The 55,690-nt window shown below is 72.4% G+C and carries 58 protein-coding genes (2 of these 58 running past the window's edge); 17 read left to right on the forward strand and 41 right to left on the reverse strand.

Annotated elements, in window-relative coordinates; all coding sequences use genetic code 11:
* From BJK06_RS04180 to BJK06_RS04190, 3 genes are all read left to right on the forward strand, one after another.
* Positions 1–794, forward strand: partial view of a ThuA domain-containing protein gene (locus tag BJK06_RS04180; RefSeq protein ID WP_070416827.1) — the 3' portion only. It extends 7 nt beyond the left edge of the window; 794 of the gene's 801 nt are visible here — the last part of the coding sequence; its start codon lies beyond the left edge, outside the window; its stop codon occupies positions 792–794.
* Positions 791–1,903, forward strand: coding sequence for a Gfo/Idh/MocA family protein (locus BJK06_RS04185; protein WP_070416828.1), 1,113 nt, complete (start codon positions 791–793; stop codon positions 1,901–1,903). Before BJK06_RS04180 ends, BJK06_RS04185 begins: the two co-directional genes overlap by 4 nt.
* Positions 1,904–2,064: 161 nt before the next feature.
* Entirely contained in the window at positions 2,065–3,054 is a 990-nt protein-coding gene (locus tag BJK06_RS04190; RefSeq protein WP_070416829.1) for a carboxypeptidase-like regulatory domain-containing protein, read from the forward strand.
* A gap of 13 nt (positions 3,055–3,067) precedes the next feature.
* On the opposite strand, the gene BJK06_RS04195 is transcribed toward BJK06_RS04190, so the two are convergent.
* Entirely contained in the window at positions 3,068–3,571 is a 504-nt protein-coding gene (locus BJK06_RS04195) for an AAA family ATPase (protein ID WP_219810655.1), read from the reverse strand.
* Between the two features lie 78 nt (positions 3,572–3,649).
* Between BJK06_RS04195 and BJK06_RS04200 the strand changes: the two genes are divergently transcribed.
* Positions 3,650–4,897 (forward strand): MFS transporter, encoded by a 1,248-nt coding sequence (locus BJK06_RS04200; protein WP_070416830.1) that lies wholly within the window; start codon positions 3,650–3,652, stop codon positions 4,895–4,897.
* Between the two features lie 26 nt (positions 4,898–4,923).
* On the opposite strand, the gene BJK06_RS04205 is transcribed toward BJK06_RS04200, so the two are convergent.
* The 7 genes from BJK06_RS04205 to BJK06_RS04235 form a co-directional block, all read right to left on the reverse strand.
* On the reverse strand, positions 4,924–5,496 hold the full coding sequence (locus BJK06_RS04205) for a pyridoxal 5'-phosphate synthase (protein WP_219810656.1): 573 nt from the start codon (positions 5,494–5,496) through the stop codon (positions 4,924–4,926).
* Between the two features lie 29 nt (positions 5,497–5,525).
* Positions 5,526–6,368 (reverse strand): creatininase family protein, encoded by an 843-nt coding sequence (locus tag BJK06_RS04210; protein WP_083295043.1) that lies wholly within the window; start codon positions 6,366–6,368, stop codon positions 5,526–5,528.
* Positions 6,365–7,729, reverse strand: a complete 1,365-nt coding sequence (locus tag BJK06_RS04215) for an FAD-binding oxidoreductase (protein ID WP_070416833.1) — start codon at positions 7,727–7,729, stop codon at positions 6,365–6,367. The genes BJK06_RS04210 and BJK06_RS04215 overlap by 4 nt, the downstream gene beginning before the upstream one ends.
* 117 nt (positions 7,730–7,846) lie before the next feature.
* On the reverse strand, positions 7,847–9,034 hold the full coding sequence (locus BJK06_RS04220; protein ID WP_070416834.1) for a nitrate ABC transporter substrate-binding protein: 1,188 nt from the start codon (positions 9,032–9,034) through the stop codon (positions 7,847–7,849).
* Between the two features lie 66 nt (positions 9,035–9,100).
* Entirely contained in the window at positions 9,101–9,970 is an 870-nt protein-coding gene (locus BJK06_RS04225; protein WP_070416835.1) for an ABC transporter permease, read from the reverse strand.
* The gene (locus BJK06_RS04230; RefSeq protein WP_258027696.1) at positions 9,970–10,737 is read right to left on the reverse strand and encodes an ABC transporter ATP-binding protein; all 768 of its coding nucleotides are present in this window, start codon (positions 10,735–10,737) and stop codon (positions 9,970–9,972) included. Before BJK06_RS04230 ends, BJK06_RS04225 begins: the two co-directional genes overlap by 1 nt.
* Positions 10,738–10,774: 37 nt before the next feature.
* Complete coding sequence (locus BJK06_RS04235) at positions 10,775–12,058, reverse strand: amidohydrolase family protein (protein ID WP_070416836.1); 1,284 nt, start codon at positions 12,056–12,058, stop codon at positions 10,775–10,777.
* A gap of 187 nt (positions 12,059–12,245) precedes the next feature.
* Here BJK06_RS04235 and BJK06_RS04240 point away from each other — a divergent pair, with 187 nt between their 5' ends.
* A complete protein-coding gene (locus BJK06_RS04240; RefSeq protein WP_070416837.1) occupies positions 12,246–12,863 on the forward strand; it encodes a helix-turn-helix domain-containing protein in 618 nt (205 codons plus the stop codon).
* On the forward strand, positions 12,860–13,813 hold the full coding sequence (locus BJK06_RS04245) for a PDR/VanB family oxidoreductase (protein WP_083295044.1): 954 nt from the start codon (positions 12,860–12,862) through the stop codon (positions 13,811–13,813). The genes BJK06_RS04240 and BJK06_RS04245 overlap by 4 nt, the downstream gene beginning before the upstream one ends.
* Positions 13,814–13,822: 9 nt before the next feature.
* On the opposite strand, the gene BJK06_RS04250 is transcribed toward BJK06_RS04245, so the two are convergent.
* Entirely contained in the window at positions 13,823–15,220 is a 1,398-nt protein-coding gene (locus tag BJK06_RS04250) for an amidohydrolase family protein (protein ID WP_070416838.1), read from the reverse strand.
* Positions 15,221–15,374: 154 nt separating this feature from the next.
* On the opposite strand from BJK06_RS04250, the gene BJK06_RS04255 reads away from it, so the two are divergent.
* Positions 15,375–16,673 carry an amidohydrolase family protein gene (locus BJK06_RS04255; RefSeq protein WP_070416839.1) on the forward strand — a complete coding sequence of 433 codons (1,299 nt, stop codon included), beginning with the start codon at positions 15,375–15,377 and terminating at the stop codon, positions 16,671–16,673.
* Positions 16,674–16,693: 20 nt separating this feature from the next.
* On the opposite strand, the gene BJK06_RS04260 is transcribed toward BJK06_RS04255, so the two are convergent.
* From BJK06_RS04260 to BJK06_RS04270, 3 genes are read right to left on the reverse strand one after another with little or no spacing between them, the layout of a single operon-like run.
* The gene (locus BJK06_RS04260; protein ID WP_070416840.1) at positions 16,694–17,686 is read right to left on the reverse strand and encodes an XdhC family protein; all 993 of its coding nucleotides are present in this window, start codon (positions 17,684–17,686) and stop codon (positions 16,694–16,696) included.
* Positions 17,686–20,463 carry a molybdopterin cofactor-binding domain-containing protein gene (locus tag BJK06_RS04265; protein WP_070416841.1) on the reverse strand — a complete coding sequence of 926 codons (2,778 nt, stop codon included), beginning with the start codon at positions 20,461–20,463 and terminating at the stop codon, positions 17,686–17,688. Before BJK06_RS04265 ends, BJK06_RS04260 begins: the two co-directional genes overlap by 1 nt.
* Positions 20,460–21,278, reverse strand: a complete 819-nt coding sequence (locus BJK06_RS04270) for a xanthine dehydrogenase family protein subunit M (protein WP_070416842.1) — start codon at positions 21,276–21,278, stop codon at positions 20,460–20,462. The genes BJK06_RS04265 and BJK06_RS04270 overlap by 4 nt, the downstream gene beginning before the upstream one ends.
* Before the next feature lie 284 nt (positions 21,279–21,562).
* On the opposite strand from BJK06_RS04270, the gene pucL reads away from it, so the two are divergent.
* Entirely contained in the window at positions 21,563–22,507 is a 945-nt protein-coding gene (pucL, locus tag BJK06_RS04275; RefSeq protein WP_070419209.1) for a factor-independent urate hydroxylase, read from the forward strand.
* Positions 22,504–23,073 (forward strand): NTP transferase domain-containing protein, encoded by a 570-nt coding sequence (locus tag BJK06_RS04280; RefSeq protein WP_258027697.1) that lies wholly within the window; start codon positions 22,504–22,506, stop codon positions 23,071–23,073. Before pucL ends, BJK06_RS04280 begins: the two co-directional genes overlap by 4 nt.
* 26 nt (positions 23,074–23,099) lie before the next feature.
* Here the strand turns inward: BJK06_RS04280 and BJK06_RS04285 are convergent, their stop codons facing one another.
* The 5 genes from BJK06_RS04285 to BJK06_RS04305 all read right to left on the reverse strand — a co-directional run bounded on the left by BJK06_RS04285 (position 23,100) and on the right by BJK06_RS04305 (position 29,670).
* Complete coding sequence (locus BJK06_RS04285; RefSeq protein WP_181015143.1) at positions 23,100–23,612, reverse strand: hypothetical protein; 513 nt, start codon at positions 23,610–23,612, stop codon at positions 23,100–23,102.
* Between the two features lie 106 nt (positions 23,613–23,718).
* Positions 23,719–26,229 (reverse strand): OpgC domain-containing protein, encoded by a 2,511-nt coding sequence (opgC, locus tag BJK06_RS04290; protein WP_083295399.1) that lies wholly within the window; start codon positions 26,227–26,229, stop codon positions 23,719–23,721.
* Positions 26,226–26,639: an ATP-binding protein gene (locus tag BJK06_RS04295; RefSeq protein ID WP_070416845.1), complete on the reverse strand. Its 414-nt coding sequence runs from the start codon at positions 26,637–26,639 to the stop codon at positions 26,226–26,228. The genes opgC and BJK06_RS04295 overlap by 4 nt, the downstream gene beginning before the upstream one ends.
* Complete coding sequence (locus tag BJK06_RS04300; RefSeq protein ID WP_070416846.1) at positions 26,636–28,657, reverse strand: glycosyltransferase; 2,022 nt, start codon at positions 28,655–28,657, stop codon at positions 26,636–26,638. The genes BJK06_RS04295 and BJK06_RS04300 overlap by 4 nt, the downstream gene beginning before the upstream one ends.
* 293 nt (positions 28,658–28,950) lie before the next feature.
* Entirely contained in the window at positions 28,951–29,670 is a 720-nt protein-coding gene (locus BJK06_RS04305; protein WP_070416847.1) for a TetR/AcrR family transcriptional regulator, read from the reverse strand.
* A 125-nt stretch (positions 29,671–29,795) separates the two neighbouring features.
* Between BJK06_RS04305 and BJK06_RS04310 the strand changes: the two genes are divergently transcribed.
* Positions 29,796–30,722: an NAD-dependent epimerase/dehydratase family protein gene (locus BJK06_RS04310; protein ID WP_070416848.1), complete on the forward strand. Its 927-nt coding sequence runs from the start codon at positions 29,796–29,798 to the stop codon at positions 30,720–30,722.
* An 80-nt stretch (positions 30,723–30,802) separates the two neighbouring features.
* Here the strand turns inward: BJK06_RS04310 and BJK06_RS04315 are convergent, their stop codons facing one another.
* The 3 genes from BJK06_RS04315 to BJK06_RS04325 all read right to left on the reverse strand — a co-directional run bounded on the left by BJK06_RS04315 (position 30,803) and on the right by BJK06_RS04325 (position 34,952).
* Entirely contained in the window at positions 30,803–32,119 is a 1,317-nt protein-coding gene (locus BJK06_RS04315) for a fibronectin type III domain-containing protein (protein ID WP_181015144.1), read from the reverse strand.
* Between the two features lie 397 nt (positions 32,120–32,516).
* Positions 32,517–34,361 (reverse strand): DEAD/DEAH box helicase, encoded by a 1,845-nt coding sequence (locus tag BJK06_RS04320; protein WP_070416850.1) that lies wholly within the window; start codon positions 34,359–34,361, stop codon positions 32,517–32,519.
* A gap of 114 nt (positions 34,362–34,475) precedes the next feature.
* Positions 34,476–34,952, reverse strand: a complete 477-nt coding sequence (locus tag BJK06_RS04325; RefSeq protein WP_156794755.1) for a MarR family winged helix-turn-helix transcriptional regulator — start codon at positions 34,950–34,952, stop codon at positions 34,476–34,478.
* Positions 34,953–35,062: 110 nt separating this feature from the next.
* On the opposite strand from BJK06_RS04325, the gene BJK06_RS04330 reads away from it, so the two are divergent.
* Positions 35,063–37,162, forward strand: a complete 2,100-nt coding sequence (locus tag BJK06_RS04330; protein WP_181015145.1) for an MDR family MFS transporter — start codon at positions 35,063–35,065, stop codon at positions 37,160–37,162.
* Positions 37,163–37,233: 71 nt separating this feature from the next.
* Positions 37,234–37,824, forward strand: a complete 591-nt coding sequence (locus BJK06_RS04335; protein WP_070416852.1) for a TetR/AcrR family transcriptional regulator — start codon at positions 37,234–37,236, stop codon at positions 37,822–37,824.
* A gap of 344 nt (positions 37,825–38,168) precedes the next feature.
* Here the strand turns inward: BJK06_RS04335 and BJK06_RS04340 are convergent, their stop codons facing one another.
* A complete protein-coding gene (locus BJK06_RS04340; RefSeq protein WP_070416853.1) occupies positions 38,169–39,020 on the reverse strand; it encodes an SDR family NAD(P)-dependent oxidoreductase in 852 nt (283 codons plus the stop codon).
* 88 nt (positions 39,021–39,108) lie between these two features.
* On the opposite strand from BJK06_RS04340, the gene BJK06_RS04345 reads away from it, so the two are divergent.
* Entirely contained in the window at positions 39,109–39,681 is a 573-nt protein-coding gene (locus tag BJK06_RS04345) for a TetR family transcriptional regulator (protein ID WP_258027698.1), read from the forward strand.
* Positions 39,682–39,697: 16 nt separating this feature from the next.
* Here the strand turns inward: BJK06_RS04345 and BJK06_RS04350 are convergent, their stop codons facing one another.
* From BJK06_RS04350 to BJK06_RS04415, 16 genes are all read right to left on the reverse strand, one after another.
* A complete protein-coding gene (locus BJK06_RS04350; protein WP_070416854.1) occupies positions 39,698–39,934 on the reverse strand; it encodes a hypothetical protein in 237 nt (78 codons plus the stop codon).
* A gap of 6 nt (positions 39,935–39,940) precedes the next feature.
* Positions 39,941–40,111, reverse strand: a complete 171-nt coding sequence (locus BJK06_RS18455) for a hypothetical protein (protein ID WP_156794756.1) — start codon at positions 40,109–40,111, stop codon at positions 39,941–39,943.
* Positions 40,112–40,142: 31 nt separating this feature from the next.
* On the reverse strand, positions 40,143–40,325 hold the full coding sequence (locus BJK06_RS04355) for a hypothetical protein (RefSeq protein ID WP_070416855.1): 183 nt from the start codon (positions 40,323–40,325) through the stop codon (positions 40,143–40,145).
* 52 nt (positions 40,326–40,377) lie between these two features.
* The gene (locus BJK06_RS18965) at positions 40,378–40,509 is read right to left on the reverse strand and encodes a hypothetical protein (protein WP_258027699.1); all 132 of its coding nucleotides are present in this window, start codon (positions 40,507–40,509) and stop codon (positions 40,378–40,380) included.
* 160 nt (positions 40,510–40,669) lie between these two features.
* Positions 40,670–41,176 (reverse strand): flavin reductase family protein, encoded by a 507-nt coding sequence (locus tag BJK06_RS04360; RefSeq protein WP_070416856.1) that lies wholly within the window; start codon positions 41,174–41,176, stop codon positions 40,670–40,672.
* A 53-nt stretch (positions 41,177–41,229) separates the two neighbouring features.
* Entirely contained in the window at positions 41,230–42,951 is a 1,722-nt protein-coding gene (locus BJK06_RS04365) for an MFS transporter (RefSeq protein WP_258027700.1), read from the reverse strand.
* Position 42,952: 1 nt separating this feature from the next.
* On the reverse strand, positions 42,953–44,278 hold the full coding sequence (locus tag BJK06_RS04370) for an NtaA/DmoA family FMN-dependent monooxygenase (RefSeq protein ID WP_258027740.1): 1,326 nt from the start codon (positions 44,276–44,278) through the stop codon (positions 42,953–42,955).
* A 5-nt stretch (positions 44,279–44,283) separates the two neighbouring features.
* Entirely contained in the window at positions 44,284–44,991 is a 708-nt protein-coding gene (locus tag BJK06_RS04375) for a cysteine hydrolase family protein (protein WP_258027701.1), read from the reverse strand.
* The gene (locus BJK06_RS04380) at positions 44,988–46,052 is read right to left on the reverse strand and encodes an LLM class flavin-dependent oxidoreductase (RefSeq protein ID WP_070416857.1); all 1,065 of its coding nucleotides are present in this window, start codon (positions 46,050–46,052) and stop codon (positions 44,988–44,990) included. The genes BJK06_RS04375 and BJK06_RS04380 overlap by 4 nt, the downstream gene beginning before the upstream one ends.
* A gap of 80 nt (positions 46,053–46,132) precedes the next feature.
* The gene (locus BJK06_RS04385) at positions 46,133–47,275 is read right to left on the reverse strand and encodes an ABC transporter substrate-binding protein (RefSeq protein WP_070416858.1); all 1,143 of its coding nucleotides are present in this window, start codon (positions 47,273–47,275) and stop codon (positions 46,133–46,135) included.
* Positions 47,276–47,501: 226 nt separating this feature from the next.
* On the reverse strand, positions 47,502–48,347 hold the full coding sequence (locus BJK06_RS04390) for an ABC transporter permease (protein ID WP_083295048.1): 846 nt from the start codon (positions 48,345–48,347) through the stop codon (positions 47,502–47,504).
* A gap of 13 nt (positions 48,348–48,360) precedes the next feature.
* A complete protein-coding gene (locus BJK06_RS04395) occupies positions 48,361–49,188 on the reverse strand; it encodes an ABC transporter ATP-binding protein (protein ID WP_070419216.1) in 828 nt (275 codons plus the stop codon).
* Between the two features lie 175 nt (positions 49,189–49,363).
* Positions 49,364–49,777 carry a hypothetical protein gene (locus BJK06_RS04400; protein WP_070416859.1) on the reverse strand — a complete coding sequence of 138 codons (414 nt, stop codon included), beginning with the start codon at positions 49,775–49,777 and terminating at the stop codon, positions 49,364–49,366.
* 21 nt (positions 49,778–49,798) lie between these two features.
* A complete protein-coding gene (locus BJK06_RS04405) occupies positions 49,799–50,221 on the reverse strand; it encodes a hypothetical protein (RefSeq protein WP_070416860.1) in 423 nt (140 codons plus the stop codon).
* On the reverse strand, positions 50,218–50,823 hold the full coding sequence (locus BJK06_RS04410; RefSeq protein ID WP_070416861.1) for a nucleotidyltransferase domain-containing protein: 606 nt from the start codon (positions 50,821–50,823) through the stop codon (positions 50,218–50,220). Before BJK06_RS04410 ends, BJK06_RS04405 begins: the two co-directional genes overlap by 4 nt.
* A gap of 52 nt (positions 50,824–50,875) precedes the next feature.
* Positions 50,876–51,643 carry an SDR family NAD(P)-dependent oxidoreductase gene (locus BJK06_RS04415; protein ID WP_070416862.1) on the reverse strand — a complete coding sequence of 256 codons (768 nt, stop codon included), beginning with the start codon at positions 51,641–51,643 and terminating at the stop codon, positions 50,876–50,878.
* Between the two features lie 68 nt (positions 51,644–51,711).
* On the opposite strand from BJK06_RS04415, the gene BJK06_RS04420 reads away from it, so the two are divergent.
* A complete protein-coding gene (locus tag BJK06_RS04420; RefSeq protein WP_070416863.1) occupies positions 51,712–52,290 on the forward strand; it encodes a TetR family transcriptional regulator in 579 nt (192 codons plus the stop codon).
* 77 nt (positions 52,291–52,367) lie between these two features.
* Here the strand turns inward: BJK06_RS04420 and BJK06_RS04425 are convergent, their stop codons facing one another.
* Positions 52,368–53,315 carry an aldo/keto reductase gene (locus BJK06_RS04425; RefSeq protein WP_070416864.1) on the reverse strand — a complete coding sequence of 316 codons (948 nt, stop codon included), beginning with the start codon at positions 53,313–53,315 and terminating at the stop codon, positions 52,368–52,370.
* 105 nt (positions 53,316–53,420) lie between these two features.
* Here BJK06_RS04425 and BJK06_RS04430 point away from each other — a divergent pair, with 105 nt between their 5' ends.
* The 3 genes from BJK06_RS04430 to BJK06_RS04440 are packed head-to-tail and all read left to right on the forward strand — an operon-like array spanning position 53,421 to position 54,846.
* Positions 53,421–54,020: a TetR family transcriptional regulator gene (locus tag BJK06_RS04430; RefSeq protein WP_254790807.1), complete on the forward strand. Its 600-nt coding sequence runs from the start codon at positions 53,421–53,423 to the stop codon at positions 54,018–54,020.
* A gap of 17 nt (positions 54,021–54,037) precedes the next feature.
* A complete protein-coding gene (locus BJK06_RS04435; protein WP_175473767.1) occupies positions 54,038–54,454 on the forward strand; it encodes a VOC family protein in 417 nt (138 codons plus the stop codon).
* Positions 54,451–54,846 (forward strand): arsenate reductase ArsC, encoded by a 396-nt coding sequence (locus BJK06_RS04440; RefSeq protein ID WP_070416866.1) that lies wholly within the window; start codon positions 54,451–54,453, stop codon positions 54,844–54,846. The genes BJK06_RS04435 and BJK06_RS04440 overlap by 4 nt, the downstream gene beginning before the upstream one ends.
* Positions 54,847–54,861: 15 nt before the next feature.
* Here BJK06_RS04440 and BJK06_RS04445 read toward each other — a convergent pair whose 3' ends face one another.
* The 3 genes in view from BJK06_RS04445 to BJK06_RS04455 are tightly spaced (at most 25 nt apart) and all read right to left on the reverse strand, a layout consistent with a single transcriptional unit that may run on beyond the window.
* A complete protein-coding gene (locus tag BJK06_RS04445) occupies positions 54,862–55,131 on the reverse strand; it encodes a hypothetical protein (protein ID WP_070416867.1) in 270 nt (89 codons plus the stop codon).
* Between the two features lie 25 nt (positions 55,132–55,156).
* Positions 55,157–55,660: a flavin reductase family protein gene (locus tag BJK06_RS04450; RefSeq protein WP_070416868.1), complete on the reverse strand. Its 504-nt coding sequence runs from the start codon at positions 55,658–55,660 to the stop codon at positions 55,157–55,159.
* Positions 55,657–55,690, reverse strand: the final stretch of a protein-coding gene (locus tag BJK06_RS04455) for an NADPH-dependent FMN reductase (protein ID WP_070416869.1). It continues 485 nt past the right edge of the window; only the last 34 of its 519 coding nucleotides appear in the window; its start codon lies off the right edge, out of view — the gene reads right to left on this strand; the stop codon is at positions 55,657–55,659. Before BJK06_RS04455 ends, BJK06_RS04450 begins: the two co-directional genes overlap by 4 nt.

Raw genomic sequence — 55,690 nt, forward strand, 5'->3', positions numbered from 1 at the left:
CCACCCCGCTGCGCATCACCGTCTGGGGCGAGAACGTCCACGAGCAGGTCGAGCAGCACGTCGCCGAGCGGTACCCCGACGGCATGCACGGCGCCATCGCCGACGGCATCCGCGAGAACCTGCCGGACGCCGTCGTCCGCACCGCCACGATGCAGGAGCCCGAGCACGGCCTCACCGACGAGGTCCTCGCCCAGACCGACGTGCTCACCTGGTGGGGCCACGCCGCACACCAGGACGTGGACGACGCCGTCGTCGACCGCGTGCACAAGCACGTCCTGTCCGGCATGGGCCTCGTCGTGCTGCACTCCGGCCACTGGTCGAAGATCTTCGGGAAGCTGATGGGCACGACCTGCACGCTCCGGTGGCGCAGCGAGCACGACCAGGAGCTCGTCTGGACCGTGAACCCGCAGCACCCCATCACGCGCGGCGTCCCGAACCCGATCGTCATCCCCGAGCAGGAGATGTACGGCGAGTACTTCGACGTCCCGACCCCCGACGAGCTCGTGTTCATCTCGGGCTTCACCGGCGGCGAGGTGTTCCGGAGCGGCATGACCTACCGCCGCGGCCTCGGGAAGATCTTCTACTTCTCCCCCGGCGACCAGGACTTCCCCGTGTACCACCACAAGGACGTCCGACGCGTGATCGCGAACGCCACCGAGTGGGCGCGGCCGGAGCGTGAGCGGGAGATCCCGACGCTGCGCCGGTACGACCTCGGCGAGTACTTCGACGGCCAGCACTACCGCGGCCCGTTCGACGACGCACCGGTCGAGGAGCACGAAGGGGCACAGGCATGACCCTCCGCGTCGTGCAGGTCGGCGCCGGCGGCATGGGCCGCGCCTGGCTCGCCACCGTCGCGGCCGACCCGGACGTCGAGCTGGTCGGCATCGTCGACCTCGACCTCGACGCCGCCCGGGCCGGAGCCGCGGTCGCCGGCGACCCGACGATCCCCGTCGGCACCGACCTCACCGCCCTCGCCACCGAGACCGGTGCCGAGGCCGTCCTCGACATCACCGTCCCGGTCGCGCACCACCCCGTCACGCTCGAGGCCCTCCGCGCCGGACTCCCCGTCCTGGGCGAGAAGCCCGCGGCACAGACGGTCGCCGAGGCGCTGTCGCTCGCGGCCGCCGCCGAGGCCACCGGCAAGCTGTTCATGGTGTCGCAGTCCCGGCGGTACAACGACCACCTCGTCGCCTTCCGGCAGCACGTCCGTGGGCTCGGGGGCGTCGGCGGGTTGAGCACGCGCTTCGCCAAGGCCCCGCACTTCGGCGGCTTCCGCGAGGAGATGGACGACGTCCTCCTGCTCGACATGGCGATCCACGCGTTCGACTCCGCGCGCTACGTGCTCGAGCGGGACCCGGTGTCGGTGTACTGCGAGTCGTGGAACCCGTCGTGGTCCTGGTACCGGGGCGACGCCGCGGCCGCCGCGGTCTTCACGTTCGAGGACGACGTCCGCTACGTGTACGACGGCTCGTGGTGCGCACCGGGTGCCGAGACCTCGTGGAACGGCGACTGGCGCGCCTCAGGCCCCGCGGGCACGGCGCTGTGGGACGGCGACCACGACCCGTGGAGCGACCTCGACGGCACGCCGGGCGCACCGGACGCGGCCCCGAGCGTCGGCAACGAGATCGCCGGTGCCCTCGCGTCCTTCGTCCGTGCGGTCCGCTCCGGCGAGCGCCCCGACGGCGAGGTGCACGGCAACGTGATGAGCCTCACGATGGTGGACGCCGCGATCGCGTCCGCCCGCACCGGGCGGCGCATCGTCATCGACGAGGTGCTCGAGCAGGCGCACGCCACGGCGGTCGAGGTCGAGCAGGACGAAGCCATCCGCGAGCGGCTCGCGTCGTGGGGGTCGGTGCGCAGCGCGCTCGCGACGGGGTCGCCGGACACGGCCGCGCTCGGCTGAGCGACGCTGGCGGTCCAGGAGGCGCGGTGCGGCTCTCGACGCGACCGTCGCGCCGGGCGCGGTGCGGGTCGGACCCGCACCGCGCCTCCTGTGCGTCCCCACCGCGCGCAGGACGCGTACAGTCCACCGCACACGCGACAGGCGGGCGATCGGGGAACGCGATGCGACAGATCATCGGGACGACACTGGTCGTGGCGCTGGCAACGGCCGCGCTGATCGGTGTGGCGCCGCCGGCGAACGCGGCCGGGTCGGGCACGATCGCCGTGCAGCTCGCGACGCCGGACGGCACCCCGATCCGGCTGGCGGACGTCGAACTCGCCGCGATCGGCACCGACGCCGTCGTCGGGACCGCCACCACCGACATCGACGGCACCGCGACGTTCGCCGGCATCCCCGCCCCGGACACCGTGACGGTGACCACACGGCAACTCCCGCCGCACGGAACGGACACCTACGCCCCCGGACTCCGTTCGGACATCGCGGTCCGCGGTGGCACGACGGTCGCGGTGACCGTGCCGCTCGTCCGTGGCGCCACCGTGCAGGGTGGGGTGGTCGGCCCCTCGGGTCCCGCTGCCGGACGGCTGATGTACGCGTGGAACGAGGACACCTCGCAGGTGTTCCGGACGACCTCGGACAGCGCGGGACGGTACCGGTTCCTCGGGTTGAGCACCGGTCAGTACCGCATCGAGGCGTACGCCAGCGGCACGGCGTCGCCCGCCGTGTGGAAGACGCGGGTCTACCAGCAGCGGGGGACGCTCCCGGCGTCGCAGGTGACGTTGTCGCAGCACTACGCGCACAGCGACTACGACCTGGCCGTCTTCGCGAACACGGCGTCCCGCACCCTGTCGCCGCAGCTCAGTGGCGCGAGCGTCGTGGTGACGGAGGCGACGAGCGGAGCGTCGTTCTCGACCCGGTTCTCGACGCTGCTCGACGACGAGCAGACGGCCCAGTTCCAGATCCCCTCCGGGCAGTACGTGGTCGAGCTCCGGACGACGGCGACGGCCACGACGCCGGCGGGTTCCCTGTGGCTCGGCCGTCCGGGCGGCGTGTACCGGTACGTGACCGACCGGGCGCAGGCCGTCCCGGTGAAGGTCGTGTTCGGCGGGTTCAACGGGTGGGGTGGAACGGTGCCGGAGGCAGCGTCGCGCTGACCGGCGACGTTCCTCAGCCGGACGCGCTCGCGGACGACGCGATGACGATCAGGTCGGACACCACCTCGTGCAGCGGTCGAGCCGCGTCGAGTTCGTGCGTGCATCCGGCGCGGAGGAGCGGCTCCACCTCGACGAGATCCGCCTCGATCATCCGGCGCTCGAGAGCGGTCTTCCCGTAGGGGTTCGTCGTGCGGCGCGCGACCCGATCGAGCATCACGTCGAGCGGAGCGCTCAGGAGCACGATCGCATCGAACCGATCGGAGAACTCGGACTGGTTCCGGACGCACCCCTGGACGAAGAGCGAGCGGTCGTCCACCGCGTCCAGGAGCCCGGAGATCTTCGCCTCGACCCACATCCACTCGCCCTGGTGCGCTTCGTCGGGTGGATCCGGCAGCGCCCGGTACTCGCGCCACCCGGGATCATCGGTGTCCACGACCCGGTAGCCGTGCGTCGCGAGCTCCATCAGCGCGGACGACTTCCCGGTTCCCGACATCCCGGTGATCAGCACCTTCGACACAGCACCACACTAGGACCACGGTCGAGCACTGACGGCTGCGCCCTTGCTCGCGGTGTCTCGGTCTGCCAGCGTTGGGACATGGGCGACGACGTGACCACGCTCCGTCGGGTGCCGGGCTTCCTCCCCTACTGGTCGGCCGCGACCGTCTCGTCGTTCGGGTCAGCCGTGAGCGCGGTCGCCGTGCCGGTCCTCGTGGTGACGGTGCTGCACGCCAGTCCGTTCGAGCTCGGACTGGTGAACGCTGCCCAGTTCCTCCCGTACGCCGTGTTCGGTCTGGTCGTCGGCGCCTACGTCGACCGCTTCCGGCGGAAGCCGCTGCTGATCTGGGCGAGCATCGGTCGCGGCGTGAGCCTCGGTGCGATCCCGGTGCTGTGGTCCACCGGGCTCCTGGACCTGTGGGCGACTGCGGCGGTGCTGTTCCTGTTCGGCATCCTGTCCGTCGTGGGGTTCGCGGCAACGCAGTCGCTCCTCCCCAGGATCGTGCCGCGCCCGCTCCTCCTGGCGGCGAACGCGCGGGTGGACCAGAGCGACGCGGCGGCGCAGACGGCGGGCCCAGCGCTCGGCGGGGTCCTGGTCAGCATCGTGACGGCGCCGGTCGCGATCGCGCTCGACGCGGTCAGCTACTTCATCGACGCGTTCCTCATCGCCCGGGTCCGCGTCGTCGAGCACCAGCCAGCGCGGCCAGCTAGGACGAGCCTCCGGAGTGACATCGTGGACGGTCTGCGCTGGACGTACGGCAACGCAGTGCTCAGACCGCTGGCCCTGTCCACCCACGTCTGGTTCCTCGCCAACGCCGCCGGCCTGACGGTGTTCGCGACCCTCGCCCTCCGCACGCTCGCGCTCCCCGCAGCGCTGTACGGAGCCGTCATCGCGGTCAGCGGGATCGCGATGCTCGTCGGCGCGACCGCTGCGACACGCCTCGGCACCCGGTTCGGTGCCGGCCGGACGATCATCGCCGCACGAGCCGCCTACCCGATCGCCTGGGCGGCCATCACGCTCGTGACGCTCGGTACCGGCGGCGCAGCACGGCCGACGACGGTCGTGGTCCTGCTCGTCGCCTTCGCCCTGCACGGTGCCGCAGCAGGCTGCGAGAACGCGAACGAGATGGTCCTCCGCCAGACCGTCACCCCGGATGCCCTTCTCGGCCGGGTGAACGGCACGATGCGCAGCGCGAACCGGACGCTCGCGGCGGTGGGAGCAGTGAGCGGGGGTGCCCTCGTGACCCTGACCGGGGACGGCTTCGCGCTGCTCGCCGTGACGGTCGTGTTCGCGGTCGCCGTCGTCGTCGCTGCGTGGTCACCACTGCGGAGCGCCACCGTTCGCTAGGAAGGTTCCACCCGACACAGGGGTGGTCACCCCGGCCAGGACTCCCGCGACCAGGTCCCGTCCGCGCGCCGGTGGTAGGCGAGCCGGTTGCTCGCCGCGTCGGTCGCCCCGAGCCAGAACACCATCCGCACCGGTGTGAGCGCGAACCCCGCCCACGTGCTCGGCGGCTCGAGGTCCGTGCCGGCCCGTTCGCGGCCGAACGCCGCCCAGGCCTCGCGGCGCCGGGCCGGCGTGTCCGCAGCGGACGCGTGGTCGTTTACCCAGGCGAGCACCTGCAGGTACCGCGTCCTGGCCGCGTAGGCCGCACGGGCCTCGTGGTCGGAGACGGGCGCCACGTCACCGACCACGACGAGCTGTCGCGCGGCCTCGGGCCAGTGCAGGGTCACCGCGGCACGGGGCACCGCCGCCAGTTCGGCGGCCTTGCGGCTGCGCGAGTCGGTGTGGAAGTGCAGGCGCTCCCCGTCGAACAGGGAGAGCAGGACCGTCCGGGCGTCGGGGTAGCCGTCGAGCCCGACGGTGGAGAGGGTCATGGTCGGCCCCGGGGCGTCCGACGCGGTGGGGAGCCACGATGCCGCGAGGGTCAACGGGTCCGTCGGCACGGGCTCATCGTCGACCCCTCGCGGCACGGTCACGAGACCGCAGCGTCGGCGGGGCGGGCCACCGCCGGACGGCTCACCGCCGGGTCGAACCGTGCGATCTCGTGCAGCGACGCCACGGCCTCGGCGACGGAGTGCTCCCAGAGGACGGCACCGTACGACGCCGTCGCCCGGCTGGCGTCGCCGACGACCCCGGGCGTCCCGAAGTCGTCGGACAACCACCCGAACGACACCGGGCCGCCGTTGAAGGCGATCTTCTCGAAGCCGGCGATGTGCTCCGGCACCCATCGCTCCGCGAGCGACATGTCGACCAGGTCCGGGCGCAGGTGCAGGATCATCGACGTCTCCGCCGCGCCGCCGTGGATCCCCAGCCCGAGCTCGTCCGCGTCCTCGCCGTCCGGGCCGGGGACGCGGGCGAGGGTCGGCATGAGGAACGTCTTCAACCCGTAGCGCTTCCGGATCTCACGCAGGGCGACCTGCAGCAGCGCGACGTTGCCGCCGTGCCCGTTGGCGAACACCAGGGTGCCGGCACCGGTGAGGGCGACCGCGCGGCCGATCTGCACGGCGGTGTCGAACATCGTGTCGCTGTCGAGCCACACCGTGCCGGGCGCCCAGCTGTGCTCGTCGGACTTCGTGAACGACAGCGTCGGGAGCTGCCAGACGTCCAGTCCCTCGGCAGCGGCCTGCTCGACCGCCGCCCCGCCGATGTGCTCGGCGAGCAGGTGGTCGGTCAGGAGCGGCAGGTGCGGGCCGTGGTGCTCGACGGCGCCGGTGGGCTGCACGACGATCGTGTCCGGCCCGAAGCCCGCCGCGACGGCCGGACCGGACAGTTCCGCGAGCCGACGCGAGCGGACCGTACTCACTCCGGCGCTCACTTGCCGAACCCCGGGACGACGGGCTGCGCGGACGCGGTGGAGCCACCGCTGACCACGAGCGACGGGTCGATGACGTGCCCGGGGTTGAGCAGCCCCGCGGGGTCGGTGCGCTGCTTCAGCGCCACGAGCTCCTCGACGCCGTGGTCGACGTAGTACTGGTGCGGGCTGTGCACCCGGACGCCGAGTTCGCGGAGCGCCGGGTAGCCGGCGTAGACGTCCTCGGCCCCGGTGTATGGCGCGGTGAGCATCCCGATCGGTCCGACGTGCGCGGCCTCGATGTGGAGCATGCCGCCGGGGTAGACGGCCTCGACCTCGGCGATCCGGTCGATGAGCGCCTCGCCGCCGACCTCGACGTGGAAGTACTCGGTGTCGCTCGTGTTCCGCTTCAGCCACCAGATCGGGTGGTTGTACGACAGCATCGACACCTTCGTGGTCTGTTGCAGCCCCTCGCGGACGTCCAGCACCTCACCGCCGGCGGCCTCGATCCGTGCCCGGGCCTCGTCGAGCACGACGTCGTCGATGATTGCTCGCAGGCTCGCCCGGTCGTCGGGGACGGCCAGGTCGGACGGCAGCGTCGCGGCGATCTCGGCACGGTCGGCGCTCACGAGCCGCGGCACCGGGTCGAGTCCGCGCAGCGTGCGGACGGCGACGAGCGCGTCCTCGAAGGTGGGGAACGCCGCGTAGACGGCTCGCCACTCCTGCAGCGGCTCGAGCCGGACGGTGGCGCGGGCGATGACGCCGGCGGTGCCGTAGGTGTGCACGAACGGCTGCGCCTCGTCGCCCTCGACGTGCAGCAGCTCGTCGGCGCCGGGGAGCGCGACGTCGAGCGCCGTGACGAAGCCCTGCCAGTTCGACCCGTGCGCGATCGACCCGGTGCCGCCGGAACCACCGGACAGGAAACCGCCGATGGTCGACTGCGCGGTGGACGGGTACATCCAGAGCTGCTGGCCCGTGGCGGCGGCCGCCTGCTCCAGGGCGACCATGGACGCGCCGGCCTCGGCGGTGATCCAGCCGTCGCCGACCTCGACGACGGCGCGTGCCCGCGACGTGTCGAGGACCAGGCCGCCGTGCAGCGGGATGCCCTGGCCGTAGTTGCCGGTGCCCTTCCCGCGGGTGGTGACGGGGACGCCGTGCCGGACCGCGGCCTGCAGGGTGGCGGCGATGTCGTCGGCGCTGGCCGGCGACGCGACGAGGTCGGCGAGGCCGAGGGGCAGCTGCTCGCTGAGGATCGGACTCATGGTGGCCTCGTCGACGGAGGCGCGGGCCCGCGTGCGCTCGTCGGCGCTCACGCCGCGCTCACCGAGCAGTGCGACGAGCTCGGCGCGCAGCGCCTCGACGGAGGTGGGGGTGACGGTGGTCATGCTCACTCCTGGTGGGTGGGTGGTGCGGGGACGACGGACGGGAGGCGCGGGGCGGCGTGGCACCGCGCCTCCCGTCCGCTTGTTGGTCGGCTCCCGTTCGACGGGAGCCGACCGGTGTCAGGAACCCAGACCGATGGACTTGTCGAGGAACTCGTTCGTGTACAGGTCGGAGGGCTTCAGGCCGCTCTTGACGTCACCGGTGCCGGCGAAGACGGGCGTCGCCTTGGCGATGAAGTCCTGCATGCGCTGTTCGTCCATCGACCCGATGTAGCCGTCGGTGTCCTTCGCGAGGCCGAGCTTCACCATCTGGGCCGCGGCGAACGCGCCGACCTTCGAGTCGTAGGTCCAGCCGTTGTTGTACTGCTGCACGAGCTTCGTGATGAGGTCGTTCGTGGCACCCGGGGACTTCAGGTAGTCCACGTCGGCCTGCTGCATGACCGGCACGAGCTTCTGCAGGCACGGCTCGAGCTTCTTCAGGTCACCGGTACGGACCGACATCGCCTCGGGGTAGGGGTTCCACCCCGTGCTCGAGACGAGCGCGTAGTCGACCTTCTTGCCCCAGGCCGCGACCTGGTTCTGGTAGATGTACGGCTCGGCGGTCGCGAAGCCCTGCTGCGCGTCCTTGCCGCCTGCGGACACGAACTTCGACGGGGTGCCGTCGTAGCTGCCGTCGAGGACCTTCTTCGGCAGGATCCCGGACTGCTCCAGGTAGGTCATGTACGCGGCACCGTTGAAGTAGCGGACGACGCCGCCGTCCTTCTCGAGGGCCTTGCCGAGGCTCTTGATGCTGTCGACCTCCGGGTACGTCTTCGGGTCCCACATGATCGACATCGGGGACTGGTCGTTCTCGGCGAACACCGCCGTGGTGGGCAGGTTGCCGGAGAACTGCACCTGCTCGTCGGTGGACATGTACCCGAGGGTGATGTCCTTGTCCTGGTACATCTGCGACGCGACCTTGGTGTAGCCGATCGCCGGGCCGCCGGCTCGGATCTCGAGCTTGACGCCGGTGCTCTTGCCGTTGGCGTAGAGGTCGCCGGTGACGGTCTTGCCGGAGGAGTCGATCACCGGGTTCGGGCCGAGCATCTGGTAGAGGTGGCCGTGCTCGCCCTCGGGGTTCCAGTCGGTCTGGACGACGACGGTCGCGGGGCACGCGCCGGCGAGGTCGACCTTCGGCCCGGAGGCGGTCGACGAGGTCGCGGCGGTCGTCCCGGTACTGCCGGACGACCCCGCCGCGCAGCCGGTGAGGGCGATGGCGGTGGCGGCGAGGGCGGCGGTGGCGACGCCGAGGCGGGAGGTGGTGCGCATGGAGGCTCCGTTCGTGGTGCGGGTCTCGTGGTGCTGTGGTGGGAAGGGGTGTGGGTTCTGGGGGGATCAGCTGAAGTCGTGCCAGCGGCCGACGGCCAGGCGCCCGATCAGGCCGAACACGAGGAAGACGGCGACGCCGTAGAGCGAGGCGATCAGGATGGTCGCGTACAGCTCGGGGCCCATCAGGCGCGATGCGGTCACCTGGATGAGGACGCCGAGCCCGGGGTTGCCGCGCTGGAAGAACTGGTCGCCGACGATCGCCCCGATGACGCTCAGCCCGGCGGAGGTGCGCAGACCGACGAAGATCGACGGCAGCGCGGCGGGGAACTGCAGCTTGACGAGCTGGGCGAACCGGCCGGCGCGCTGCAGCTGGAACAGCTCACGCTGCGCGCGGTCGGCGGACTGCAGTCCGAACAGCGTGTTCGACACCATCGGGAACAGCGCGATCATCACGGTGACGATCACGCGGCTGACGAACTCGTAGCCGAACAGTGCGCCGATGAGCGGCACGAGGGCGAGGATCGGCACGCACTGCAGCACCACGGCGTACGGGTACAGCGAGTTCTCGAGCCACTTCGCCTGCGCCATCGCCATCGCCCAGACGACGCCGATCACGATCGCGAAGCCGAGGCCGGTGAGCGAGACGACGGTGGTGCGTGCGAGGGCGGACCAGAGGTCGGAGCCGAACGTGGACGGCGACCCGTCCGGCATCGTCGGCGCGACGATCGCCTTCGCCACGAGGTGCGGGTACGGCACGAGGAAGGCCAGGCCGCGGACGTGGTCGTAGTACGCGGCCGCCGCGTACCAGATGCCGACGAGCACGGCGAGGACGACGACGGGCTGCCACCACGCGATGCCGCGGCGGGTCCGAGGAGCGGCGCGACGGGCGGCGGCCCGGACCGCGCGGGTCTCGGCGGCCTCCTGCAGGGTGACCATCAGCGGTGTCCTTCCCGGAGCGCGTGCGAGACCTCGCCGACCAGTTCGGCGAACTCGGGTGTGAAGCGGATGTCGGGGTCGCGGGGCATCGGGAACGGCACGTCGAACCGGCCGACGATGCTGCCGGGGCGCCCGGACATCACGATCACCTCGGTGGAGAGGTACACGGCCTCGGACACGGAGTGCGTGATGAAGAGCCCGGCGAACTGCTGCTCGACGAAGAGCCGGAGGAGCTCGTCGTTGAGGCGTTCGCGGGTGATCTCGTCGAGGGCACCGAACGGCTCGTCGAACAGGAAGAGCTCCGGGTCGAGGGTGAGCGACCGGGCGAGCGAGACCCGCATCCGCATGCCGCCGGACAGCTGCTTCGGCAGGTTCGTCTCGAAGCCGTTCAGGCCGACGAGCTCGATGGCGTGGGCGGCCTTGGCGGCTCGCTCGGCCTTCGACACGTGTCCGAGCTCGGCGAGCAGCTCGACGTTGCCCTGCACGGTGCGCCAGGGCAGGAGCGTGGCGTCCTGGAAGACGTAGCCGATGCGGTCGGCCGCGACACCGGCCGACCCGTCCGACGCGGTCTCGAGGCCGGAGGCGATGCGGAGCAGCGTGGACTTGCCGCAGCCGGACGGGCCGACGACCGAGACGAACTGGCCGCGGTCCACGGTGAGGTCGACGCCCTGCAGGGCGATGGTGCCGTTCGGGAAGGTCATCTCGACGTTGCGGAAGTCGAGCAGCGTGTCCGTCGTGGCGACGGGTGGCGGGGCGGTGGTGGTCACGATCACCTCGGGTTCTCGGTGCGGGCGGGCGGAGGGGTCAGGCGGGGACGGCGGCCGCGGCTGCGGCCGGCGCGGCGACGGTCCGTCGCACCTCGGTGCGGGCGACGAGTCGCCCGCGGGACAGGACGATGCGGTCGGCGGGGGCGTTCGCGACGGCGTCGGTGACGCTCGTCGCGGCCACGGCGAGCAGGTCGGCGCGCCGCCCGGGGACGGGACCGGCGGCCGGGAGGCCCATCACGCTCCGGGCGGTGTCGCTCACCATCGCGTACGCCTGGTCCGGCGTCACGTGGCCGGCGGAGACGAGCAGCGATGCGGTCTCGAAGGCGTCGCTCCGGCCGACCGGGTTGAAGGGGTCGCGGACGTTGTCCGCGCCGGCGGCGACGCGGACGCCGGCGTCGAGGAGCGCCTGGATGGCGGTCAGTCCCCGCGGCGTGGCGACCGGGTACTGCCAGCCCTGCAGGTACAGGTTCGTGATCGGGAGCGTGATCACCCCGAGGTCGGCTGCGGCGACGTCGGCGACCACCTCGGCGAGCCGCTCCGGCCCCAGGGTGCCGAGCCGGACGCAGTGCCCGGCGGAGTACTGCCGGTCCCGTCGCAGCGAGCGGGATGCCCGGGCGTAGTGGTCGAGGGTCACCGGGCCGTCGAGGCTCTCGTCGGCGTGCAGGTCGACGCCGAGGCCCCGTCGGTGGGCGATGGCGAGGAGTCGGTCGACGTCCGCGAGGGGGTCCTCGGCGAGGTGCGGGGCGCCGCCGACCAGGTCCACGCCGAGGTCGAGCACCGCCTCGACGTGCTCGTCGGGGGCGAGCGGGCCGGCGAGGGCGACGAGCTCGATGTCCATCAGGCCGGCGAGTTCGTCGCGGACCTGCACGAGGGCACGGGCGCCGCGCAGGGCCTGCTCCGTGGTGGCGGGCCGGTCGGCCGCGCTGTGTCGGCCGCTGAGGACGTCGACGTGGCTCCGGACGGCCGTGGTGCCGGCGGCGAGCAGCGTGAGGGCGGCGGACCGCGCCCGGTCGGCGATGTCCTCGACGGTCATGGTCGTCGCGTGCGCGGTCCACGAGGCGATCGCGGCACCGAGGTCGCCGAGCGGCGGCCGGATGACGTCGGCGCTGAGGGCCTTGTCGAGGTGGGCGTGCGGTTCTGCCGGTGCGGTCAGGAGCAGCCGGCCGCCGAGGTCGATCGTCTCCTCCGTCGGCGCCGCGAGGGTGCCGGCCGGGGCCACGGCGGAGACGGTCTCGCCGTCGATCGCGACGTCGACCGACCGGCCGTCCGGCAGCAGCGCGGAGCGCAGGAGGGCGATCGGGCGGGGCACTGACGAGTCCATCCGGAGCCTCTCGATCGTGTGTGAGAATGTTGATCGCATCAACATCCCCGATGCTAGGGCGGCAGTGTTTCCCTCTCGTTTCGAGGCGGTTGCCGTGTGTGACGCCCGCCCCGACGCGACCGGGAGCGGGAACGAGCGTTCCGGCCGAGCGGTCGGGACGGCCCCACCGAGGACGAGAGGAGCGCGCGTGAGCACCGGCACCACCACCGAGACCGACCGCGTCGTCGACGACCAGACCCAGCGGATCGGTGAGCACATCCGTGCCCGTCGACGCGCCGCACGACTGACGCTCGTCCAGGTCGCCGAACTGACCGGGCTGTCGCACCCGTTCCTCAGCCAGGTCGAGCGCGGGCACTCCCGCGCCAGCATGGTGTCCCTCGAGAAGATCGCCGCGGCGCTCGGCACGTCCCAGGTCGAACTACTCGCAGCCGGTGCCCCCGAGCGACCGGAGCACGAGGTCCGCCTGCCCGAGGTCATCCGTGCCGGCGAGGGCGCCCGCGGACCGTTCTCGAGCGGCGAGGCCCGGTTGCTCGTGCACGCCGGCCCGCACGCGTTCGAGCCGCTGGAGTGGGTCGGCGACGACACGGACCTCGGCGAGTACTTCGAGCACCACGAGGACGAGTTCCTCACCGTGCTCGCCGGCCGCGTGCACCTCGACCTGCGCGGACGGGAACCGCTCGACCTCGGGCCCGGCGACTCGGCGTACTACCGCGGCGGCACCGGCCACCGGTGGTGCAGCGCGGACGGCACCCGCTTCCACATGATCGTGGTCAAGGAGACCCCGCGCGCCGGAGCGATCGCGTGAGCGCCGTGCCGGAGCGTCGGCGGCTGCGCGTCGCCGCCCGCCACGAAGTCGCCACGGACGTCGTCGCACTCGACTTGGCCCCGGTCGACGGTCCGGCGCTGCCGGACTGGGAACCCGGGGCGCACGTCGACCTCGAGGTCTCCCCCGGGACCGAGCGCCAGTACTCGCTCGTCACGACGACCGCCGACGGGCACTGGCGCATCGCCGTGCTCCGCGAGCCCGACGGCCGCGGCGGATCGGTCGCCGTGCACGAGGGGCTGGCGGTCGGCGACGAGGTCGTGGTGGCCGGACCGCGGAACCACTTCGGCCACGACCCGGCGCGCCCCGCGGTCTTCGTCGCCGGGGGCATCGGGATCACGCCGATCCGGTCGATGATCGCCGCCGCCGAACGCGCCGGCACACCGTGGGAGCTCCACTACGCGGGGCGGTCCCGCGACCGCATGGCGTTCGTGCACGAGCTCGTCGCCGCGCACCCCGACCGGGTCGTCGTGGCGGCGGCCGACGAGGGCGTCCGGCTCGACGTCGACGCGCTCCTCGCCGCACCGCGCGACGCGGTCGTGTACTGCTGCGGGCCGCGCGGGCTCATGGACGCGGTCGAGGCCGCCGCCGAGCACTGGCCGGCGGGCAGCGTCCGCGTCGAGCGCTTCGAGCCCGCCGCGGACGTCGACGCCCCCGGCGAGGCCTTCGAGGTCGAGCTCACGGTCACCGGCGTCACCGTGACGGTGCCAGCCGACCGGACCCTGCTCGAGGTCGCGGAGGACGCCGGCGCCTTCGTGCTCTCGTCCTGCCGGGAGGGCACGTGCGGCACGTGCGAGACCCCCGTGCTCGAGGGCGCGGTCGAGCACCGGGACACCGTGCTCAGCCCCGAGGAGCAGGCCGACGACCGCACCATGATGGTCTGCGTGTCCCGCGCCCGGCGCGGCTGCCCGCGACTGGTGCTCGAACTCTGACCGGACGGACTACGGACGCTCGGTGCCGTCGAGCGGGCCGCCGGTGAGCGCGGACAGGCGCTCCAGGCCCGCTTCGGCCACGAGCTGCCGGGCGAGCGGACGCGCCCGTTCAACCGCCTCACGCACGTCCACCCGGGTGACGTCGCCGTCCGCGACGCTCAGCTCGCCGTCCACCCAGACGTCGCGGACCTCGCGGCTGCCGGCGACGAAGACCACCGCCTGGTAGGGGTCGTGGACGTTCGCGAGGGTCGGGGAGTCGCCGTCGAGGACGACCAGGTCCGCGCGCTTGCCCGGCTCCAGCGAGCCGATCTCGTCCTCCATGCGCAGGGCACGGGCGCCGCCGATCGTCCCCATCTCGAAGGCCTCGCGGGCGCTCATCGCGGTGGCCTGCAGGTCCCGCACCCGAGCGAGCAGCGCGGCCGTCTTCATCGCCTGCAGGAAGTCCTGGGAGTCGTTCGACGCCGGGCCGTCGACCCCGATGCCCACCGGGACGCCGAGCGCACGGAGTTCCGCGATCGGGGCGATGCCGCTGGCGAGGATCCCGTTCGCGACCGGGTTGTGGGCCACGCCGACGCCGTTGGCCGCGTACCGCTCCCGGTCCTCGCGGTCCACCCAGACGCTGTGCGCGGCGATCACCGGGACCTGGAACATGCCCGTCGCCTCGGCGTGCCCGATGGCCGTCCGTCCGGTGCGCTGCCGGGCCGCGGTGACCTCCTCGCGCACCTCGTGGAAGTGCACGTGCACGCCGTGGCCGCCGGCGACCGCGTAGTCCACGTGCTCCTGCCAGGTGTCGTCCGTGTACCGCCCGATCGACGAGACGCCGACCCGGAACGTGCTGTACCGGCTGGCGGCGGCGGCCTCGCGCAGGGCCTCGAACTCCTCCAGGATGGGCGTCGCGCCGAAGTCGCGGTCGACGTCGCCGGAGCCGAACGACACGACCCCGCGCAGCCCGAGGTCCTCGAGCGCCTGCACCACGCCGGGTGTCGCCGGTTCGTCCGGCACCGGGTCCGCGCAGAACATGTCGTTCGCCGTCGTCACCCCGCTCCGGAGCAGCTGGATGCCCTGCAGCACCGTGCCCGCGTACGCCTTGTCCCGGGTCATCACCGGGTTGACGCGCCCGATCAGCGCCGTGAGCCACTCCCAGAGCGTGTACTGCGAACCGATCCCCGTGATGAGCCCCTCGCTGAAGTGGCCGTGGGTGTTCACGAAGCCGGGCGTGACGATGTCGTACGCACCGCCGCGCACCGGCGCGTCCGGGTGGGCCGCGGCGAGTTCGGCGTACGTGCCGACCGCGGCGATCCGGTCGCCGTCGAGGAGCACGGCTCCGTCGCGGATCGCGGCGGGCGTGGCAGCGCCGTCGGGTGCTGCGGTGAGCACCCATCCGGCGCGGATCAGGGTCTGCGTCATGGGGCGAACCTACGGTCCGTGTGTTCCCCGGGTGTTTCCGCCCGGTTACCCCGCGATGCCGACCGAGGGTCCTGGAACGCCGGGACGGAGCAGCTGCGCCGTCCGTGCGCACCCCGTCACGGGCCGGAAACAGGGGACTGCTAGAAACACCACCATGCTGACCGTCACCGGAGCCCTCCGCGTCCTCGTCGACCCCCGGACCGAACGGGAGGGCGACGTCGTCGTCGACGACGGCAGCGGCCTCGTCACCACCCTCGACGCATCCGGGTGCGTCGTCACGGCCGGTCTCGTCAACGCGCACCACCACCTCCTCCAGACCGCGTTCCGCACCCTGCCCGGGACCCGCGGCGTGCCGATGGCGGACTGGCTCCCGACCATGGCCGCGGCGTACGGACGGGTGGGGCACGACCCCGGCCTCTACGCACTGGCGGCGTCCGCCGGAGCCGCGGAGGGCCTCCTGTCCGGCGTCACGACGATCGCCGACCACCACCTGAACTGGCCCGCGGAGGCGACCACGGACGACACCGTCGCGCTCGCCGCGGCCACCGTGGGCGCGGTCCGCGGTCTCGGCGGTCGGGTCGTCTTCGTCCGCGGCTCGGCACGGGACGACCCGGACCGCGCGGCGGCCTCGGCGGACGCGATCGCGTCACGACTGCTGCACGACGACGCCGTCGGCGGCGTGGACCCGGACGGCGGGCTCCAGGTCGCCGTCGGTCCGGCCGGCGTGCACTCCGACGGCGAGGCGACCTTCCGCGCGCTCGGCGAGGTGGCGGCGCGACACGGACTCCGCCGGCGGACCCAGGCCAACGAACAGGTCGACACCGCGATCGCGCTCGAGCGCTACGGCCGTCGTCCGCTCGACCTGCTCGAGGAGTGGGGGTGGCTCGCGCCGGACGTCACCATCGCGCACCTCTGCGACGTCACCGACGACGAGATCGCCCGGCTCGCGGCAGCGGGCGTCACCGCCACGCACGCACCCGGGTGCGACGTGCCGATGGGCTGGGGCATCGCTCCCGTCGCACGGCTCGCCGCGGTCGGGGTCCCGGTCGGCCTCGGCACGAGCGGCGGCGGCAGCAACGACGCCGGACACCTGCTCGCGGACGCCCGGCTCGCCATGCAGGTGTCGGCGCTCGTCGGGCCGCAGCTGCCGGCGCGGCAGCTGCTCGGCGCGGCGACCGAGGGTTCCGCGGCGGGGCTCGGGCGCCCCGAACTCGGGCACCTCGGCGCCGGGAGCGCGGGCGACCTGTGCGTGTGGGACGTCTCCGGGGTGGCGGACGCGGGAGTCGCCGACCCCGTCGCGGGACTCCTCTGGGCCGCCCCCGGGCGGCGGCCCCGACACGTCGTCGTGGGCGGGCGCGTGGTGGTCCGCGACGGGGAGCTCGTCGCGGCGGACGAGCGGGAGATCGCGGCGCGGCTCGCCGAACGACTGGCCCGGACACCCGCCGACGCCTGACCCGATCGTGCGCCGCCGGCTCAGCTCGCGGACACCGCCCGGCGGTGGATGGGACCGGCACCGTCGACGAGCGCACCGCCGCCGGCACCCGTCCGGACCGCGATCACCTCGGCCATGATCGCGACCGCCATCTCGGCCGGCGTCGTCGCACCGATGTCGAGCCCGATCGGGGACCGCAGCCGGTCGGTGTCCGGCGTCCCCAGCGCGCGCAGCTCCGCCATCCGGCGTGCGTTCGTCGTGCGGGAGCCCATCGCCCCGACGTACCCGGCACCCCGTCGGAGCGCCGAGTCGACCACGGCGGCGTCGAACCGGTCGTCGTGCGAGAGCACCACGACGGCGGTGGTCGCGTCCACCGGCAACGCCTCGACCACACGCGTCGGCCAGCCCACGATGCGTTCGTCGGCGGCCGGGAAGCGCTCGTCGGTCAGGAACACCGGCCGCGGGTCGACGACCGTCACGGCGTAGCCGAGCACCGCCGCCGTGTTCGTCAGGGCCACGGCGAACTCCACCGCGCCCACCACGATGCACCGCGGCCGGACGTCGGCGCGCTCCACGAAGAGCCGGCCGCCACAGCTGTCGGGGACGTGCACGACCGCGCCGAGCGTCGACGGGTCGAGCGAGAGGCCGAGCGACGTCGGCACCCCGGACGCCGCGCGCCGGAGCGCGTCCACGACGTCGGCGTCGTCGGGACGGACGCGACGGACCAGGACCTCGACGCGACCGCCGCAGCGGAGCGCCGGTGCCCACATCGCGTCGACGTCGTCCGGGTCGTCGTCGAACCCGAAGCGTTCGAGCACCGCCTCGCCGGTCTCGAGGACCTGCTCCGCCGTGTCGAACAGCGCCCCCTCGACGCACCCGCCGGAGATGGTGCCGACGACCTGGCCGCCGGGCAGGACGGCCATCGACGAGCCGACGCCGGTCGGCGCGCTGCCCGTCATCGCGACGGCCGTCGCGACGACCACGGGGTCCCCCGCATCGAGGGCGGCCAGGAGGCGCGGTGCCAGTTCGAACATCACGCACCTCCGGCGTCGGTCGCGTCCTGGAGCATCGCCCAGACCCGGTCGCGCGTCATCGGCAACCGGTGGGGGCGCACGCCGACGGCATCGCGCACCGCGTTCGCGACGGCCGGCGCGACCGGGTTGTACGGCGCCTCGCTCATCGACTTCGCGCCGAGGGGGCCGAGCGGGTCGTGCGTGTCGGCGAAGCGCACCTCGGTGCGGGGCACGTCGGAGATCTTCGGCACCCGGTACGACCGGAACGCGTCGGTCGTCACCCGACCGGTCTCGTCCAGCACGACCTCCTCGTAGAGCGCCGAGCCGATCGCCTGCGCGGCGCCGCCCTCCACCTGGCCGCGGAGCTGTTCCGGGTTCAGGACGGTGCCGGCGTCCACCGCCTGCACGCTGTGCAGCACGCGGACCTCACCCGTCGGCCGGTGCACCGCCACCCGGGCGCCGTGCACGGTGAACGCGAGCGACCGTGGCGTGCCGTCGTGGCTGCCGTGCGCGACGAGCGGGCCGTCGGCGAGCATCTCGGCGTGCCCGACGAGCTCCTCCCCGATGCGGACGCCGTCCGGCCCGATCGAGACCGCCGGCCCGAGCGGACCCGACGCGGTCCGGGGTGTCCGGGCGGCGACGATCCCGAGGGCGCGCGCGGTCATGTCCTCCCGCAGTGCCTGCGCCGCGGCGTACAGCGCCTTGCCGGCGACGACGACCCCAGCGGACCCGAACGCCCCGGTGTCGTGCCGGGCCGCGTCGGTGTCCGACTGGTGCACGTCGACCCGGTCCGTGGTGGTGCCGAGGGCGGTGGCGACGAGCTGCGTGTGCACCGTGGTGGTCCCGTTGCCGAACTCGGCCGTGCCGACGCCGATGCGGTACCGGCCCTCGGCCGTGGCCTCGACCGACACGTGCGCGTGGTGCCCGCGCGGCGGCATCGTCGCGATCGCCGCGAGGGCGACCCCGGTGCCGAACGCCCAGTCGCCGGAGTCGTCCAGCGGCGGCCCGTCCATCCGGGGGACCTCGGGCACCGGCGCGCGGAGGGCGTCCTCCACCAGGTCGATGCACTGGTCGAGTCCGTAGCTGCCCTCCCAGCGCAGGTCGTCCTGCTCGTCCGGGTCCGTGACCACGAGGGGGTCTCCGGGGACCACGACGTTCCGCCGCCGCAGGTCGAGCGGGTCGATGCCGAGCTCCCGGGCGAGCTCGTCCATGGCGGACTCGATCGCGAACACGACCTGGCCGAGCCCGTACCCGCGGAACGCCCCGGACGGCAGGTTGTTCGTGTACACGGACTCCGCGTCCACACGCTTCGACGGGCACCGGTAGACGGCGACGGACTCGCTGACGGAGTGGAACATGACACCGATCCCGTGGTTGCCGTACGCGCCGGTGTCCATGGTCTGGTCGACGTGCAGTGCCGTCAGGTGCCCCTCGGCGTCGGCACCGAGCCGGACCCGCACGCGCATCGGGTGCCGGGTCGGGGCGATCGTGAACTCGTCACGCCGACTGAACTCGTACTGCACCGCGCGACCGGTCCGCAGCACCGCGAGGGTGACCAGGTCCTCGGTCAGCAACTCCTGCTTCCCGCCGAACCCACCGCCGACGCGCTTCGCGATGACACGGACTCGGCTCGGGTCGAGGCCGAACACGTGCGCGATCTCGTCCCGCGCCAGGAACGGGACCTGCGTCGCGGTTCGGAGCACGAGCCGCCCGTCCCGGTCGACGGACCCGCGGGTCGCGTGGGTCTCGAGCGCGGCGTGCGAGACGCGGCCGGTCGTCCAGGTGCCCTCGACGGTGGCCGCGGCCGTCGCCAGGGCTCCGTCGACGTCGCCCGTCTCACCGTGCAGGGCGGCGACCACGTTGCGGCCCGGCTCGGCGATCCGGTGCTCCTCGGTCGTCTTGTCGGCGTGCAGGAGCGGAGCACCGGCGGCGCGGGCCGCGTCCGGGTCGTGCACGCTCGGCAGCACCTCGTAGCGCACCCGCACGAGGGCGCAGGCCTGCTCGGCGATCCGGACGCTGTCCGCGACCACAGCGGCCACGCGCTGCCCACGGAACCGGAGCACCCGGTCGAGCACCCGGGTGTCGTCCGGGTCGTCCAGGCGGGACTCGTGCCGACCGGTGGAGAACAGCACGCCGGGGTCGTCGTGGTGCGTGAGGACGGCGTGCACGCCCGGGAGGGCTTCGGCCTCCGCCGTGTCGATCGACACGATGCGGGCGTGCGGGTGCGGGCTGCCGAGGACCGCGAGGTGCAACAGACCCTCGGTCCGCCGCACGTCGAGCGTGTACTCCTCGCGTCCGGTCACGATCGCCATCGCGGCCGGGGCGGCGACCGACGTGCCGATCGCCTGGCCGGCCGCCGCGCACGCCGTGTTCGCGACCCCGTCCAGGGCGTCCTCGATCGCCCGGTACCCGGTGCACCGGCAGAGGTTGCCCTTCAAGGCGCGGTGCCGGTCGGCCAGGGCGTCCTCGTCGAGCGTGGACGCCGTGACGACGTACCCGGCGGTGCAGAAGCCGCACTGGAAGCCCGGGGCCTCGGCGAACGCGCGCTGCACGGGGTGCGGGTCCTCCGGCGTGCCGAGCCCCGCAGCCGTGGTGACGGCACGACCCGCCAACCGGTGCGCCGGCGTGATGCAGGAGTGGACCGGCACACCGTCGACGAGCACCGAGCACGCACCGCAGTCGCCCGCGTCGCAGCCCTTCTTGACGGACGTCACCCCGTGCTCGCGGAGCAGGGTGCGGAGGACCTGACCGGGCTGCGGTTCGGCGTCCACCGTCGCGCCGTCGACCTCGAACCTCATGCCGCACCGCCCGTCGTCCCGAGCGCCTCGGCGACGAGCTCCGCCGCGAACCGCCGGCTCACCGCGCGCCGCCAGTCCGGGGATCCGTGCGGGTCGTCGTACCAGGCGTCGTGTGCCTCCAGTCGTGCGTCGACCTCCGCAGCGGTCGGGACTCCGGGGTGACGGAGCACGAGCGGCCGCGGGGTCGCCCCGGTCACGACGAGGACGAAGCCCGACGCCGACCACCGCGCCGTGACGAGCGCGCCGGTCCGGCCGTGCGGGCTGAGGGACACCCGGCGGAACCCGGTGCGCGCCACGAGGGCCGAACGTGGCACGTCGAACGCCCGGATGACCTCACCCGGCGCGAGGTCGGTCGTCCGCGGCCCGGTGACCAGGTCCGCCACCGGGACCCGGCGCTCCCCGCCGTCCGGCGTCCAGACCTCCGCGACCGCGTCGAGCGTCACCAGCAGCGCGGTGATCGCCCCCGCAGGCAGGGCGACCGCGACGTTGCCGCCGACCGTCGCCTGGTTCCACACCTTGAACGACGCCAGCAACGCGTTGGCGCACCGGTCGACGAGCGGCCAGGCACGCCAGTCGTCCTCGGGCGCCACGCGCAGCAGCGACGCGATCGTGCACGTCGCGGCGATCCGGAGCCCTCCGGCGCTGCGCTCGGTGTCGCGCCACCCCAGTGCCGTGAGGTCGACGAGCCCGGTCAGGCCCGACTGCTCCTCCGAGTACAGCCAGGTGCCACCGGCGAGGGGATGCTCACCGGGACCGAAGGAGAGGTCGTCGCGGTGCGACGGTGTCCGCACGGTGCGGACGGAGACGAGGTCCATTGCAGGGTCCGATCGGGATGGTGGGACGGGTGTCGGTGGCGCCGTCGGACCGTCGTCCGTGCGCGATCATCCCGCGGTTCCACGCCGAGGACCGCCGGGGTGCGGATGTGTGCGCCACGGGGCCCTCCTCGATCGGGTGCGTCGTGGCGGCAACGCTATGGAACGGGTGTTTCCGTGTGGTTACGGGCGTTCGACGGCTGCGTCACGACCGGGCCGTGGCCGCTGACGGAGCTCGTGACCTGTTCGACCCACCGCCGAAACACTCGGGTGTCATCGTCGCCTCCATGGAGATCACCGACGTCCAGCCAGTCCCCACCACCACGACCGTCCACCTCGGTGCGAACCAGTACGGCAAGGCCGAGGTCCGGCTCGTCCGGGTGACGCGCGACACCGACCGGCACGAGATCGAGGACCTGACCGTCACGACCCAGTTGCGCGGCGCGGCGCTCGCCGACTCGTACACCGAGGGTGACAACGCCAAGGTCGTCGCCACGGACACGCAGAAGAACACGATCTACGCCTTCGCGAGGGAGCACGGGGTGGGCACGCCGGAGGAGTTCCTCCTGCGCCTCGGCCGGCACTTCAGCACCGCCTTCGACTGGTACGACGGCTCCACCCTGTCCGCCGAGCAGCACACGTGGGAGCGGATCGTCGTCGACGGCCGTGAGCACGACCACTCGTTCGTCCGGGCCGGCCGTGGGACCCGCACGGCCGTGGTGCAGGTCGACGGCGACGAGGTGCACGTGCTCGCCGGGGTCACCGACCTGACGGTCCTGAAGTCGACGGGCAGCGAGTTCCACGGGTTCCCGCGTGACGGGTACACGACGCTCGCGGAGACCGACGACCGGATCCTCGCGACCTCGGTGACGGCCCGCTGGCGCTACACGCCCGAGGCGGTGGCGGCGGGCATCGACTACGACGCCGTGTACGCGGGCGTCCTCGACCGGATGCTCGCGACCTTCGCCGAGCTGCACTCGCTGGCGCTGCAGCAGACCCTGTTCGCGATGGGCCGCTCGGCGATCGAGACGTTCCCGGAGATCGCCGAGGTGCGCTTCTCGATGCCGAACAAGCACCACTTCCTGGTCGACCTCGCCCCGTTCGGCCTGGACAACCCCGGCGAGGTGTTCTTCGCCGCCGACCGGCCCTACGGCCTCATCTCCGGCACCGTCGTGCGCGACGGCGTCGCCGAGGCGCCAGCCGCGTGGACGTCGGTGCCGGCGTTCGTGTGACCGACGTGGTGGGCGTGCTGCTCGCCGCCGGTGCGGGGACGCGGATGGGGCGGCCGAAGGCGCTGGTCGCCGAGCCGGACGGCACTCCGTGGCTGCACCTCGGCGTCGACGCGCTCCTGGTAGGGGGCTGCGACCGGGTCGTCGTCGTCCTCGGCGCCGCCGCCGCCCGGGCGGGGGCCCTCGTGCCCGCCGTGGACGAGGTCACCGTCGTCGTCGCGGACGACTGGGCGGCGGGTCCGGGGGCGTCGCTCGCCGTCGGGCTCGCGGCCGTCACCGGTCCGGCGACGGCGTGCGTCTCCCTCGTCGACCTGCCAGGCCTCCCCGCGTCGGCCGTCCGGCGGGTGATCGGCGACGGTGACCACCCGACGGCGCTCCGCCGCGCGGTCCACCACGGCGTGCCGGGACACCCGGTGGTCGTCGGCTCGGAGCACCGCGCCGCGCTGGTCGCCGCGCTGTCCCGCGACCCCGCGCACGGCGCCGGGCCGTGGCTCGCGTCGTCGGGCGCGGAACCCGTCGAGTGCGGCGACCTGTGGGACGGTCACGACCAGGACCACCCCCGCTGCTAGCGGGGGTCGCGGTCACCCGTCGCGTCTCACTGGACCGACCGCTCACGGCGGTCGAGTTCGGTCAGCATCGCGTCGGTCCGGCGGACCGCTCGAGGGGCAACGATCAGGGAGGCGACCAGCATGACGAGGAAGAGGCCGACGAAGATCCAGTAGAGCGGTTGTCCGGACGCTGCGACCCAGACGGAGAGGCCGGTCATCGGAACGTACACCAGCGGGGCCGCCCATCGCAGCGGGTGGTACTGGTTCCGGTGCTGCTGCACCGCACGTCGCCATCCATCGACGTCGACGTCGGGAGGGACGACCCCGCGGCGGACTGCTCGACGGAAGCCCGCGTCCTGCAGGACGGTGCCGTACCCGCGCCGCAGCCGGATGAGGAAGATCGCCATGACGATGCCGTACGCGGCACCCGTGATGGCGGAGATCACGGCTCGCTCGACAGCGTTGAGCTCCGGCATCACGACGATCGTCACCAGGAACCACAGGCCGCCGAACGCAACGGCGAGCGCCAGCGCAGCCAACCACCACGGCCACCGTCTCATCAACCCCACACGACCACCTTTCCAGACACGGGCGCACCGCGACCAGCTGACGGACGGGAGGCGCGGTGCGGGCCCGCACCGCGCCTCCCGTCCGTCCCGCAGCGCGTCAGCGCGGGATCACCGAGAACAGGAACCGCTTCCGCACCATGTACCAGGCCAGCAGGATCAGCAGGGTGTGGGTCGCGAAGCCGATCCAGCCGTTGCCCCAGTCGACACCCGGGATCGACGCGATCGCCAGCGCGAAGAACACCTGCCAGACGAACACGTAGAGACTCGCCTGCCCGATCGGGATCCACAGCCATCCGATGGCCTTCGCGATCGGCTTCCAGAACACGGTGAGGATCGCGTACGACACGATCGCGAAGAAGGCGATGTCGACCAGACGCCCCCACTGCAGGTCGACGCGCTGGTAGGCGGTGTTGTACAGCTGGTCGTACATCGTCGCCGGGAACGGCACGGGCGTGAACCCGAAGTGGTCGCCCGCCCAGACGTAGACCAGGAACAGCGCGTACCCGCCGATGCCGACCCCGACGAGGACCTTGCCGAGGCGACCGGTCAGTGCGCCGATGATCTGCCGGCGGTAGTACCCGAGCACGAGTCCGTGGGTGAACACGACCTGCCAGGTGAGGAGCGGGAAGACCGCCTCGAACTGGGAGTTCAGCGGCCGGAAGTCCGGATTGAGCGCCTGGTAGACGTAGAGCGCCCAGCTGACGATGAGCAGCGCCCACCAGAACCCGCGGCGGATCACCCACATGAACGCCGGGATGAACAGGCTCAGCACCACGAAGAGGCCCATGATGTTGAACGGCCACGGGCCCATCTCGAGCAGCAGGAACTGCCGGATCGCGTACCAGGGCGGCGGGTAGGCCAGGAGCTGCATCGCGTTCGGGTAGAGGTCGTACACGCGCCCCTCGGCGCCGACTCCCCCGGTGCCGGTCCCCCGGTCGGTGAAGGTGGTGATCGCGTCGGTGTTCAGGAACGGCACGAAGCTCAGCGCGAAGACGACGAGGATCACCCCGAGCGTGACGAGGTACTGTTTCCGCGCGCGTTTCCACGCCCCGATGGCGGCCGCCCACTCGCCGAACTTCTTGATGGCGAACGGGTAGGTCATGCCGAGGACCATGCCGGACAGGAACACGAACATCTCCGCGCCGGTGATCGCGCCGACGGCGTGCAGCGTGATGTACGAGTACGGTCCGCCGATCTCGATGTGGGTGATCACCACGGCGAGGATGATGAACCCGCGGAACAGGTCGAGCCGCAGGTCGCGCCCGGGCTTGCCGTCGTCGGGGTAGCGCCAGCTCGGCAGCAGCCGACCGAACAGGCCGCTCAGCAGGAACACGACCGCGAGGCCGACGGCACACCAGACGATCCAGGCCATCTGGTCGCCGCCGGTGTCGTACTGCTGGTCGGTCGCCGCGGCGCCGTCCCGTGGCGTGACCTCGTCCGTCACGGGGCCGAACACGAAGTCGCCCGCGCGCTCGAGGTCGGTGCGGAACGAGCCGGCGATGCCGGGTACGGCGGTGTCGCGCCAGTCGGCCACGCGGTTGCCGGCCTCGGGTTCGCGGCGGTTCGTCTCGAGGAACGTCACGCCGCGGATCAACGGGCGGTCCTGCACGGCGGCGATCACCTGTCGCCACCAGCCCTGCTTCACCGGGAGTTCGTCGGCGCCCCGGAGCGAGTGGTCGTACAGCGCCCCGGTGTCGAGCAGCATCGGCCGGTCGTCGGCCACGGCGAAGCGGTCGTAGAAGCTCCCCTGTTGTCGCTGCTCGTAGCCCCAGGTCTCGTCGAAGCGTGCGGAGACCTCGCCGGCCTCGGGGACGTCGTTCCGGGTGAGCGGGACGTCCCGGCCGGCTGCCTCGGTCGCCTTGCCCTTGCCGAAGTACAGCATCGACAGCCCGACCCAGTCGACGGAGGAGTCCCCGGGCCAGTACGGCTCGTAGGGGTCGTCGGCCGCGGTGAGCTGTCCGTCGCCGTTCGTGTCGAGCTTCGAGACGTCGGTCGCGGAGAGGTCCTGCAGCCGGCCGGCGGACTCGCCGAAGGGGTAGCCCGCACCGTAGGACGGGGACCACACCATCAGCGCGTCCGAGCTGCCGCCGTGGACCGCGGTCGCGAGCGTCCGGAAGGCCGAGACGAACTGGGTCGGCTGCTGCCCCCACCGCACCCACGTGCCGTTCATCTGCGGGGCGAACCGGACGAGCACCTGGGTGTCGTACTGGCGGTGGACCTCCTCGAGCAGGGCATTGGCCGCGCGGGCGTCGGCCGCGGTGAGGGACCGGAGCGACCGGTCGGGCTCGAGGCTCACCACGAGGACGGCGCCCTGCGTCGCGGCAGCGCGGGTGGCCCGGAGGAACTCCTTGCGGGCGCTGCGGTCGAGCGGGTACTGGATCTCCACGCCGTACATCGACGGTGTCGCACCGAGTCGTCCCGCGTACCCGGCCGGTGCGTCGTCGCCCCAGTCGATGTCCGGTCCGAACCAGGTCTTCCCGTCGGACGGCGCGATCGACGCACCGCTCGTCGCGGCAGCCTGCACCGCCGACGCCGGCAGCGCGCCACCCAGGGCGAACGTCGCGAGCACCACCAGGAACGCGACGAGCCGGGCAGCGGTCCGGCTCACCGTGCGCACACCAGGGTCCAGACGTTGTGACCGCCCTCGTGTCGGTGCTCGAGCCGGTCGAGCGCGGCGATCGCGAGCGCGAGGCCCCGACCGCTCTCCTCGTCGGCGTCGGCCATCGTCACGGCAGCGAGGTCGATGTCGACCGGCAGCCCGTTGTCGGTGAGCACGGCGACGAGCTCGTGGTCGGTCGCGTCGAGTTCCACGGTGTAGCGCCGGCCGGCTTCCTGGTCGGCGCGTCGGGTGTGCTCGACGATGTTCGCGGCGATCTCGGCGAGGGCGGTCTCGAGGCCGAAGCGGAGCCGGACGTCGTCGATGCCGAGGGTGTCCCACCACGCGCCGAAGCGGTCCTGCACCTCGTCGAGGGACGCCGGCACCGCCGGGACGTCGAACTCGACCCGCGCCGGGCTCACAGGGGTCCCCCGGCCGTGCTCGACTCGTGCTCGGACTGCGCCGTGCCCGGTCCTCGGTAGAGCACGGCCCGGATGACGATGCTGAAGATGAACAGGTCGAACACGACCCATGCGGTGTTCACGAGCGGCGCGATGCCGGACGCCTGGCCGGTCAGGTACCGGATGCCGATCAGGATCAGCGCCGCCACGAGGGCCCCCATCGCGATGAGCTGGGGCTTCACGAGGTCCCACCGCGGCTTCTGCTCGGACTCGTCACGGACCTTCGGGGTGACCCGGAAGCCCAGGGGCTTGCCCCGGAACACGTTCTCGAACGCACTCGTGACGGACTCGATCCAGACCGGGAACAACGCCAGCGAGTACTGCTGCCCGCGCCACGTCGGTCTGCCGGCCGCCACCACCCAGAAGAGCAGCTGGTTGAGGACGAGGAACGGGGTGAGCCGGACGAAGAAGTCGACGCTGTACGCCTGGACCGGCACCACACCGAAGGACAGGCAGAGCACCGGGGCCGCGATGTAGACGATCGCGGCGAAGCCGGACAGGTAGCTCCACATCGTCGAGAAGTACATGAGCCGCTGCCCCCACGACAGGCCCTTCTGCACGAGCGGGTTCTCGCGGAAGAAGACCTGCATGGTGCCCTGCGCCCAGCGGAGCCGCTGCACGAGCATGGTCGGCAGGTCCTCGGGTGCGAGGCCCTTCGCCAGGATCTCGTCGTGGTAGGCCGACTTCCAACCGAGGCCGTGCAGGCGCATGGCGGTCGCCATGTCCTCGGTGACCGAGATCGTCGCCAGGGGCATGATCGGCTGGGCTTCGTCGTCACGGTTGACGTCGAGCGCCCGGGTGAGCACGGCGATCGACTCGATCGCAGCGACCGGCGAGGCGTCGCGGCGGCCGAGGACGTCGAGTGCCGCGTCGTCGAGCCCCGCGAAGGTGTTCGCGTCGGTCGACATCGCCGCGAGCTCCTGCAGGTCGTTGCGGACCGATTCGAGGTCGGACGCGGCGAACCGGTAGGAGATCGTGTCGATGCCGCGTTGGAAGTCGTAGGTGACGTCGCCGAGCGGCTCGCCCCGCTGCACCTGGTCGCGGGCACGGTCGACCACGGCCTCGGCCTCGTCGAGCGCCCCGAGCACCCGCGGGTCGGTCTCCGTCTCGCGTGCACGGGCGAGGAGCTTCCGGGAGGTCTTGATCGTCCGCGCGACCGACGCCTCGACCTCGCGCACGTACCGGGTGACCCCGAGCTGCATGAGCGCCTCGCGCCGGAGGATCGCGTTCGAGCCGCAGAAGAACGCGGCGTTCCACCCGTCCTTCGACTGCTGGATCGGCCCGTAGAACAGGGGCGCCTGGCTGCCGAGCAGGTCGGCTTCGGGGACGTTCTCGAACCACTGCGGCGTCTGGACGAGCGCCATCCGCGAGTCCTTGAAGTACCCGAGCGTGCGGTCGAGGATCGACGGTTCCGGGACCTGGTCGGCGTCGAGGATGAGGAGGAACTCCCCCTGGGTCGCGAGCAGGGCGTTGTTGAGGTTCCCCGCCTTGGCGTGCCGCGGCCGGTCGATCCAGTCGGCGCCCCGGGTGATCACGCCGATCCCGAGCGACTCGGCGGCGGCGCGCATCTCCGGACGGTTGCCGTCGTCGAGGATCCACGTGGTGTGCGGGTGGGTGATCGCCTTCGCCGCCGTCGCGGTGCGGACGACGAGGTCGACGGGCTCGTTGTACGTCGTGATGAAGACGTCGACGGTCACGGGGTCCTGCGGCGGGGTCGGGGGTTCCCCGCGTTCACGGAGCCGCCAGGCCCCGAACGCGAAGAGCAGCGAGTCGATCACGCTGTACGTCTCGGCGAGGATCAGCGGGACGGCGATCCACCACGAGTGCCAGTTCACCGAGGCGGCCCAGCGCCAGACGATGTAGTTCACGCCGGCGATCGAGGCGAGCAGGGCGACGGTCCGGACGGCGACGAGGCGCTTCCGGGGTGTCCCGGTCGTGAGACGGCGGCGGTCCTGCCGGCTGACGTCGAGCGCGGTCACCGGGTGCCCCCGACGACGGCGTCGCCGAACGTGCTGCGTCGCAAGCGAGCCTCCCTGATCCGTCGGCCCCCGGCCGCGGCGCGCGCCCGAGGGTGGTGGTCCGTCCGGGGAGACTCCAGGTGTGCCGTCCCGAGCGTGGACTCGGTCGTCGGGTACGACCGGGGCCCACGACCTGTCTACCGCAGGAACGGGCCCCCTGTCAGACCGGCACCCCGCTCTGGGGACAACAGGACGCGGCCGACGGACGACGCGACCCGCGACCGACGGACGGCGCGACCCGCAGCGCGACCCCGTCAGTCGAACTCGGCGACGAACCCGAGTCCCTCGGCCAGCCGCGCGACGACCTCGTCGAAGTACGCCGCACCGTCCGACACCGAACCGACGAAGTGCCCGAACAGCTCGAACGACACCGTGCCGAACACCGTCGTCCAGGCCATCAGCGTGCGGACGAGGACCTCCTCCGGCAGCTCGGTGCCGAACGCCCGCAGGGACGCCACCCCGTCCGCGACCGCCGCAGCCACGAGCCCCGGACCCGATCCGGCCGGGAGCGGTGCGCGGTACCCCGGGTCCGCCACCGCGTCCGCGACCACCCGCACGATCCTGAGCGTCGTCCGCGACGCCGGGTCCACCGTCGACCGCGGCGCGACGTACCCGGGCACCGGCGAGCCGAACAGGAGCGCGAAGTCCCCCGGGTGCGCGATCGACCACGTCCGGATCGCCCGGCACACCGCGACCCACCGAGCCCCGGGTGCCGGTCCCGCTGCCGCCTCGGCTGCCTCCACCGCGGCGCCGAGCTCGTCGTAGTCGGCGATGAGGAGCGCCGTGAGCAGGTCGTCGCGGCTCGGGAAGTACCGGTAGACGGCCGACGACACCATCCCGACGTCACGGGCGACGGCGCGGAGGCTCAGTTGCGACGGCCCCTCCTCGGTGAGCCGGACCCGGGCAGCGGCGAGGATGCCGGCCCGCACGGTCTCGCGTGCGAGGGCTCGTGCAGTGGGCGCCTTGTCCGTCATGCCTCCACCATGACACGAGAGAGCACTGCACACAATCGAGAGCACTGCTCTTGCAATTCGGCGATCGCTCGTGCATGCTGAGAACCGAGAGCGGTGCTCTCGCAAACAGACGAAAGCAGGAAGCCATGTCGCAGCACCACGTCGTCATCGGTGCCGGTCCGGTGGGCCGTCACGTCGCCGCACTCCTCGCGGAACGGGGCGAGCGGGTCACCGTCGCCACGCGCTCCGGCCGGGACACGGGTGTCTCCGGCGTCGAGCACCTCGCCCTGGACGCCTCGGACTCCGACGCGCTCACCCGGACGACCGAGGGGGCCGTCGCTCTCTACAACTGCGCCAACCCCGGCAACTACACGCAGTGGGAGCAGACCTGGCCGCCGCTCGCGACCGCGCTGCTCACCGCCGCCGAGCGGACCGGCGCGGTGTACGCCATCACCGGGAACCTCTACCCATACGGCCCCGTCGACGGACCGATGCGCGAGAGCCTGCCGGACGCCGCGACGGACCACAAGGGCATCCTGCGGGCACGGCTCTGGGCCGATGCACGCACGGCGCACGAGGCGGGACGGCTGCGTGCCGTCGAGGTCCGCGCCTCGGACTACGTCGGCGCCGGCATCGGCGAGAACGGCCACATCACCCGCGTCCTGCCGGCAGCGCTGCAGGGGAAGGCGGTGTCGATGATCGGCCGGACCGACCTGCCGCACACCTTCACGGACGTGCTCGACGTCGCCCGGATGCTCGTCGCGGCCGCGGCGGACGAGAGCGCCCACGGACGCACCTGGATGGTGCCGAGCAACGCCCCGCGGTCGCAGGTGCAGGCCCTCACCGAGGTGCTGGCCGCGGCGGGGAAGCCCCCGGTCACCGTCCGGCGTCTCCCCGCCGGCATGCTCCGCGCGATGGGGCTGGTCTCACCGATGATGCGCGAGATCGCCGAGATGAGCTACCAGTGGACGGCCCCGTACGTGGTCGACGACTCGGCGGCCCGAGCCCACTTCGGCATCGAGCCGACCCCGTGGAACGAGGTGTGCCGACGGACCGTCGAGGGCGTCGCCTGAACCGGCTGCGCACTGCATGACGGGAGGCGCGGTGCGAGCCCGCACCGCGCCTCCCGTCAGTCACCTGGTCGGGTCCGACCTCAGATCACCAACAACCGCGAGAACTGTCCGGCGGACAGCCGCTGCGCCACGCCGCCTGCGGCGTCCAGCCGCCAGAGGCCGGTCGTCAGGCCGGCGCTCACGTCGAAGAACAGGTCGCCCGCCTCGTCCGCCGCTCCGATCCACACGCCACGGCCCTCGGCGGTCACGCCGCTCGTGGTCTGCTCGGTGGTCGTCCCGTCGGCCGTCCGCGAGGACAGCGAGGTGATGGTCTTGTCGGCGGTGCAGCCGCCGGGGCTGCCCTCGCTCGGGGCGGCGCACCACCCGGCGGACTTCGCGGACACCAGCGCCCGGCCGTTCGTCGCCGCGTAGGTGAAGCCGATCCGGGACTCCGCCGAGACGAGCTCGCTCGACCCCTTCGCCAGCAGGACCCATCCGCTCGCACCGGACGCGCCGGTCGAGAGGTAGTTGACGTAGAGGTTCCCGCCGCCGTCCGCGATGACCGCCGCGAAGATCCGGTAGCCGGTCTCGGGGATCGACCGGGTGGTCCGGACGCCCGTCGGCGACACGGAGACGACCTTCGTCGCGGCGCCCTGGGTCCCGAAGGTCACGGCCGAGACCGTGCCGTCGCGTCCGACCGCCCAGCCGGAGCCGGCCGAGGGGATGATCGCCGTCGGCGCCGCCCCGGACACCGGGAGCTTCGTGATCGCACCGGAGACCGAGTCGACCCAGTACAGGTTGCCGGCGACGTCCGAGCGGAGGTCCGCCGTGAGGTGCAGGCCGGTCGCCACGGTCCGGGCAGCGGCACCGCCGGCCGGGTACATCACGATCGAGGTGCGGTCCGCCGAGGGCACGAACACGTCGCCCACGTCGTCCGCCGTGAAGCCGGCGGCGTTCGGCGCGATCGTGGTCGGGGCGGACGTGCCGGAGGTCGGGAACCGCACGACCGAGCCTGCGCCGTCGAGGGCGAACAGGGACTGCACGGTCTGGACCGACCCGGGCGCGGTGTACCGCACCGAGACGGCTTTGCCCGTGCCCCGGGTCCCGACCGCACGGACCGAGAACGTGTACGCGGTGCTCGCGGTGAGGTTGCCAAACCGGTCGGACCGCGCGCTGGCCGGGAGCCGGTCGACGCCGGCGTCCGGCTGCTGCTGCGCGGGCGAGACGGTGACGCGCCAGCTGGTGACCTTCGCGCCGGACTTCGGGAGTCCCCAGGTCACGGTCGCGCTGTCCGCGGCTCCGGTGACGCGGACGGAGGTCGGTGCGCCGGGCACCGACGAGGGTGCGGCCGTCGCCGGCGCGGCTCCCCCGATGACGAGCGCCACCGCGGCTGCGGCGGTCAGTACGGCTCTGAACACGTGCGTTCCCCTGTTCGTCCCGTGGTCCATGCGCCACGGCTACGGACATCAGAGCACCGGTCGGACCTCGCGGACCCGTCGGCGCCGGGATCGTGCGGGCCGTGCAGGCCCTCATGCGTCATCCCGCAACTCGCGGGCCGGGGCGCCGCGCTTCGCGAAAGCGACACGCTGCCGCCGGACGTCCGCGCCACAGTGTCGCTCTCGCGGCACGGGCGGCGGCGGCCCCCTGTGCGCTGTCGCTTTCGCGGGGACGTGGGTCCACGCACCGACGGAACGCCGGAACGACGGGAGGCGCGGTGCCAGCTGGCACTCCTCCCTCGCAGGCTCGGTCGGCGCGCCCCGCGCAACGCTTCGCGTCGCCGCTGAGCGGGGCGCGCTCCCGTCAGAACAACGCGCGTCAGTGACGCGGCTTGCGCTCCGCACGGTCGTCGCGGTCGTACCGACGAGGCCCGCGGTCGTCACGGTCCCGACCACCGGCACGCGGCCCACGGTCGTCGCGGTCGTACCGGCGCGCCCCGCCACCGCCACCACCACGGCGGTCCGGCTTGATCTCGATGAGCTTCCCGCTGATCCGGGTGTCCGTCAGCCGGTCGAGCACCCCGGCGTCCATGTCGGCGGGCAGCTCGACGATCGAGAAGTCCGGGCGGATCTGGATCGCCCCGAAGTCGTCACGGCGCAGACCACCCTCGTTCGCGAGGGCCCCGACGATCTGGCGCGGCTCGACGCGGTGCCGACGCCCGACCTCGATGCGGTAGGCGGTCATCGGCTGCGAGCGGCGCGGGCCACGGTCGGCCCGGTCGCCCCGGGCACCGCGGTCGTCGTCACGGTCACGGCGGTCGCTGCTCCGGCCGTCGCGGTCGACGCGGTTCCGCAGCTCGTCGGCCTTCGGGTCGAGCAGCAGCGGGTCCTCGCCCTGCGCGACGACGGCCAGCGCGGCGGCGACGTCGTCGGCCGGGACGTCGTGGTGCTCGACGTAGTGGGCGATGATGTCGCGGAACGCGGTGATGCGGTCCTGCTGCTCGAGCGCCGCGGTGATCGCGTCGTCGAAGCGGGTGAGGCGCGTCTCGTTGACGTCCTCGATCGTCGGCAGCTGCATCTGCGTGAGCGGCTGCTTGGTGTGCCGCTCGATCGCGGACAGCAGGCGTCGCTCGCGCGGGGTGACGAAGCTGATCGAGTCACCCGAGCGGCCGGCGCGACCGGTGCGGCCGATGCGGTGCACGTAGGACTCGATGTCGACGGGGATGTCGTAGTTCACGACGTGCGTGATGCGGTCGACGTCGAGGCCACGGGCGGCGACGTCGGTGGCGACGAGGATGTCGAGCTTGCCGGACTTCAGCTGGTTCACCGTGCGCTCGCGCTGGGCCTGGGCGACGTCACCGCTGATGGCCGCTGCGGCGTACCCGCGGGCGCGGAGCTTCTCGGCGAGGGTCTCGGTCTCGCTCTTCGTGCGGACGAAGATGATCATGCCCTCGAAGTCCTCGACCTCGAGGATGCGGGTGAGCGCGTCGACCTTCTGCGGGTACGACACCATGAGGTACCGCTGCGTGATGTTCGCCGCGGTCTTCGTCTTCGTCTTGACCGTGATCTCGGCCGGGTCGGTGAGGTACTGCTGCGAGATGCGGCGGATCTGGGCCGGCATCGTCGCGGAGAACAACGCGACCTGCTTGTCGTCCGGGGTCTCGGCGAGGATCGTCTCGACGTCCTCGGCGAAGCCCATCTTGAGCATCTCGTCGGCCTCGTCGAGCACGAGGTACTTCAGCTCGGACAGGTCGAGCGTGCCCTTGGCGATGTGGTCCATGATGCGACCGGGCGTGCCGACGACGACGTCCACGCCGCGGCGCAGGGCGGACAGCTGCACGCCGTACGCCTGACCGCCGTAGACGGGCAGGACGTGCACGTGCTTCATGTGGGAGGCGAACTGTTCGAACGCCTCGCACACCTGCAGGGCGAGCTCGCGGGTCGGCGACAGCACGAGCGCCTGCGGCACCTTGCTGCCCGCCTCCATGCGGGACAGGATCGGCAGCGCGAACGCCGCGGTCTTGCCCGTTCCGGTCTGCGCGAGGCCGACGACGTCGCGCCCCTCGAGCAGGGTCGGGATCGTGGCCTCCTGGATGGCGGAGGGGGTCTCGTAGCCGATGTCCTTGACGGCCTTGAGCACAGCATCGCTCAGGCCGAGGTCGGCGAAGGTCACCACTGGCCCGTCGTCGAGGGTCTCAGTGGTGGTGGCGGTGTCCGTGCTCATGCGGAAACGGTATCTCGAATACGGCGCGAGCAGTGACGAACGGGAGGATCGGGGCAGGCCCGCACCGCGCCTCCCGTCCGCCTCCTGGTCACGTCACGGGCGCGTGCCGCGTGGTCAGGACGCGTCGCGCCGGTCCGTGGCGCCGATCCCGAGGACCGTGTCGGCGCGATCGTTGAGCCGGGCGAGGAGTCCCGCGAGGGTGTGCAGCTCCCCCGTGGCGAACGCCCCCGTGAGGTCGTCGAACACCTCGGCGCCGGCGACGTCGAGCGTGTCGAGCAGCGTCCGGCCGGCCGGGGCGATCGAGACGAGGCTGGCGCGTCCGTCGGCCGGGTCCGGGGCGGTGCCGAGGTACCCGGACTCGACGAGCGACGCCACGCGGCGGCTGATCACCGGGCGCGACAACCCCGTGGCGTCCGCGATCGCCATGGACCGGACGGCCCCGAAGTGATCGACCGCCCGCAGGATCACGCGCCCCGTGGGGTCCAGTCCCCCGCGCGACTCGATGAGCGACGACCGCAGGGTCTGCCGGACCCACAGCCGGTCGAGCTGCGCGCGCAGCAGTCGCTCGGCGTCGTCCCGGTCCTCGGTCATGCCGGACAGCGTAGCGGCCACATTTAGTTGCTTGTCGGAAGCAATGGATGTATCGTTGCGCGGTCTGCAAACTTTCACAGCAGGAAACACAGCACGAAGCAAGGAGCTCGATGACCGCCACCGCACCCGTCCCGGTGCAGCACGGCCGACGCGCAGCCGGGGTCCCCACGGACTCCGCCGCACCCGGCCAGCAGCCGCTGATGACCCACCGCCAGATCCTCCTCGTGATCTACGGGCTGATGGCGGGCATGTTCCTGTCCTCGCTCGGCCAGACGGTGTTCGGCACGGCGATCCGGACGATCGGTGACGACCTGCACGGGCTCGACCAGCAGGCCTGGGTGACGACCGCGTACCTCATCACCTCGACCATCGCGACGCCGATCTACGGCAAGCTCTCCGACATCTTCGGGCGCCGGCCGCTCTACATCTTCGGCATCGTGGTGTTCATCCTCGGCGCCGTGCTCTCGTCGATGTCGACCTCGATGCTCATGCTCGCCGGCTTCCGCGCCGTGCAGGGCATCGGTGCCGGTGCGTTGATGTCGCTGCCGCTCGCGATCATGGGCGACATCCTCGCTCCGCGCGAACGTGCCAAGTACCAGGGGTACTTCCTCGCCGTGTTCGGCATCTCGTCCGTGATCGGCCCGCTCATCGGCGGCCTGCTCGCCGGTTCCTCCGAGATCCTGTGGATCACCGGCTGGCGCTGGGTGCTCCTCATCAACGTGCCGATCGGCATCGCGGCCCTCGTCATGGTGCTCGTCTTCCTGCACCTGCCGAAGGTGCACGGTGGCGACACCGCGAAGCCGAAGGTCGACTGGTGGGGCGCGACCGCCGTCATCGTCACGCTCGTCCCGCTCCTGCTCGTGGCCGAACAGGGCCGCACCTGGGGCTGGGGCTCGGCCGCCGCGATCGCCTGCTACGTCATCGGCGTCGTCGGCCTCGTCGCGCTGCTGCTCATCGAGTCGAAGATGGGCGACGCCGCGATCATCCCGCTGAAGCTCTTCCGCTCCGGCACGTTCTCGATGGCGACCGTCATCGGGTTCCTGGTCGGCTTCGCGATGTTCGGCGCCATGCTGACCATCCCCCTCTACCTGCAGATCGTCGTCGGTCTGACCCCGACCGAGTCCGGCTTCGCGACGCTCCCCCTCGTCGGCGGGCTCATGATCGCGTCGATCACGAGCGGCCAGATCGTCGCCCGGGTCGGCCGCTACCGGATCTTCCCGGTGATCGGCACGGCGCTGGTGTCCTCGGGCTACGTCGTCCTGACGTTCATGAGCATCGACAAGCCGCTCTGGTTCCTGATGATCGGCATGTTCCTCATCGGGCTCGGGCTCGGGTCGGTCATGCAGTCGCTGACCCTCGCGTCGCAGGGCTCGGTCGAGGCCCGGGACATGGGCGTCGCCACCTCGTCCGCCACGTTCTTCCGCCAGATCGGTGGCACGCTCGGCACGGCCGTGCTCCTGTCGATCCTGTTCTCGGTGATGCCGTCGAACATCCTGCACGCGACCGCGAACCAGAAGGACCTCGGCGCAGCCCTCGACGCGGCGACGAACCCGACCGTGGCCACCGCGCCCGCGAACCGGGGCGTCATGGACGAGATCTGGACCCCGATCGTCACCCCGCTCGAGCAGAACGTGCAGGCCTCGCTCGACGACGTCACCGCCCAGGTGCAGCAGTCGACCGCGAGTGCCCCGGCCGCCGTGCAGGCCCAGGCCCTCGCCGCGGCAGCCGACCAGGCCCACGCCTCGGTGCAGGACGGCAAGCTCGTCGTCGACTGGTCGGACGCGGCGCAGCGGTCCTACTGGGTGGGCGAGCTCACCCCGGCCGTGGCGAAGCAGGTCTCCGACGGCAGCGGCTCCGGGTCGAGCACGATGAGCACGAACGACACCTCGTTCCTGACCGGTGCGGACAGCCGGCTCACCCGGCCGTTCATGGCGGGCTTCAACGCCTCGTCCGTGACGATCTACTGGGTCGGTCTCGGTGTGATCCTGCTCGCCTTCGTCCTCACCTGGTTCTTCCGGGTGCCGCCGCTCCGTCAGCGTTCGGCGCTGCAGGAGCGTGCGGACGCCGCGGGTGCGCAGCGCGCCGACGACGACCGGCTCTCGGCGGAGGACGAGCTCGAGACGGCCGCCGGCCTGGCCGCCGCCGAGGCGGGCTCCTTCACCGGCCCGATGACCGGATCCACCCCGACGCAGCCCGCGCAGCGCCGGTGACCGACCGGGGCGCCCGTCCGCTGTCCCCCTTCGTGGACGGACGTCCCACCCCACCAGCACCAGGAGCCACCGTGACCACCACCCCCGCGACGACGACGGCGACGGAGCCGTGCTCGCTGCGTGAACGGAAGAAGCAGCAAACCCGCTCGGCGCTGCACGACGCCGCACTGACGCTCGTCTCGGCGCACGGCCTCGACGGGGTGACCGTGGAGCAGATCTGCGCCGACGCCGACGTCTCCCCCCGGACCTTCTTCAACTACTTCTCCTCGAAGGCGCACGCCGCGCTCGGGCTCGACACGGTCGAGGTCCCGCCGGCCGCCGCGACCTGGTTCGCCACCGCCGAGGGGCGCTTCATCGACGACCTGTGCGGCCTCGTCGCCGCCACGGTGCCCCTCTCGCAGGACCGGCGCCGGATGAAGGAGCTGCTCGTGCTCCGCCCGGAGATGGCCCCGATGGTCATGCAGTGGATGGCCGAGTCCCGGCAGTCCCTGCTCGCCACGGTCGGCACGCGGACCGACGAGCAGACCGCCCGCACCGCGGTGGCCCTCGTCATGTCCGCGCTGTCCGAGGTGGCGCACCGCGAGACCGTCGGCGGGCCGGACGAGCTCGCGGTCCGACTGCGCGCCGTGGTCGGCGAGATGGGCGCGCTCGCGTCCGCCTGACCGGACGTCTGCCTGCGTGGACCCGCAGGCCGTTTCGGCATCCCGCAGGAGTCCTCCCACCGGGCGCGGAGGCTGCCTACGCTCCTCGCACCGGCCGCACCCGACGGCCGGTGCCCTCGCCCCGCGGCGCGCAACGGCGCGAGTCGCGGGGCGACCACGCGCCCGCGTCGACGCGGGGCGACCACGTGTCCGCGTCGACGCGGGTGAACTTTCGCGCTCACCGACACGTCACGCGCGCACCGGCCCGTGGACTGTCGCCCAGCGCGTGGAGACGGTACCGCCCGTCTGACGGGAGGGACGGTGCCGGCTCGCACCGCGCCTCCCGTCCGACAGGTGGTCGCGTCTCAGGCGCGTGCCAGCGGGTCCAGCTGCTCCGGCGTCGCATCGGCCGCCTGCGTCGACCGGCTGAGCGCCTCGTGCCGCTCGTCCTCGGCCAGGAGCGCGCGGCCGGCGGCCGTCCCGTGCTCGAACGCGTCCGGGCCGACGAGCAGGCGGAGCGGCGGCTCGTCCATCGCCACGACCTGCAGCACGAGCTCGGCGACCAGGTCCGGGTCGCTCGCACCGATGCTCGTGCCCCCGTGCATCCGTGCGGACGCCCCGACGGTCGCCTCGTACTCCGGCCGGACCGGCGCGACCGTCATGGACGACCCCGCCCAGTCGGTGCGCATGCCGCCCGGCTCGAGGACGGTGACGCGGATGCCGAGGGGGCCGACCTCCTTCGCGAGCACCGAGGAGAACCCGCCGACGGCCCACTTCGCGGTCTGGTACGCGCCGAGCCCCGGCGTCGACATGCGCCCGCCGACGGACGAGACCTGCACGATGTGCCCGGAGCCCAGCTCGCGCATGACGTGCACGGCCTCCTGGCTGAGGGTCACCACGCCGAACAGGTTCGTCTCGACCTGGGCGCGGAAGTCGGCGGGGTCGACGTCCTCGATGCTGGCGAGGTTCGCGTACCCGGCGTTGTTCACGAGCACGTCGAGCCGACCGAAGCGCTCGACCGCGGTGCGGACCGCTGCACGGGCGGCGTCGGGGTCGGTGACGTCGAGCGCGACCGGGACGAGCTCCGCGCTGGTGAGGTCGTCGAGGGCGTGGAGGTCCCGGACCCCGGCGACCACCTGGTGACCGGCGGCGAGGGCTGCGGTGACGATCGAGCGGCCGAGGCCCCGCGAGGCACCGGTGACGAGGAAGACGGACATGGTATTCCTAACTGACTGGTTGGTTGACAGCACCGATGGAACACCTCCGATGCTCGCTTGTCAACCGTCCGGTTGATAACCTGGACGGATGCCGATGCCCCGCAACGCCGACGCCACCCGCGCCCGACTCCTCGTCGCCGCCCGCGACGAGTTCGCCGCGGTCGGGATCGCCGGCGCGCGCGTGGACCGGATCGCCGCAGCCGCCGCGAGCAACAAGGCGCAGATCTACCACTACTTCGGCAGCAAGGACGGCCTGTTCGACGCGGTCTTCGACGCGATGGTCGCCGAGACGCTCGACGAGGTCACGATCGACGCCGACGACCTCCCCGAGTACGCCGGACGCCTGCACGACTCCTACGCACACCGACCCTGGGTGCAGCGCCTGGCGACCTGGTACCGGCTCGAGCGGGGCGACACCTCGCACCCGATCGACGCCGTCGTGCGGAGCAACGCCGCCAAGCTCCGGGCGATCGAGGACGCGCAGCGGGACGGGCGGCTGCCGACGACGTTCTCGGCGGCGGAGCTGCTCGGGATCGTGATCCACACCGCTGCGCTGTGGAGCGGTGCGACGCCGGAGTACGCCCGGCTGACCGACGAGGTGGGGGCGGCGCGGCGGCGGGAGGTCGTCGTGGCGACGGTGGCGGCGGTCGTGCGGGGCTGAGCGGGTCCTTCGGCGCTCAGCCGCCCGTCGCGGCGAACACGCCGAGCACGATGCCGACGCAGAGCATGGCGATGCCCAGGGCCCGGAAGAGTGCCGTGGGCAACTGGGCGTGACGATCAGCTGCCTTCTTGCCCTGGACGATGCGCATCTGCCGCTGCAGGAAGTCGTGCATCGCCTCCGGCGACACCGCGGTCGCGCAGCCGAGGAGCACGAAGGCGCCGCCGAGGACCCAGAGCGCCAGCGAGTCAGTCAACGACGTTCACCGGAGGAGCAGCGCGCCGGCGACGAGCATGACGAGTGCGATCACGACTGCGATCAGCCGTCCACGGTCGGAGGGCGAGTGGTTGCGATTCCGCTGCACCACCCACGGGATGCACGCCAATCCGCCGACCACCAGCACGAGGCCGAGGACGAGTGGGAGTGCGTTCAATGCGGCTCCGTTCTCATTGACGCGAACTCCGTCACTTGTTCCTGGCTCGCCACGAGACCACGACCCCGCACAACACGTACACGCCGAACAAGCCCGCGAGCGCGCCCCAGATGGCGACGCCGGCCTCGGCGCGACCGGGCGAGAGGAGCGTGACCACACCGAGTGCGATCGCGACCAGGGCGATGATCGTCGGCAGCAGGAGGTTTCCCTTCATCCTGAACATCGGAAGCCCCTCTCCGGGCGAGGTGTCCGGCCCCCGGACGGCATCAGATCACCACGGCGTTCTGCCCGAGCAGAAGGGATTCCTTCATCGTGCGCGGGATCGGTCGCGGGATGAGCGCGAACAGCAGCCCACCCGAAGCAGCGAGCAGACCGACGATGAGGATGAACAGCGGCATGTGTTCCCAGGGATGTTCGTGGTGCCTCCTCATCGCTTCGTGCCGAGCCGACGAGCACACTGAGGAGGCGGCCCTGTGCACGCATCGTGAACGCTACCGAGCTTCCCTCGCTCCTGCTCGCCCCGTGCTGGGAGGAACGACGGCGCCAGCGCCCCTGTGGTCACGGCTGCGCGTCGACGGCGACCCTCGAGCGCGCCGGCCGGTGCCAGACGAGCGCCGACCGGGCGGCATCCCGCGCGACCCGGAGGACACGGAGCACCACGATGTCGTGGTCGCCCGCGCGGTGGACGCCCTCGACCGAGCACTCGAACCACGAGTGGGCACCGTCGAGGAACACCGCGCCGGATCCGGCGGTCGCGTACTCGATGCCGTGCAGACGGCGCGCGCGGTCCCGGGACGCCAACTGCGCCGTGTGCGGCCCGTGTCCGTCGCCGAGCACCGAGATGCCGAGCGTGGGCGCTGCTGCGAGGTCGGGCCACGTCGTGGACGAGTGCTGCACGGCGATCGTCGCCAGCGGCGGGTCGTAGGAGACGCCGACGGTGAAGGACGTCGCCACCATGACCACGGGGGAACCGTCGACGCACGCAGCGATCGCGGCGACGACGGAGGGCACCTCGGCGATGGCCTCACGGATGTCGAGCGGGTCCTCGATGAAGTGGTCGTGCACGGGGTCCTCCTCGGGGAACGAGTGGTCGGGGACGAACGGTCAGGGACGATCGGTCAGGAGCGGGCGAGCACCGCACGGGCCCGACGCTCGTCGGACCGCATCGCGGCGACGAGCGCGTCCGGCCCGCGGAACGTGCGCTGGCGTCGGATGCGCCGACCGACGGTGAGCTCGACGACCGAGCCGTACAGGTCGCCGTCGAAGTCGAGCACGTGGATCTCGACCGTGCGCGGTCGGTCGGGGAAGGTGCTGTTGCTGCCGATCGACACGAGGGCCTGCCGTGGCGGAGCGCCGACGGGAGCCGCGAGCCATCCGACGTAGACCCCGTCGACGGGGACGGGAGCAGCAGACTCGTCCTCGGGCCGCAGGTTCGCGGTGGGGAACCCCAGGTCGTGCCCGACCCCGGCACCGTGGACGATCACGCCGGTCAGGACGACCGGGGCACCCGGACGGCCGGACAGCGCACGCGCGGCGACCACGGCACCGCAGGCCACGAGCGCGAGCGCACCGAGCGCGACTGCGTCACCCGCGGTGGCGAGAAGCACGGCCGTCGCGGTGCTGCCGAGCACGGCGCCGAGCTGCTTCACGGTGTTGAAGACGCTCGACGCCGCCCCGACCGTCGCGGGACCCGCACCGAGGACCGCGGCGAGGGAGAACGGCGACCAGACGAACGCGTTCGCGATCCCGAACCCGGTGAAGGCCGCGGCGATCGTCCAGAGGGGCGCCGCGGCACCGACGAGCACCGCGGTCAGTGCCACCGACACGACGAGCAGGACGGCTCCGACCGTCGCGGTCGCCCGGGGTCCGGCGGTGTTCGTCATGCGGCCCACGAACGGCGCCGAGGCGAGGCACGCGACCCCCATCGGCACGAGCACGAGGGCCGCCGATCCCGCACTCAGCCCGCGGGTCTGCTGCAGGTCGAGCATGAGCGGGATCGGGGCGGACCCGACGCAGAACGACGCGGCCGTGGCGCCCCACGACCCGGTCACGAAACCGCGGTCGCGGAAGAGGGCGAGCGGCACGAGGGCGCGGTCGCCGGCACGCCGCTGCCGGACGAGGACCGCTGCCACCACCGCGGCGCCGAGCAGGACCGCACCGCCACGGGCGACCGGGTCGGCGAGCAGCCCGGTGTCCGTGCCCTGCACGCCGACGACCACACCGAAGACCCCCACGGTCACGCCGACGACGGCGAACAGGGGCAGCGGGACCGCGATGCGCCGCGAGACGGGCACGAAGCGGAGGACCGCGATCGCCGTGACGATCCCGACGGGCACGTTCACGAGGAACACCGACGGCCACCCCCACGCCTCGACGAGCAGCCCGCCGACGATCGGCCCGGCGACCGTCGCCGCCCCGCCGCCGGCGCTCCAGACGGCGAGCGCGACGGCGAGCCTCGGCGGTTCGAACAGCGACCGGATCACGGTCAGGCACTGCGGGGTGAGCAGCGCAGCGCCGAGGCCCTGGACCGCACGCCAGGCGACGAGGGCGCCGATCCCGGGCGCGGCCGCGCACCCGACCGAGGCGATCGTGAAGACCGCGAGCCCGACGAGGTACACGCGCCGGTGTCCGAACCGATCGCCGAGCCGGCCCGCCACGAGCAGCGGGACGGCGAACGCGAAGAGGTAGGCGCTGTTCACCCACACCGACGTCGACGCGTCGGCACCGAGGTCACGCCCGAGGTCGGGCAGGGCGACGGACACGATCGTGCTGTCGAGCAGCAGCATGAAGAAGCCGAGGCAGAGCCCGCCGAGCGCGAGCCACCGACGGGCCGGGGTCACCTCACACCGCCAGGTTCTCGCGGAGCGTGGCCCCCGGGTACCGCGGCGCGAGGGCCCCGCGGCAGCGGAGCTCCGGCACGAGCATCTCGCTGAGGTCGGCGAACCCGGACGGCATCCCGAGCGGACTGGACAGCATGTAGCCGCCCCTCCCACCGGTCGCGGCGAAGTTCTCCTGGAGCGCGTCGGCCACTCCCGCGGCGTCGCCGACGAGCATGTGGTCGAGGCCGGTCGCGGCGCGCCACCCGTGCTCGAAGAAGTCGTCGCGGTCCATCGTGTGGTCCTCACCGAACTCGGCGACCAGGCTGCCGACGAGTCCCGCCGGGCTCGCCTGGGCGGCGACGATCTCGTCGCGCAGGTCCCCGAGCCGGAAGGAGGTAGGCAGCGTCGAGAAGTCGTACCCGGCGTTGTGCGAGATGAAGGTCCCGACGGCCTCGCGGTTCCAGAACGACAGGAGCGAGTCCCGTCGGGCCTGGGCTTCGGCGAGCGTCGCGCCGACGATCACCTGGGTCGCCCAGAGGATCCCGACCGCGGCGGGGTCCCGTCCGGCGTCCGTCAGTGCCGCGTCGAGGGCGTTCCGGTGTCGGAGCTGCCCGGCGACACTCGCCCCGAACCCGAACACGAGGTCGGCGAACGACGCACTCGCGGCGATGCCCCGCGGCGAGTTGCCCGCCTGCACGACGACCGGGTGGCGCTGCGGACTCGGGACGCTGGCGAGCGGCCCCCGCACCTTGAAGAACCGGCCGTCGTGGTCGATGGGGTGCACGCGCGACGGGTCGGCGAAGCGCCCGGTCGCCCGGTCGCGGACGATCGCGTCCGGCGCCACGGAGTCCCAGAGCGCACGGCAGACGCCGATGAACTCCTCCATCCGCTCGTACCGGAGATCGTGGTCGATCAGGTGGTCGGAGCCGTAGTTCGCGGCGTCCGCACCCCGAGAGGACGCGACGACGTTGAACGCCATCCGGCCGCCCGTGACGTGGTCGAGCGAGTTGAGCAGCCGTGCGGTGGAGAACGGGTGCGTGAAGGTCGACGAGTAGGTGAGTCCGAACCCGATGTGCTCGGTCACCGTCGACATCGCCGCGATGACCGGCGACATGTCCTGCCGGGGCCACTGGATCCCCCACTCGACCGCCGGGTCGATGCTGCCGCGCCACGTGCTCGGGACACCGGAGCCGTCACCGAAGAACAGCATGTCGACGCCGGCGCGCTCGGCCGTCCGGGCCACCTCCATGTACATGCGGACGTCGGGGAAGTCCTGGCCGACCCAGCTGCCGGGTGCCGCCCAGCGCCCCTCGGTGTGGGTGAAGGACAGGTCGTAGGCGATGTGCATGCCGCTCACGGGGCACCCACCGGCGACGCCGCCCACGCCTGCCACAGCGCGGTGGTCTCGGCAGCGTCCGTGACGACACCGACGTTGAGCTCGATCATCGTGAGCGCGGCGTCGTGCACGTCGATGTCGTAGGCGGCGGTGGCGTCCGACGGCACCACGACGGGCCAGCCGAGCTGCATCGCGTCCTGCGCCGTCGCGAAGACGCAGCACTCGGTCGTGAGTCCCACGACGGTCAGCCAGCCGATCCCTGCGGTGGTGAGCCGCGCCTCCAGGTCCGTGCCGAGGAACCCGCTGTAGCCGCGCTTGACGACGCGGGTCTCACCGGGCGCCGGCGCCGTGCCGTACCACTCGGCGCCGGCGGTGCCGATGCGGCAGGGCTCGTCCTCCGGCATCGGTCCGTCGAGCGCACCGCCGCGCAGCCACGTGCTGCTGTGCCACGGGGCGGACGGGTCGCTGCCGAGCTCGACCCAGACGACGGGGACGCCGGTGGCTCGCGCCTCGTCGACGAGGGCGCCGATCCGGACGATCGCGGCGTCCACCGCGGCGAACGCACGGTCGTCGAGCCCGTAGCCGGCGATGCGCGCGGGTTCACCGAAGTCGCGCTGCACGTCGACGACGACGAGCGCCGGCGTGCGGCCACCAGCACCGGACGACGAGGGGCCGTCCAGCAACCGGGCGAGTCGCGGGTCGAGCCCGCCGCTGCCGCCGGTCACCGGACGACCGCCGCGTCGTGCTGGCGGAGTGCCGGCAGGACGGTCTCGCCGAAGCGCACCATGTCCTGGTCGTACTCGGGGAAGATCAGCATGAGGCCGTCGAGCTCGCCCCGGTCGACGATGTACTCGATGTGCTCCGTGACGGTCTCGGCGGAACCGGCGACGTAGGCGGTCTGGAACGCGTCCTCACCCGCAGCACCGTCCGCCCACGCACGGGCCTGCTCGGCGGGGACGCCCCACGACGCCCGCATCGAGGCCAGTGCCTCGCGGTCGACGCCGGCACCCCACTCGCGCACCTTCCGCTGCGCTGCCTCGTCGGTCTCGTCCTGCACGACGGTGAGCATCGAGTAGGTCCGGCACACCCGACCCTCGTCGGCCGCGCGGTCGTGGACGTCGCGGGACAGGTCGCGCATCTCGTCGAGGCTGTCCGCAGCGAGGAACGCACCGTCGGCGTACTTCGCCTGGAACGCGCGAGCGGCCTCGGACTTGCCGGCGCTGATGATCGTCGGCCTGCTGGCCGGGTGCGGGCGGGACTCGCAGGCGTCGAGGTCGAAGTACGGTGTGTGCATCGTGACGCTGTCCTCGGTCCAGAGGCGGGTGACCGCTTCGGTCCAGAGCTCGGTCATCCGGTAGCGGTCGGCGTGGCTGAGGCCGGCGTCCCAGATCCCGAACTGCTCGAACTCGGCCGCGTAGGCCCCGTTGACGATGTTCATGCCCGCCCGACCCCCGGAGATGTCCTGCAGCGTCGTGTACATCTTCGCCGCGACGGCCGGGTTGTGGACGTTCGCGTGCATGGTCGCCCAGATCTTCACGCGCTCGGTCGCCTCGGCGATCCCGGCCATCATCGTCATCGACTCGAGGGAGCGTCCCCAGTGGTCGGTGCTCCCGCCGAAGCCGCGCCACTTCGCCATCGACATCACGAAGTCGAGGCCGATCGCTTCGGCGTGCAGGGCTGCGCGCTTGTTCCAGGCGTAGGTCGCCTCGGGGTGGGGGGCGGTGTCGGACAGCATCCATCCGCCGTTGCCGATCGGGAGGAAGATCCCGTACTCCTTCGCGGGCATGGTGCGCCGCCTCTCTGGTCGTTGCTCGGTGCGTGTCACGTCGTGCCGGGTGGGTCGCGCGTCCGCGCGACCCACCGTGGTCACGGCGCGGGCCAGACGGTCTCGCCGTCCTTCGTGATCGCGTCGATGTACTCGTTCGTGAACCAGCTCTTCGCGTCGTCCGCGGTCACCGAGCTCTTCACGATGTCGAACTGGTGCAGCATGTCGACGAGCTTCGACACGTTCTCGGGGTCGATGCCCCCGAGCGGCTGGCCCGGCGTCGGGTTGTCCGCGATGACCTTCGTTTCGGTCGTCCAGATCTTCGCGTTCTGCGCCTCGTCGTAGGTCGCGCCGGAGAGCTTCGCGGCGTACCCGACGCACTGCTTCGTCTTCGCGGCGCTCGACGAGCAGAAGTCGTAGGCGTGCAGCGCGGCGCGCAGGACGTCCTCGACGGCGGTCGGGTGGGCCTTCGCGAACGCGGGGTTCACGGCCATCGCGCCGATCGACGAGGGGATCCCGTAGTCGACGGGCTGCCACACGGTGACGTCGTCGCCGGCGGCCTTGAGCAGGTTCGGCTCGTTCGACACGAAGCCGGTGAGCGCCTCGAGACCGTTCTGCTTGCGCGGCAGGACCGAGGGGTCGTAGCCCTCCTTCACGAGGGTGAGCGAGTCCCAGTCCACCCCGGCCTTCTCCATCATCGCCCGGACGGAGGCGGGGACGTAGCCCTTGTGGCCGACGACCTTCCCGTCGAGCTGCGGGAGCTTCGTGATGTCCTTGTTCGTCATCAGGATGTCGAGCCCGGCGTTCGAGTACGACGAGATGCCGGTGATGTCGATGCCGTTCGCCCGGGCCTGGATGAGGTCCTGCTCCGCAACGGCCGACACGGTCGCCTGGCCGCTCGCGAGGAGCTTGGTGTTCTGCGCGGTGTCGCCCGACCCGGGCTTGAGGGTGACGTCGAGGCAGAGGTCCTTGAAGTAGCCCAGTTCGTCGGCCGCGATGTACTCGAGGATCGACGCCGAGGACTGGTACTGGTAGCCGGACAGGTAGGTGATGGGGCCGGCGGCCTTGTTCTCCTTGCACCGTTCGGCGGAGATGGCGCTGCCCTCGGACGAGCCGGTGCCCGCGCTCGAGCCGGTGCTGCAGCCGGTGAGGGCGAGGGCCACGGCGGCGGTGGCGGCGAGGGTCGCGAGCGCGGCCGTGGTGCGGTGCGGGCGGGTGCGGTGCGGGTGGGTGCGGTGCTGCATGGTCACTCCTGTGGGAAGGGATGGGTGGTGCAGGGCGGGGGCGGGGCGGGGGGCGGGGGCGGGGGCGGGGTGTGGGTCGGGGTGGTCGGGGTGGTCGTCGGGTTTCGGCCTGGAGGCGCGGCTGGCCTCGCGTGGGCAGGCTCGCGCCGACGGGTGGTGCTGCTCGGCCGCGGGGCGGCGGTGCGGTGGCCGGGCGGTGCGGCGGGTGGCGGGGCGGCGGTCGCCGTCAGTCGTTCGCGGTGCGGTGCCAGCGGAGGACCCGCCGCTCGACGAGCGAGATGAGTCCGAGCAGGACCACGCCCATCACCGCGAGGATCGCGATCGCGGCGTACACCACGGCGAGCTGGTTCATCGACGACGCCGTGCTGATCACGGTGCCGAGCCCACCCGTCGAGCCCGACGCGGAGAGTTCCGCCACGACCGCGCCGATGATCGACAGCGGGAACACGATGCGGAGCGCCGCGAAGACGAACGGCAGGGCGTTCGGGATGCGCAGGTGCACGAGCATCTCGAGGCGGGACGCGTCGATCGTCCGGTACACCTGCAGCACGGGCTGCGGGACGGACCGGAGCCCGGCCGCGGTGTTGATGAGGATCGGGAAGAAGCAGATGAGCGCCGTGATCACGAGCTTCGGCAGCGGGCCGAACCCGAACGCCACCACCAGGGCCGGGGCGATCGCGACGAGCGGCGTCACGTTGAGGACGATCGCGATCGGCATCACCGCGCGGCGGACGATCGGCAGCTCGCTCGTCAGCACGGCGAGGACGAACGCGGCCACGAACCCGATGCCGAGGCCGACGAGCGACTCGACGAGGGTGATCCCGGCGTTCTGCAGGTAGTAGGGCAGCTGCGTGGCGAGGGTCTCCCCCACCGCGGGCAGCGGCGGCAGCAGGTACGGCATCGTCGTCGCGCCGATCTGCCAGAGCACGGCGAGGACGGCGAGCATCACGACGAGGGGCGCCCAGACCGTCGGGCGGATCCAACCGGGGAGCGGCCGACGGGTCGCTGCGGCCTCGGACTCGGCGGTGGTGGTCGTGGCGGAGGCGGTGGAGGTCGTGCTGGTGGTGGTCATCGTGTCGTCTCCCTCAGGCCGCGTCCGTCGCACGCCACGCGTTGTGCAACCGCGTGCGGACGAGGTCCTCGTACTCGTGGAAGCGCCGTTCCTCGAACAGACGCTGGTTCCGCGGTCGCGGCAGGTCGATGTCGATGACGTCGACGATGCGCCCGGGACGCGGCGCCATCACGACCACGGTGTCCGACATCCGGACCGCCTCGGACACGGAGTGCGTGACGAAGAGCACCGTCGTCCGCAGCTCGTCCCAGAGGTCGAGCAGCTGGTCCTGCAGGGCCTCGCGGGTGAACTCGTCGAGGGCCGAGAACGGCTCGTCCATGAGCAGCACGTCGGGGCGCAGGCCGAACGCCCGGACGATCGCCGCACGCTGCTGCATGCCACCGGAGAGCTGGGCGGGCAGCTTGTCCTCCGCCTCGCCGAGCCCGGCCATCCGGAGCAGCTGGCGCATGTCCGGGCCGCTGTCCGCACCGCGCTCCGCGAGGTCCTCGATCGCGGCGCGCCGACGACCGGCACCGGGGTTGACCCGTCCGGCGAGGGAGACGTTCTGCAGCACGGTGAGCCAGGGCAGCAGCGCCGGCGTCTGGGGCACGAGGCCGATGAGCTTCGCCGCGCACGCCTGCGCCGGGGTGACGCCGTGGACCTGCACGTCGCCGCGGTCGGCGGGCTCGAGGCCGGCGACGAGCCGCAGCAGCGTCGACTTCCCGCAGCCGCTCGGGCCGATGAGCGACACGAACTTCCCGGGCTCGATCATCAGCTCGACGTCGTCGAGGGCCACCATGGCGCTCGGACCGCTGCCGTACACCTTGCGCACCGCGTCCACCCGGACCGCTGCTGTGGTCATCCGTTCCTCCATACCGTCGGCGAGCACGCAGGCTCGGTCTCGTATGGCGGAGAGCGTGCGTCGCGAGCTCGGGTTCGTCTGCGACGCGGAAATCCGCTGCTGGTGATGAGGTTAGGACGCTCGTGTTACGGAGTCTGGCCACATGTGTTGCGAACGTGTGAACGACTGCACGGGGTCAGCGCTGCGAGGGCGCCGCCGTCCGCCCGTCCCAGACGAGCACCTCGATCCCGAGGTCCTCGGCAGCCACCGAGACCCACCCGGCGAGCGCCCGCGCTGCCGGTTCGGCGACGACGAGGACGGCCCGCTCGGCCCCGGGGACGGACTGCCGCAACCACAGCAGCTTGAACAGGTCGGCCATCACCTTGTTGCGCCAGGCCGGCTTGTAGGCGCCCTGGTTCGCCACGAGCTGCACCACCACGCGGTCGTCGGCGTCGATGCCCTCGACCTCGACCCGGGCACGGTCGAGCACGACGGTGCGGGGGCGGAGGACGAGCCCGAGTGCGGTCCCGGTGTCGTCGAGCATCCGCCGCTCGACGGAGTCGGGGGCGAACCGGCCCCAGTCGGAGCGGGCATCGGGGACCTCGGTCATGTCGGCAGTGTAGGCGGCCGCTCAGTCCGAGCGCGCCGCCGACTCCAGTGCCTCCGCCGCCGCTGCCGCGCGCACGATGTCCGTGTCACTCACGGACATCGCGTTGTACTCGGCCTTGTTCTTCACGGCGAGGAGTACCTCGAGGTGCTTCGCGACCGCCTGCCCGGCCGCCGCTCGGAGCACCGGAACGGCCTCGTCGTGGGCACCGGTCCGCGAGTACCTGCCGGTCCTCGCGACGCAGATCGCGTCCGCCGCGGCGATCCCGCTCAGCACGCACTGCACGACGAAGGCGTTCGCGAACGGCGACGTCGAGGTGAGCACCCCCGACTCTCCCCCGAGCTCGCGCAGCGTGTCGGCAGCGTCGAGGAATTCGGTGGCCTTCGCGAGTCGGCCCCGGCGGAACGACTCGTCGCCCTGCGCGGTGGTGCCGGTACGCGGTGTCACCCGGCCAGCGTACGGAGCTTCCGGGACAGCCAACGACCATCACCTGCGATGGGAACACCGTCCCTGGCGACGGACGCGAGGAGCGGATCCGCAGCGTCGATCTCGCTCTCGTCGAAGACCACGGGACGCACGACGTTCCCGGTCCACCTCTGCGCGCGTTCGCACAGCGCGTGGACGGCGTCCTCCGCCTCGGGACGACGCCCGGCGATGACGACGAAGCAGAGGTCGAGATCACTGTCCGGCCGCATCTCACCCCGGGCACCGGAGCCGAACACGGCCGCGTACCGGAGTGGGAGGCCGTCGCACCCGACGGTGAGCCGCTCGAGGAGCTCGCGCCGCATGTCCGCCAGCGCTCGGACCGCACCAGCGGCGAGGTGGTCGGGGTTCAGCGCGAACGCCTTCGTCCGTCCGGTCCGGAACCCGTTGACGATGCCCTGCTCCGTCAGCCGGTCGGCGCTGTTCCGCACACCGGCGTACGAGCGATCGGGCACGAGCCGACTGATGTCCGCGATCGTCATCGGTCCAGCCGCTCGGGAGAGCACCATCAGCACGTCACCGTCGACCGCAGTGGTCACGGAGGCGAACGGGCGCTGGAGCTGCATAGTGGTAGAAAACTACCGCAATCGGTAGTTTTCTACCACTCTGCCGCCCCGCTCAGACCACCGACCACCCGCCGTCGCTCGGCAGCACCGCGCCGTTCACGTTGGCCGAGTCGTCGCTGAGCAGCCATGTGATCGCCGCCGCGAGCTGCTCGGGCTGCGCCACCGGCGGGATCGTCGTCTGCATGATCGGCCCCACCCGTCCGGCCGCGTACTCGCTGCGCATCGGCGCCTCGATGTTCGTCGCCACCGCACCGGGCGCGACGGCGTTGGCGCGGATGCCCTGCGGCCCGTGGAAGAACGCGACGCTCTTCGTGAACCCGGCGATCGCGTGCTTCGACGCCGTGTACGCAGCACCCGCGGCCGACGCCCGGAGCGCCGCCTCGGACGCCACGTTCACGACCGCACCGCGTCCGGCGGCGATCATCAGCGGCAGGACCGCTCGGGTGAGCCGCATCGGCCCGGTGACGTTCACGCTGAAGACGCGGTCCCAGGTGGCGTCGTCGACCTCGCTCGGCGGGAGGAACGCGTCCATGATGCCGGCGACGTTCGCGAGCCCGTCGACCCGGTCGCCCGCGGCGGCGAGGAGCGCGTCGATCGTCTCCGGCGCGGCGACGTCGCCGATGACGGTCTCGACGTCGAGGCCGGCGGCGTCGACGAGTTCGGCGCGCAGCACATCGAGCCGTTCGGCGACGACGTCGGTGGCGATCACGCGCCCACCCTCGTTCGCGATGCGCGTCGCCGTGGCGCGTCCGATGCCGGAACCCGCTCCGGTGACGATGATGGTCCTGCCGGTGAACCGTCCGGCGGTGGTGTCGGTCATGTCGTCTCCTCACTGAGAGGCGCTCGCTGCGCCACCACAGTTGTAGCACTCAGTGCCGAAAGGAATCCATGAGCTCGACGAGCGACCGGCCGACCGGACGCCCGCGGACGATCGACCCCGCCGCGGCGTCGCTCGTGGCCCTGCGGCTCTTCGACGAGCAGGGCTTCGACGCCGTCTCGATGGACGACGTCGCGACGGCCACCGGGGTCAGCCGCCGCTCGTTGTTCCGGCTCTTCCCGAGCAAGGCCTCGCTCGTGTGGGGCGGCCTCGACGAGTTCGCGGTGCGCTTCACCGACGAGCTCCGCCTCCGTCCGGCGTCCGAGTCCGCGTGGGTCGCGCTCCGCGCCGCGTACCGGGTCGGTGCCACGTTCCCGGACGACACGATCGAGATCACCCGCCACCGCCTGCGGGTCATCCGCGCGAACCCCTCCCTCGAGCGCGGCGGGGAGGCCGCGTCCACGGCCCTGACCGGGGTGATCGAGCGGTTCGTGGCCGAGCGGGACGGCGGCTCGGTCGACGACCTCGCGACGCGGGTCCGCGCACACGCCCTCGCAGCGGCGGCGAGCACGGCGCTCACGTGGTGGGCGACGCACGGCGAGGGCCGCCCCGAGGACGTCGTCGACGAGGCCCTCGCGCTGTTCGGCTGACGGACGGGAGGCGCAGTGCGGGCACGCACCGCGCCTCCCGTCCGTCACCGGTCGCGCCCACTGCCCACCGACGCCCGTCAGACCCGGCTCTCGATGCGCTTGCCGCGCACGTCGCGCGAGAGCGCGTCGATGCGCGCCAGGTCGTCGGCCGTGAGGACGACACCGGCCGCCGCGACGTTCTGCGCGACCCGGTCGGGGTTCTTCGACCCCGGGATCGGGACGACGTCGCCCCGCTGCGCCAGGATCCACGCGAGGGACAGCTGCGAGAGCGGGACGCCGTGCTCGTCGGCGATCGCGGTCAGCGCCCGGACGACCGCGACGTTCTGGTCGAAGTGCTCCGGCGCCCACCACTCGAGCATGTGCCGGATGTCGTCCTCGGGGTAGGCGGACCGCGGCTGGACGGCCCCGCCGAGGAAGCCGCGCGCGAGCGGCGAGTAGGCCACGAGCCCGATGCCGAGCTCGTCGACGAGCGGGAAGAGTTCCTCGGACTCCCGGGCGAACACGGAGTACTCGGTCTGGAACGCCGAGATCGGGTGCACGGCGTGGGCCCGACGGAGCTGGTCGCCGTCGGTGTTCGAGAGCCCGAGGTACTTGACCTTGCCGGCCTGCACGTACTCCGCCATCACGCCGACGACGTCCTCGATCGGCACGGCCGGGTCGTGGACGTGCTGGTAGAGGAGGTCGATCGAGTCGGTGCCGAGGTTCCGCAGGCTCTGGTCGACGACCTCGCGGATGTGCTCGGGGCGGGAGTCGGGCGCCCAGTCGTCCGCGGTGAAGCCGAACTTGGTGGCGATGGTGACCTCGTCGCGGACGGGCGCCAGGGCCGCACCGAGGAGTCGTTCCCCGGCACCCCACCCGTACATCTCAGCGGTGTCGAAGTGGGTGACGCCGAGGTCGTGCGCGCGACGGATCGCCGCGATGGACTCGGTGTCGTCGGCGGGCCCGTACGCGAAGACCGTCCCCATCGCACCGTAGCCGATGGATCCGACCGCGAGGCCCTGGGTCCCGAGAGTGCGCTGCTGCATGTGCCATCCTTCCGTCGTGTCTGGCGATGCAGATGACACTGTACGCCCGTTCTGTCAGTCCCTGACAACTTGGTCATGTTCCGCCTCCCTCGGTACGATGCCGTCGTGGGTGAGACGAGCGCGCGGACCGGACTGCGGGACATCACGCGCGAAGCCGTGCGCGCGCGGATCGCAGCGGTCGCCGTCGCTCGGTTCGACCGCGACGGGTTCGACGCCGTCACCGTCGAGCAGATCGCGGCCGAGGTCGGCATCTCGGCGCGGAGCTTCCACCGGTACTTCCCGGCGAAGGAGGACGCCGTCATCGGCGATCCACTGCGGCACCGGGGTGCGCTCGCGGAGGCGCTCCGGGAGCGTCCGGACGACGAACCGGCCTGGACCGCGCTGCGCGAGGCGTTCGTCGGCATGATGGTCCGCGCCGACGAGGACCCCGAGTCCGGTCGGCGGTCGGTCCGCGTCATGACGTCGACGCCGTCGCTCCGCGCCCGCAACCTCGAGAAGCACCTCGCCTGGGCGGACGTCCTGACGCCGATCCTGACCGAGCGGCTGCGCGCCGGGGACCCCGACGGCGCCGAGCTCGGTGCGGCCGTCCTCGTGCAGGCCGCGCTCGGGTGCTTCGACGTCGCGATCGCCACCTGGTCCGTCACCGACGAGGACGCTCCGGCCCTGCTGCGCCGGACGTTCGACACGCTCGCCGCGGCGGTCTGAGCGGTAGGGTCCGGGGCATGAACGTGAACGGGCCCTCGCCCTACTTCCAGTTCGACGGCACCGCGCTCCAGGCACTCGGGCGCTGGCAGGACGTCTTCGGCGGCGAACTCAGCATCGCCACCTTCGCGGACTTCTCGCGCACCGACGGCCCCGCCGACGCGGTCGCGCACGGGCAGCTCACCGGCGGCGGCATCACGCTGTTCGCCGCCGACGCCCCGACCGGCGAGACCTCGTTCTCTGCGACCGGGCTGCTCTTCTCCCTGCTCGGCGCCGCCGAACCCGACGTGCTCCGCGGCTGGTTCGACGACCTCGCCTCGGACGGCGCCGTCGTGGACCCACTGCAGGAACGTCCGTGGGGCGACTGGGACGGCACCGTGCGGGACGTCTTCGGCGTCACCTGGCTGATCGGCTTCGAGGCGGCGGCACTCGCGTGACCGACCGCCCCACCGTGCTCTTCGTGTGCGTGCACAACGCCGGCCGGTCCCAGATGGCCGCCGGCTACCTGCAGCACCTCGCGGGCGACCGCGTCCGGGTGTTCTCGGCCGGCAGCGAACCGGCCGACCGCGTCAACGCCGTCGCGGTCGAGGCCATGGCGGAGGAGGGCATCGACATCGCGACTGCCGTCCCCGCCGTGCTCGAGACCGACACCGTGCGGGAGTCCGACGTCGTCATCACGATGGGCTGCGGCGACGCGTGCCCGGTGTTCCCCGGGAAGCGCTACGAGGACTGGGAGCTCGACGACCCGGCCGGGCAGCCGATCGAGCGCGTCCGCCCCGTCCGGGACGCCATCCGCGCGCGGGTCGAGCAGCTGATCGCGACCCTCTGAGCAGGGAGCCCGACGCTACCGCTCGTCGAGCGCCAGCAGCGGTGCCCAGTACGCATCGGGCCCGTCGGCGACCACGGCGTCCGGTTCGAAGCGGAAGCCGTAGCCGCGGACGAAGTCGAGGGCCGCTGCCTGCTCCCCCGCCGCGTCGTCGTCCGCCTCGTCGAAGAGGTACTCGCCGTGTCCCATCCGGACGCCCGAGTCGCTGATCACCGTGAGGTCCCAGCGGCCCTCCTCGGCTCGTTCGATCCGCACGACGGCGGCCTGCTCAGCGGTGAAGTCAGCCATGCGGCGAGCATACGGACGTCACGCGTCAGGCGCTCAGCTTCGCGAACGACGACCGGTGCCAGACCAGCGGGCTGTGCGCGAAGTCGGACATCAGGCCGTTCACGCGGAGCACGACGATGTCGTGGTCGCCCGCCGGGTACGTGTGCTCCACCGAGCACTCCATCCAGATCGGTGCCCCCTCGAGGAACACCGCGCCCGTGTCGGACACCGTCGTGTCCACGCCGACGAAGCGCACGGACTTGTCGCGCGAGGCGAGCTGCCGCGTGACGTTCTCGTGCCGTTCGCCGAGCACCGAGACGCCGATCGACTCCGCTCCGGCCAGCGCCGGCCAGGTGGACGACGAGTGCTGCACGGCGAACATCACGAGCGGTGGGTCCTGCGAGACGCCGACGGTGAAGGACGACGCGACGAGCACCGTGGGGGCGTCGTCGACGATCGCGGAGAGTGCGGCGACGCCGCAGGGGAACCCGGAGAACGCCTGCCGGAGGAGCGTCGGGTCCGCGGACTCGGCGGTGTAGGGCTTGATCATGCGCTGGTGCCTTCCTTGGTCGGTGCGGAT

The sequence above is a fragment of the Curtobacterium sp. BH-2-1-1 genome, assembly GCF_001806325.1.
Lineage (GTDB): Bacteria > Actinomycetota > Actinomycetes > Actinomycetales > Microbacteriaceae > Curtobacterium.

What these genes read in the sequence shown, in the direction of transcription:
- BJK06_RS04185 (WP_070416828.1), top strand. Translation starts at nt 791, where the DNA reads ATGACCCTCCGCGTCGTGCAGGTCGGCGCCGGCGGCATGGGCCGCGCC.
- BJK06_RS04190 (WP_070416829.1), top strand. Translation starts at nt 2,065, where the DNA reads ATGCGACAGATCATCGGGACGACACTGGTCGTGGCGCTGGCAACGGCC.
- BJK06_RS04200 (WP_070416830.1), top strand. Translation starts at nt 3,650, where the DNA reads ATGGGCGACGACGTGACCACGCTCCGTCGGGTGCCGGGCTTCCTCCCC.
- BJK06_RS04215 (WP_070416833.1), bottom strand. Translation starts at nt 7,729, where the DNA reads ATGACCACCGTCACCCCCACCTCCGTCGAGGCGCTGCGCGCCGAGCTC.
- BJK06_RS04220 (WP_070416834.1), bottom strand. Translation starts at nt 9,034, where the DNA reads ATGCGCACCACCTCCCGCCTCGGCGTCGCCACCGCCGCCCTCGCCGCC.
- BJK06_RS04225 (WP_070416835.1), bottom strand. Translation starts at nt 9,970, where the DNA reads ATGGTCACCCTGCAGGAGGCCGCCGAGACCCGCGCGGTCCGGGCCGCC.
- BJK06_RS04235 (WP_070416836.1), bottom strand. Translation starts at nt 12,058, where the DNA reads ATGGACTCGTCAGTGCCCCGCCCGATCGCCCTCCTGCGCTCCGCGCTG.
- BJK06_RS04250 (WP_070416838.1), bottom strand. Translation starts at nt 15,220, where the DNA reads ATGACGCAGACCCTGATCCGCGCCGGATGGGTGCTCACCGCAGCACCC.
- BJK06_RS04255 (WP_070416839.1), top strand. Translation starts at nt 15,375, where the DNA reads ATGCTGACCGTCACCGGAGCCCTCCGCGTCCTCGTCGACCCCCGGACC.
- BJK06_RS04260 (WP_070416840.1), bottom strand. Translation starts at nt 17,686, where the DNA reads ATGTTCGAACTGGCACCGCGCCTCCTGGCCGCCCTCGATGCGGGGGAC.
- BJK06_RS04265 (WP_070416841.1), bottom strand. Translation starts at nt 20,463, where the DNA reads ATGAGGTTCGAGGTCGACGGCGCGACGGTGGACGCCGAACCGCAGCCC.
- BJK06_RS04270 (WP_070416842.1), bottom strand. Translation starts at nt 21,278, where the DNA reads ATGGACCTCGTCTCCGTCCGCACCGTGCGGACACCGTCGCACCGCGAC.
- pucL (WP_070419209.1), top strand. Translation starts at nt 21,563, where the DNA reads ATGGAGATCACCGACGTCCAGCCAGTCCCCACCACCACGACCGTCCAC.
- BJK06_RS04285 (WP_181015143.1), bottom strand. Translation starts at nt 23,612, where the DNA reads ATGAGACGGTGGCCGTGGTGGTTGGCTGCGCTGGCGCTCGCCGTTGCG.
- BJK06_RS04305 (WP_070416847.1), bottom strand. Translation starts at nt 29,670, where the DNA reads ATGACGGACAAGGCGCCCACTGCACGAGCCCTCGCACGCGAGACCGTG.
- BJK06_RS04310 (WP_070416848.1), top strand. Translation starts at nt 29,796, where the DNA reads ATGTCGCAGCACCACGTCGTCATCGGTGCCGGTCCGGTGGGCCGTCAC.
- BJK06_RS04320 (WP_070416850.1), bottom strand. Translation starts at nt 34,361, where the DNA reads ATGAGCACGGACACCGCCACCACCACTGAGACCCTCGACGACGGGCCA.
- BJK06_RS04325 (WP_156794755.1), bottom strand. Translation starts at nt 34,952, where the DNA reads ATGACCGAGGACCGGGACGACGCCGAGCGACTGCTGCGCGCGCAGCTC.
- BJK06_RS04330 (WP_181015145.1), top strand. Translation starts at nt 35,063, where the DNA reads ATGACCGCCACCGCACCCGTCCCGGTGCAGCACGGCCGACGCGCAGCC.
- BJK06_RS04340 (WP_070416853.1), bottom strand. Translation starts at nt 39,020, where the DNA reads ATGTCCGTCTTCCTCGTCACCGGTGCCTCGCGGGGCCTCGGCCGCTCG.
- BJK06_RS04345 (WP_258027698.1), top strand. Translation starts at nt 39,109, where the DNA reads ATGCCGATGCCCCGCAACGCCGACGCCACCCGCGCCCGACTCCTCGTC.
- BJK06_RS04355 (WP_070416855.1), bottom strand. Translation starts at nt 40,325, where the DNA reads ATGAAGGGAAACCTCCTGCTGCCGACGATCATCGCCCTGGTCGCGATC.
- BJK06_RS18965 (WP_258027699.1), bottom strand. Translation starts at nt 40,509, where the DNA reads ATGCCGCTGTTCATCCTCATCGTCGGTCTGCTCGCTGCTTCGGGTGGG.
- BJK06_RS04370 (WP_258027740.1), bottom strand. Translation starts at nt 44,278, where the DNA reads ATGCACATCGCCTACGACCTGTCCTTCACCCACACCGAGGGGCGCTGG.
- BJK06_RS04380 (WP_070416857.1), bottom strand. Translation starts at nt 46,052, where the DNA reads ATGCCCGCGAAGGAGTACGGGATCTTCCTCCCGATCGGCAACGGCGGA.
- BJK06_RS04385 (WP_070416858.1), bottom strand. Translation starts at nt 47,275, where the DNA reads ATGCAGCACCGCACCCACCCGCACCGCACCCGCCCGCACCGCACCACG.
- BJK06_RS04390 (WP_083295048.1), bottom strand. Translation starts at nt 48,347, where the DNA reads ATGACCACCACCAGCACGACCTCCACCGCCTCCGCCACGACCACCACC.
- BJK06_RS04395 (WP_070419216.1), bottom strand. Translation starts at nt 49,188, where the DNA reads ATGACCACAGCAGCGGTCCGGGTGGACGCGGTGCGCAAGGTGTACGGC.
- BJK06_RS04400 (WP_070416859.1), bottom strand. Translation starts at nt 49,777, where the DNA reads ATGACCGAGGTCCCCGATGCCCGCTCCGACTGGGGCCGGTTCGCCCCC.
- BJK06_RS04410 (WP_070416861.1), bottom strand. Translation starts at nt 50,823, where the DNA reads ATGCAGCTCCAGCGCCCGTTCGCCTCCGTGACCACTGCGGTCGACGGT.
- BJK06_RS04415 (WP_070416862.1), bottom strand. Translation starts at nt 51,643, where the DNA reads ATGACCGACACCACCGCCGGACGGTTCACCGGCAGGACCATCATCGTC.
- BJK06_RS04420 (WP_070416863.1), top strand. Translation starts at nt 51,712, where the DNA reads ATGAGCTCGACGAGCGACCGGCCGACCGGACGCCCGCGGACGATCGAC.
- BJK06_RS04425 (WP_070416864.1), bottom strand. Translation starts at nt 53,315, where the DNA reads ATGCAGCAGCGCACTCTCGGGACCCAGGGCCTCGCGGTCGGATCCATC.
- BJK06_RS04435 (WP_175473767.1), top strand. Translation starts at nt 54,038, where the DNA reads ATGAACGTGAACGGGCCCTCGCCCTACTTCCAGTTCGACGGCACCGCG.
- BJK06_RS04445 (WP_070416867.1), bottom strand. Translation starts at nt 55,131, where the DNA reads ATGGCTGACTTCACCGCTGAGCAGGCCGCCGTCGTGCGGATCGAACGA.
- BJK06_RS04450 (WP_070416868.1), bottom strand. Translation starts at nt 55,660, where the DNA reads ATGATCAAGCCCTACACCGCCGAGTCCGCGGACCCGACGCTCCTCCGG.